This is a genomic window from Streptomyces sp. NPDC091649, from assembly GCF_044756785.1.
Taxonomy (GTDB): Bacteria; Actinomycetota; Actinomycetes; order Streptomycetales; family Streptomycetaceae; genus Streptomyces.
Genome location: NZ_JBIVTR010000001.1, coordinates 570,053 through 614,080, shown reverse-complemented (window position 1 = coordinate 614,080; position 44,028 = coordinate 570,053). Strand labels below are relative to the sequence as shown.

The 44,028-nt window shown below is 72.6% G+C and carries 34 protein-coding genes and 1 tRNA gene (1 of these 35 running past the window's edge); 26 read left to right on the top strand and 9 right to left on the bottom strand.

Going from position 1 to position 44,028, the window contains the following annotated elements; translation table 11 throughout:
- The first annotated feature begins 183 nt into the window (after positions 1–183).
- The 5 genes from ACIQMU_RS02670 to moeZ all read left to right on the top strand — a co-directional run bounded on the left by ACIQMU_RS02670 (position 184) and on the right by moeZ (position 5,480).
- Positions 184–960, top strand: coding sequence for a hypothetical protein (locus ACIQMU_RS02670; protein WP_402688082.1), 777 nt, complete (start codon positions 184–186; stop codon positions 958–960).
- 34 nt (positions 961–994) lie between these two features.
- Positions 995–2,158, top strand: a complete 1,164-nt coding sequence (locus ACIQMU_RS02665) for a hypothetical protein (RefSeq protein WP_352238084.1) — start codon at positions 995–997, stop codon at positions 2,156–2,158.
- A gap of 266 nt (positions 2,159–2,424) precedes the next feature.
- Positions 2,425–3,390 (top strand): NAD-dependent epimerase/dehydratase family protein, encoded by a 966-nt coding sequence (locus ACIQMU_RS02660; protein ID WP_352238085.1) that lies wholly within the window; start codon positions 2,425–2,427, stop codon positions 3,388–3,390.
- Positions 3,378–4,202: a spherulation-specific family 4 protein gene (locus ACIQMU_RS02655; RefSeq protein WP_352238086.1), complete on the top strand. Its 825-nt coding sequence runs from the start codon at positions 3,378–3,380 to the stop codon at positions 4,200–4,202. The genes ACIQMU_RS02660 and ACIQMU_RS02655 overlap by 13 nt, the downstream gene beginning before the upstream one ends.
- 99 nt (positions 4,203–4,301) lie before the next feature.
- Positions 4,302–5,480 carry an adenylyltransferase/sulfurtransferase MoeZ gene (gene moeZ / locus ACIQMU_RS02650; protein ID WP_352238087.1) on the top strand — a complete coding sequence of 393 codons (1,179 nt, stop codon included), beginning with the start codon at positions 4,302–4,304 and terminating at the stop codon, positions 5,478–5,480.
- A gap of 123 nt (positions 5,481–5,603) precedes the next feature.
- On the opposite strand, the gene ACIQMU_RS02645 is transcribed toward moeZ, so the two are convergent.
- The 3 genes from ACIQMU_RS02645 to ACIQMU_RS02635 form a co-directional block, all read right to left on the bottom strand.
- On the bottom strand, positions 5,604–7,199 hold the full coding sequence (locus ACIQMU_RS02645) for an alpha/beta hydrolase (RefSeq protein ID WP_402688081.1): 1,596 nt from the start codon (positions 7,197–7,199) through the stop codon (positions 5,604–5,606).
- Between the two features lie 128 nt (positions 7,200–7,327).
- On the bottom strand, positions 7,328–8,917 hold the full coding sequence (locus ACIQMU_RS02640) for an alpha/beta hydrolase (RefSeq protein ID WP_352238089.1): 1,590 nt from the start codon (positions 8,915–8,917) through the stop codon (positions 7,328–7,330).
- A 186-nt stretch (positions 8,918–9,103) separates the two neighbouring features.
- On the bottom strand, positions 9,104–11,893 hold the full coding sequence (locus tag ACIQMU_RS02635) for a lysylphosphatidylglycerol synthase domain-containing protein (protein WP_352238090.1): 2,790 nt from the start codon (positions 11,891–11,893) through the stop codon (positions 9,104–9,106).
- Positions 11,894–12,114: 221 nt separating this feature from the next.
- Between ACIQMU_RS02635 and ACIQMU_RS02630 the strand changes: the two genes are divergently transcribed.
- The 5 genes from ACIQMU_RS02630 to nudC all read left to right on the top strand — a co-directional run bounded on the left by ACIQMU_RS02630 (position 12,115) and on the right by nudC (position 22,646).
- Positions 12,115–12,615 (top strand): MGMT family protein, encoded by a 501-nt coding sequence (locus ACIQMU_RS02630; protein WP_352238091.1) that lies wholly within the window; start codon positions 12,115–12,117, stop codon positions 12,613–12,615.
- Between the two features lie 275 nt (positions 12,616–12,890).
- Positions 12,891–16,445, top strand: coding sequence for an ATP-dependent DNA helicase (locus tag ACIQMU_RS02625; protein ID WP_352238092.1), 3,555 nt, complete (start codon positions 12,891–12,893; stop codon positions 16,443–16,445).
- A gap of 55 nt (positions 16,446–16,500) precedes the next feature.
- Complete coding sequence (locus tag ACIQMU_RS02620) at positions 16,501–20,220, top strand: UvrD-helicase domain-containing protein (protein ID WP_402688080.1); 3,720 nt, start codon at positions 16,501–16,503, stop codon at positions 20,218–20,220.
- Positions 20,221–20,230: 10 nt separating this feature from the next.
- Positions 20,231–21,625 carry a dipeptidase gene (locus ACIQMU_RS02615; protein WP_402688079.1) on the top strand — a complete coding sequence of 465 codons (1,395 nt, stop codon included), beginning with the start codon at positions 20,231–20,233 and terminating at the stop codon, positions 21,623–21,625.
- A 64-nt stretch (positions 21,626–21,689) separates the two neighbouring features.
- Positions 21,690–22,646, top strand: coding sequence for an NAD(+) diphosphatase (gene nudC / locus ACIQMU_RS02610; RefSeq protein WP_352238095.1), 957 nt, complete (start codon positions 21,690–21,692; stop codon positions 22,644–22,646).
- Between the two features lie 134 nt (positions 22,647–22,780).
- Here nudC and ACIQMU_RS02605 read toward each other — a convergent pair whose 3' ends face one another.
- Entirely contained in the window at positions 22,781–23,035 is a 255-nt protein-coding gene (locus ACIQMU_RS02605) for a glutaredoxin domain-containing protein (protein WP_006127421.1), read from the bottom strand.
- Between the two features lie 273 nt (positions 23,036–23,308).
- Here ACIQMU_RS02605 and ACIQMU_RS02600 point away from each other — a divergent pair, with 273 nt between their 5' ends.
- The 5 genes from ACIQMU_RS02600 (at position 23,309) to ACIQMU_RS02580 (ending at position 27,223) form a co-directional block, all read left to right on the top strand.
- Positions 23,309–25,528: an ATP-dependent DNA helicase UvrD2 gene (locus ACIQMU_RS02600; RefSeq protein WP_402688078.1), complete on the top strand. Its 2,220-nt coding sequence runs from the start codon at positions 23,309–23,311 to the stop codon at positions 25,526–25,528.
- Between the two features lie 167 nt (positions 25,529–25,695).
- Complete coding sequence (locus ACIQMU_RS02595) at positions 25,696–26,022, top strand: hypothetical protein (protein ID WP_402688077.1); 327 nt, start codon at positions 25,696–25,698, stop codon at positions 26,020–26,022.
- 176 nt (positions 26,023–26,198) lie between these two features.
- On the top strand, positions 26,199–26,567 hold the full coding sequence (locus ACIQMU_RS02590; protein WP_006127424.1) for a WhiB family transcriptional regulator: 369 nt from the start codon (positions 26,199–26,201) through the stop codon (positions 26,565–26,567).
- Complete coding sequence (locus ACIQMU_RS02585) at positions 26,564–26,923, top strand: hypothetical protein (RefSeq protein WP_352238098.1); 360 nt, start codon at positions 26,564–26,566, stop codon at positions 26,921–26,923. Before ACIQMU_RS02590 ends, ACIQMU_RS02585 begins: the two co-directional genes overlap by 4 nt.
- Before the next feature lie 96 nt (positions 26,924–27,019).
- Positions 27,020–27,223: a hypothetical protein gene (locus tag ACIQMU_RS02580; RefSeq protein WP_352238099.1), complete on the top strand. Its 204-nt coding sequence runs from the start codon at positions 27,020–27,022 to the stop codon at positions 27,221–27,223.
- Between the two features lie 46 nt (positions 27,224–27,269).
- Here the strand turns inward: ACIQMU_RS02580 and ACIQMU_RS02575 are convergent, their stop codons facing one another.
- Together ACIQMU_RS02575 and ACIQMU_RS02570 are read right to left on the bottom strand one after the other, a co-directional pair.
- Positions 27,270–28,715: an AarF/ABC1/UbiB kinase family protein gene (locus ACIQMU_RS02575; protein WP_352238100.1), complete on the bottom strand. Its 1,446-nt coding sequence runs from the start codon at positions 28,713–28,715 to the stop codon at positions 27,270–27,272.
- Positions 28,716–28,779: 64 nt separating this feature from the next.
- A complete protein-coding gene (locus ACIQMU_RS02570) occupies positions 28,780–30,027 on the bottom strand; it encodes a ThiF family adenylyltransferase (protein WP_352238101.1) in 1,248 nt (415 codons plus the stop codon).
- Positions 30,028–30,270: 243 nt separating this feature from the next.
- Here ACIQMU_RS02570 and ACIQMU_RS02565 point away from each other — a divergent pair, with 243 nt between their 5' ends.
- From ACIQMU_RS02565 to ACIQMU_RS02550, 4 genes are all read left to right on the top strand, one after another.
- The gene (locus ACIQMU_RS02565; RefSeq protein WP_352238102.1) at positions 30,271–30,903 is read left to right on the top strand and encodes a M48 family metallopeptidase; all 633 of its coding nucleotides are present in this window, start codon (positions 30,271–30,273) and stop codon (positions 30,901–30,903) included.
- A gap of 120 nt (positions 30,904–31,023) precedes the next feature.
- The gene (locus ACIQMU_RS02560; RefSeq protein WP_402688076.1) at positions 31,024–32,679 is read left to right on the top strand and encodes a TerD family protein; all 1,656 of its coding nucleotides are present in this window, start codon (positions 31,024–31,026) and stop codon (positions 32,677–32,679) included.
- Positions 32,680–32,690: 11 nt separating this feature from the next.
- The gene (locus ACIQMU_RS02555) at positions 32,691–33,371 is read left to right on the top strand and encodes an AIM24 family protein (protein ID WP_352238104.1); all 681 of its coding nucleotides are present in this window, start codon (positions 32,691–32,693) and stop codon (positions 33,369–33,371) included.
- 19 nt (positions 33,372–33,390) lie between these two features.
- A complete protein-coding gene (locus tag ACIQMU_RS02550; RefSeq protein ID WP_352238105.1) occupies positions 33,391–34,146 on the top strand; it encodes an AIM24 family protein in 756 nt (251 codons plus the stop codon).
- 75 nt (positions 34,147–34,221) lie between these two features.
- On the opposite strand, the gene ACIQMU_RS02545 is transcribed toward ACIQMU_RS02550, so the two are convergent.
- Positions 34,222–34,761 carry an NUDIX domain-containing protein gene (locus ACIQMU_RS02545; RefSeq protein ID WP_352238106.1) on the bottom strand — a complete coding sequence of 180 codons (540 nt, stop codon included), beginning with the start codon at positions 34,759–34,761 and terminating at the stop codon, positions 34,222–34,224.
- Positions 34,758–36,257: a zinc-dependent metalloprotease gene (locus ACIQMU_RS02540; protein WP_352238107.1), complete on the bottom strand. Its 1,500-nt coding sequence runs from the start codon at positions 36,255–36,257 to the stop codon at positions 34,758–34,760. The genes ACIQMU_RS02545 and ACIQMU_RS02540 overlap by 4 nt, the downstream gene beginning before the upstream one ends.
- A gap of 190 nt (positions 36,258–36,447) precedes the next feature.
- Here ACIQMU_RS02540 and ACIQMU_RS02535 point away from each other — a divergent pair, with 190 nt between their 5' ends.
- The 4 genes from ACIQMU_RS02535 to ACIQMU_RS02520 all read left to right on the top strand — a co-directional run bounded on the left by ACIQMU_RS02535 (position 36,448) and on the right by ACIQMU_RS02520 (position 39,673).
- Positions 36,448–37,599: an SDR family oxidoreductase gene (locus ACIQMU_RS02535; RefSeq protein WP_402688075.1), complete on the top strand. Its 1,152-nt coding sequence runs from the start codon at positions 36,448–36,450 to the stop codon at positions 37,597–37,599.
- 105 nt (positions 37,600–37,704) lie between these two features.
- Positions 37,705–38,166, top strand: coding sequence for a molybdenum cofactor biosynthesis protein MoaE (locus ACIQMU_RS02530; RefSeq protein ID WP_352238109.1), 462 nt, complete (start codon positions 37,705–37,707; stop codon positions 38,164–38,166).
- Between the two features lie 126 nt (positions 38,167–38,292).
- The gene (locus ACIQMU_RS02525) at positions 38,293–38,463 is read left to right on the top strand and encodes a hypothetical protein (protein WP_015611229.1); all 171 of its coding nucleotides are present in this window, start codon (positions 38,293–38,295) and stop codon (positions 38,461–38,463) included.
- A 103-nt stretch (positions 38,464–38,566) separates the two neighbouring features.
- A complete protein-coding gene (locus ACIQMU_RS02520) occupies positions 38,567–39,673 on the top strand; it encodes a PDZ domain-containing protein (protein ID WP_352238110.1) in 1,107 nt (368 codons plus the stop codon).
- 49 nt (positions 39,674–39,722) lie between these two features.
- Here ACIQMU_RS02520 and ACIQMU_RS02515 read toward each other — a convergent pair whose 3' ends face one another.
- Complete coding sequence (locus tag ACIQMU_RS02515; RefSeq protein ID WP_352238111.1) at positions 39,723–40,292, bottom strand: PPA1309 family protein; 570 nt, start codon at positions 40,290–40,292, stop codon at positions 39,723–39,725.
- A 127-nt stretch (positions 40,293–40,419) separates the two neighbouring features.
- Between ACIQMU_RS02515 and ACIQMU_RS02510 the strand changes: the two genes are divergently transcribed.
- From ACIQMU_RS02510 to ACIQMU_RS02500, 3 genes are all read left to right on the top strand, one after another.
- Positions 40,420–43,452, top strand: coding sequence for a UPF0182 family protein (locus tag ACIQMU_RS02510; protein WP_402688240.1), 3,033 nt, complete (start codon positions 40,420–40,422; stop codon positions 43,450–43,452).
- Positions 43,453–43,494: 42 nt separating this feature from the next.
- Positions 43,495–43,568: transfer RNA gene (locus ACIQMU_RS02505), tRNA-Met, on the top strand.
- A 226-nt stretch (positions 43,569–43,794) separates the two neighbouring features.
- Positions 43,795–44,028 carry the 5' portion of a tetratricopeptide repeat protein gene (locus tag ACIQMU_RS02500; protein WP_352238112.1) on the top strand. The gene runs 1,836 nt beyond the window's last position, so only the first 234 of its 2,070 coding nucleotides appear in the window; it begins with the start codon at positions 43,795–43,797; the stop codon falls past the right edge of the window.

Below are 44,028 nucleotides of genomic sequence, written 5' to 3'. Positions count from 1 at the left end.
GGGGGGCCCCCCCCCCCCCCCACGCCCCGGGGGGGGGGGCGTGGAAATTCCCGCCCCCCCCCCCCCCCCCGCGGCGCCCCCCCCCCCCCCCCCCCCCACCACCGGCCCATCCGCTTACGGTCGTCCCGCTGCGAGTCGCCGTTTCAACGGCGGCCGTCCACACGGGAGATCGGGGGTGCACACGTGCGGATCGGACTGCTCACCGATGGTGTCCATCCGTATGCGACGGGTGAGTCCGGGTTCCGGTGCGGCCGACCGGTGCGCGGGCTGCCGCAGCGTGAGTTCGGCCCCGTACTCCTGGCCAAACGCTTCTTCGGGGTGGCGCTGCCGGTCACCGGGTACGGCATCCCGACGCGCGCCCACTTTCCGGCCGCCTCCGACGCCCCGTACGCGGCCCCCGCGCGTGCCCCCCTCGCCGGATTCGACGGTCGCCTCGCCATCGAGGCCGGCCGGCAGGCCCTGATCGCCGCCCCCGGCAACCTCCGCGTCCGCCGCCGGCGGCACTGCGGAGCCGCCCCCGCCGAGCGGCGCTTCCATCCGGGCCCGGCGGCCGAGCGCTTCGGGCCTTTCGGCGACCCCGGGCGCCCGGGTGCGGCGGCGCGGGCCCGCGCGCTCGAACTCCTCACCGTCGAACAGAACCTCACGGCATTTCACGGCATTTGCCTGGAGTTGAGCCCGGACGCTCCGACCCGCCGGGAAGCCGGCACGGCGGACGCCCACAGCGACCCGCCGCCCTTCGCCGCGCCGCCCGAAGCCCGCCTCCTCGGCCGCTGGCCCCGGCCCGGGCCCCACCTCCGGCCATCGCCGCGCTCCGGGCCGCCCGCCACCGGGCCGGCTCGGGCCGTCGAGCCCGGGAACCGGCCGCCGGAGCGGCCCGGCGCTGCGGAGCCGCGGTACACAACGAGGTCCGAGGGCGTCAGCGCGGTCGTGACCGGACCGGCGGGGGACAGCGATGCGTGACCACCCGACCCGCCATGACCACGGAGACCACCCGATGACCCGTCCGGACACACCGGCGCCCCCGGCCGCCGCCCCGGAGCGTCCGGCGGAGATCCCGCCCCGCGCCGCGGACCGCCGGACGGCGGCCGCCTCCGCGCACCGGGGCCCGGCCGGCCCGACGGGGTCCCTGCCGCACCACCACCGTGACCTGTGCGCCCGGGCCGCGCGCCCCCCGGAGGCCGCCGTCGGCCCGGAGGCGCACGGTCTCACCGGTCGCGCCGCCCCCCACCCTCACCACCGGGGCGTCCTCGCCCTCGCCGAGGAGCTGTACGCCCGCGTGCCGCCCCGGACGCGGGAGCCCGTCGCCGCCGGGCCGACCGGCCCCGATGCCGGAGCGCGGGCCGGCTGGACGCTCCTCGCCCTGCTCCCCGGCGCGGCCTGCCTGGCGACCGCAGGGGTGCTCCGGGTCACCGAGGGCGTCCTGGGCGACGGGGCGCGGGCCCTCGTCACGGTCGTCGGCGCCCTCCTGGCCGGCCTGGCGCTCCGGGCCTGCCTGCGCCGAGGCCCCCTGCGCGTCCCCGAAGGAGCGGGCCGGGCCGGAGTGTACGGCTGCTGGCTGCTGAGCTACGCGGTGTACGGGGAGGGACTGCTCGCCCAGGTCATGACCGGCGGTCCGGACGGCCCGTGGGGCGGCGCCCCCGCCCCGCTGCTCGGCCTCGCCGTCGCCGTCGCCCCGGCCGCCTGGTGCGCCCACCTCTTCACCGTCCACGCCCATCGCGAACCGGGCGGCAGCCGCGCCCCGGAGGTGTTCGGCGCGGGTGTACGCCCCCTGCTCCTGGCGGCCGTCACCCTCTTCCTCGGTGCGCTGCTGCCCCTGCTGCACCTGGCGGACCTCGGCCTCGGCGGGGGCGGCCCGCCCGTCTCGGCCGCCGCCCTCGGGGTCCTGCTCTTCGTGGCCCGGCTGCTCGCCGCGCACGGACTGCCCGGGCCGGGCGCCGTCGCGCTCGTCGCCGCCTGCGCCGTCGAGGCCGCCGCTCCGGCCCTCGTGCTCTCCGCCCGGCTCCCGGGACTCGAAGCCCTTGCCCGCCCTGTGGACGCTCTGGTCTCAGCAGGCGGGACCGGGGCCGTGTCCGCCCTCGCCTGCGGCGGGGCGGCCCTCGGGCTGCTGCTGCACGCCGCCCGCGCGCTCTCCCGCGCCTCCGCCCACACCCGGCCGTGAGCCGCCCCCACCGACCCGCCCCCGCCCGCCCCACCGACGTACCACCGCACGACCCCACCGACGTACCCCGCACAACCACGCTGACGCACCGCCACCCGACCTCACCGACGCATCGCCATCCGACCCCACCGACGTACCACCGCCCGACCCGCTGACGCACCACCCCAGTACCGCCCAGTGCCGCACCGATCCATCGAGGAGAAACCCGCCATGACCCCGCAATCCCCCGCACCGGCAGCCCGCCGTCGGCACCGAGGCGGTGCGCGATGAGGGTGCTGCTGCTCGGAGCCAACGGATTCCTCGGCCGCTTCGTCGCCGACCGTCTGCTCGCCGACCCCGCCGTCCACCTCACGGCCCTCGGGCGCGGCGACGACGCCGACGTCCGGTTCGACCTCGCGGGCGGCAGCCCCGGGGCGCTCACCCGTTTCCTGGACGCCGTCCACCCCGGTGTCGTGGTCAACTGCGCGGGCGCCACGCGCGGCGGGGCCCGGGACCTCACCCGCCACAACACCGTCGCCGTCGCCACCGTCTGCGAGGCCCTGCGCCGCAGCGGCTGCGGGGCGCGGCTCGTCCAGGTCGGCTGCGCCTCGGAGTACGGGCCCTCGCAACCCGGGTCCTCCACCGCCGAGGACGCGGTCCCGCGCCCCGGCGGCCCGTACGGCGTCAGCAAGCTCGCCGCCACCGAACTGGTCCTCGGCTCCGGCCTCGACGCCGTCGTCCTGCGGGTCTTCTCGCCCGTCGGCCCCGGCACCCCCGCCGGCTCCCCGCTCGGCCGGCTCGCCGAGGCGATGCGCCGGGCCATGCAGGCCGGCGACGCCGAGCTGAAGCTCAGCGGCCTCGGCGTGCAGCGGGACTTCGTCGACGTACGGGATGTGGCGCGGGCCGTCCACGCCGCCTCGCTCTCCGCCGCCCAGGGCGTCGTCAACATCGGCACCGGGCGGGCCGTCCGCCTCCGCGACGCCGCCGCCGTCCTGGCGAGAGTCGCCGGATACGCGGGTGCGCTCCACGAGCTGGACACGCCCCCCGCGCGCCTGCCCATCGGCGCCCCGCGCACCTCCGCCGAGTCCGTCATGGAGCACCTCTCGGCCACGCCGTCCCCCTACCCGGACGGCTGCGGGGCCTGGCAGCAGGCCGACGTCCGCACCGCGCGGGACCGGCTCGGCTGGCGGCCCCGGATCAACCTGGAGGAGTCGCTCGCGGACATCTGGATGGAGGCGGCGTGCCGTATCTGACCGCTCCCGCCGACGCCCGCCGGACGGCGGGCGGCGAACAGCTCGGCTTCGGCGTCCCCGGCTACGCCCACCCGCTGCTCGCGCCCGCCGAATGGGCGGAGCTGGCCCGCCCCGGCACGCCGCTGCACTGGGCCGTCCTCAACATCGCGGAAGGGCCCGGCTCCCGGCCCGACCCGCACTGCCTGGAGGCGGCGGGCAGGCTGCGCAACGCCCGCGAACGCGCCCTGCACGGCGAGGCGCCGGACGACACCGTCCGGGCCGCGGGCGGCCGGCTGCTCGGCCACCTCGACCTGGCCTACGGCGAGCGGCCCTTCGAGGAACTGATCGCGGACGCCCGGTCCTTCATCGACTGGTACCGCACCGGTGGCTTCTACCTCGCCCGCTGCCCCGGTGAGCGCGCCGGTCTGCCGGCCGTCCGGCGGCTCACCGGCACCCTCCACGCCCTCCTGGCGGAGAGCGACAGCGCGGACGGCGGGGGCCGCCTGGTGCTGGGGCACGGCACCCACCCGTACCCCGGGTACGCCGAGGCCGCCGACCAGCTGGTCACCTTCCGGGGCCCCTGGACCGACTACCGCTGGTCCCAGGTGGCCGAGTGGACCGCCGACTACCCGCCGGAGCGTTTCGCCCACTTCGTCCACGGGGTCCCGCGCACGCACCTGGAGGAGGCCATGCGCATCGCCCGCTGGCAGGGCGCCGGGACCATCTTTTTCACGGACCGGGACGACCGGAGCGGACAAAGCGACCCATTCGCGGCGCTGCCCAGTTACTGGGACGAAATCGTCTCGCGGATCGGACCTGGTATCTCGGAATGAGGCGGGCCGTGGCAGTGTTACGAGGAGAACAACCGTACGTAGTCGACCGTAAGAAGTCGGTCTACGTAGAATCCGACCACCTGCATTGTTGAGGTTCCTGTGTCGCTGCCACCCCTGGTCGAGCCAGCTGCTGAGCTCACCGTCGACGAGGTCCGCAGGTACTCCCGCCACCTGATCATCCCGGATGTCGGGATGGACGGACAGAAGCGCCTGAAGAACGCCAAAGTGCTGTGTGTCGGCGCCGGCGGCCTCGGCTCGCCGGCTCTGATGTACCTGGCCGCGGCCGGTGTCGGCACGCTGGGCATCGTGGAGTTCGACGAGGTCGACGAGTCGAACCTGCAGCGCCAGATCATCCACAGCCAGGCCGACATCGGTCGCTCCAAGGCGGAGTCCGCCAAGGACTCCGTGCTGGGCATCAACCCGTACGTCAACGTGGTCCTTCACGAAGAGCGGCTCGAAGCCGAGAACGTGATGGAGATCTTCGCGCAGTACGACCTGATCGTGGACGGCACGGACAACTTCGCCACCCGCTATCTCGTCAACGACGCCGCGGTGCTGCTGAACAAGCCGTACGTCTGGGGCTCGATCTACCGCTTCGACGGCCAGGCGTCCGTGTTCTGGTCCGAGCACGGCCCCTGCTACCGCTGCCTCTACCCGGAGCCCCCGCCGCCGGGCATGGTCCCCTCCTGCGCCGAGGGCGGCGTGCTGGGCGTGCTCTGCGCGTCCGTGGGCTCCATCCAGGTCACCGAGGCCATCAAGCTGCTCGCCGGCGTCGGCGACCCGCTGGTAGGCCGTCTGATGATCTACGACGCCCTGGAGATGCAGTACCGCCAGGTCAAGGTCCGCAAGGACCCCGACTGCGCGGTCTGCGGCGAGAACCCCACCGTCACCGAACTCATCGACTACGAGGCGTTCTGCGGCGTCGTCTCCGAGGAGGCGCAGGAGGCTGCGCTCGGCGCGACGATCACTCCCAAGCAGCTCAAGGAGTGGATCGACGGCGACGAGAAGATCGAGATCATCGACGTCCGCGAACCGAACGAGTACGAGATCGTCTCGATCCCCGGCGCGAAGCTGATCCCGAAGAACGAGTTCCTCATGGGCGCCGCCCTCCAGGACCTTCCGCAGGACAAGCGCATCGTCCTGCACTGCAAGACGGGCGTCCGCAGCGCCGAGGTCCTCGCGGTCCTCAAGTCGGCGGGCTTCGCCGACGCGGTGCACGTCGGCGGCGGCGTGATCGGCTGGGTCAACCAGATCGAGCCGCAGAAGCCGGTCTACTAGAAACACCCCACGCGGGCGCACCCCGCGTGGAAGCACCCCCGGTGCGAAAGCAGGGGCCGGTCCGCGTCTCATCTCGCGGACCGGCCCCTGCCGCCTGCCGTCCCGCCCCTCACCGGGGCCCGGCTACGAGCAGGTCTTGCCGTCCGCCGGAACCTTCCCGTCCAGTAAGTAGCCGTCGATCGCCGAGGTCACGCAGTCGTTGCTCCCGTAGGCCCCGTGGCCCTCGCCCTTGTTCGTGAGCATGATGCCGACGCCCGCGCCCAGTTCGTCCGCCATCCGCCGCGCCCCCTCGTACGGGGTCGCCGGGTCGCCGGTCGTCCCGACGACCAGGATCGGACCCGCGCCCGGAGCGCTGGTCTCCGGCGTCTCGTGCGCCCCCTCCACCGGCCACTGGGCACACCAGCCCGCGGTGTCCCAGGCCAGGAACGGGCCGAAGACCGGCGACAGCTTCCGGAACTCCGGCAGCAGCGCACGGGCCTCGTCCAGAGTGGGCCGGGACGCGGAGTCGGCGCAGGAGATCGCCCGCTGGGAGTGGCTCTGGGTGTCGTAACGGCCCCGCTCGTCACGGCCGTTGTACGAGTCGGCGAGCCGGAGCAGGCCGTTGCCCGTGCCGTTGTTCTCCGCCTCGTCGAGCGCGGCCGTCAGGGTGGGCCAGCCCGCCTCGGAGTACAGCGGGCTGACGATGCCGGTGATGGCGAGCGACTCGCTCAGCTCACGGCCCGAGTCGGTCGGCAGCGGGCTCCGGTCGATGCGGGCCAGCAGCCGGGCGATGCGCTCGGAACCCGTCTTCGGGTTCTGGCCGCGGTCCTTGAGGTAGTTCTCCAGGGCGCGCTGGAAGCCCCTGGTCTGGTTCCGGGCGCGCCCCGTCCCGTCGGCCGTCGGATCGACGACCGCGTCCAGGACGGTGCGCCCCACCTTGTGCGGGAAGATGTGCGCGTACGTTCCGCCCAGTTCCGTGCCGTAGGAGAACCCGAAGTAGGACAGCTTGTCGTCGCCCAGCACCTCGCGGATCAGGTCCAGGTCGCGGGCGGCGTCGGTCGTCCCGACGTGCGGCAGGATCGCGCCCGAGCGGCGCTCGCAGCCGGCGCCGAAGTCCGCGGCGTCCTCGATGAACGCGGCCTCCTCCGCCGCCGTGTCCGGGGTCAGGTCGACGCTCCGGTGGGCCTGTTCCTGCTCCTTGTCGGTGCGGCAGCGCACCCCGGAGCTGGCCGCGACCCCGCGCGGGTCGAAACTCACCAGGTCGTACCGGGTGTTCAGCTTCGCGTACGCGCCGCCCGCGCGCGGCAGTATCCCGACGCCGGACCCGCCGGGGCCGCCGAAGTTGAACAGCAGCGAGCCCAGCCGCCGCTCCTCGTCGCGGGCCGCCTTGCGGACCAGCGCGATGGAGAGCGTCTCCCCGGAGGGCTCCGCGTAGTCCACGGGCACGTCCACGCTCGCGCAACGCCAGGCGGAACCGGGGGCGTCGCCGTCCTGCGGGGCCGGGCAGCGCTTCCAGTCGAGGAGCTGCGAAGTGAGGGCGGCGGGCAGCTCCGGCGTCTTGGGGGAGTCCTTGAGACCCTCCGGTGTGGGCGCGGCGGAGGCGTCGCCGGGGCGGCCGTGGGCCGGCTCGCTCACGTCCGGCTCCGAGCTCAACAGGCCGCAGCCGGCGAGCAGTCCCACCGCGAGCAGGACCGACCCCGTCCGTACGGCGGCCCGATGGGCCCGACGGTGCGCGCGCATGATCCGGCTTCCCTCCCCGAGGCCCGAAGCCGGTGAGGACGCGTCGGGCGGCTGTGATGTGCCGCCATGCTAACCGCCGTGCGCGGAAGGGGAGTCGGGCGCGCGGGGCGGGGCAGCCGGGTTCAAGGTCACCCGCAGACGGTGCCGGACTTCGGCACCTTCCCGTTCAACAGGTAGCCGTCGACCAGTCGTTGCACGCACGCGTCCTTGCTGTTGTACGCCCCGTGGCCCTCGCCCTTGTAGGTCAGTTCGACGCCGACCCCCGGGCCCAGCTCCTGCACCATCGCCCTGGCGCCGGCGTACGGGGTCGCCGGGTCGCCGGTGTTGCCGATGACCAGGATCGGCGCGGCGCCGGGGGCCCGGACGTCCGGGGTCTTCCAGACGCCTTCCACCGGCCAGCCGGTGCAGCTCATCAGGCCCCAGCCCAGATAGTCACCGAACAGCGGCGACGCCTTGCGGAAGGCGGGCAGCGCCGCCTTCGTCTGCTCCAGCGAGAACCGCTGCCTGCTGTCGGCGCAGTTGATGGAGATGTTGGCGGCGTTGGAGTTGTCGTACTGCCCGTCCTCGGAGCGGCCGTTGAGTGAGTCGGCCAGTGCGAGGAGCAGCCCGCCGTTGCCGCCGCCCGCCTCGTCCAGCCCCTGTTCCAGCAACGGCCAGGTCTCCTTGGAGTACAGCGCGGACGCGATACCGGTGGTCGCCAGCGTCTGCGTCAGCGCCCGGTCGCCGAGCCCCTCGATGGGCTCCTCCTCCAGCTCCGCCAGCAGAGCGGCGATGGCCCGCTCGACCTCCAGCGGGGTGGCCCCGGGCAGCGCGCAGTCGTCGCGTTCCGCGCAGTCCTCCGTGAAGTTGTCCAGGGCCAGCTGGAACCCCTCCGCCTGGCCGAGGGAGGACTGCACGGCGTCCTTCGTGGGGTCGACCACCGCGTCGAAGACGGCCCGGCCGACCTTGTCCGGGTAGAGGTGGGCGTACACGCCGCCGAGTTCGGTGCCGTACGAGATGCCGAAGTAGTGCAGCTTGTCGTCGCCCAGCACCGTGCGCATCAGGTCCATGTCGCGGGCGGCGTTCGTCGTCCCCACGAAGGGGAGCTCGGGGCCGGAGTTCTCCTCGCAGTCCGCGATGTAGTCCTTCTGCCCCTGGACGAACTGCTTCTCCTCGGCCGCGTCGTCCGGCGTGGAGTCCTCCTGGTAGAAGGCGTCGAGTTCGGCGTCGTCCGCGCACTCGACGCCCTCGCTGCGGCCGACCCCGCGCGGGTCGAAGCTCACCAGGTCGTACCGGGTGCGGAGCTTGTCGTACTCGGTGCCGAACGCGGGCAGCGTCGCGACGCCGGACGCGCCGGGCCCGCCGAAGTTGAACACCAGCGAGCCGATCCGCCGCTTCTGGTCCTCGGCCTTCGCCCGCACCAGCGCCAGCTCGATCGTGCGGCCGTCCGGCTCCGCGTAGTCGAGCGGTACGTCCATGAAGGAGCACTCCCACACCACGCCGCCCGGCAGCGGGGACGGTGACTCGCCGCCGCCCTGCGCCGTGTTCGGGGGCGGGCACGGGGACCATTCGAGCTTCTGCGACGTCAGCTCCTCGGCGGTGGAGGACGGCGAGGCGGTCGAGGCCGCGGTGGGCGTCGAGGACCCCTCCCCGTCGCCGTCCGAACAGGCGGCCAGCGGCAGCAGCACGGTGGCGGTGGCGGCGAGGGCGGCGGCACGCAGAGCGGGGGAAGTCCTCATGCCCCCATCGTGCGGCGGGGGGCCGGGCGGCGCGGCCGGGCGCGGTCCATGCGGGTGGCGGAGGCCCGCAGCCGCCGAGCCCCGCAGCCGCCGGAGCCTCGTGCGGCCGGGCCCCGCAGCCGCCGAGCCCCGCAGCCGCCGGAGCCTCGTGCGGCCGGGCCCCGCAGCCGCCGGGCCCCCGCTCCGCTACAGCTCGCCCTTGCGGGTGAGCTGGTTGAAGCAGATCCAGCCGGGCAGCACCGGCAGCCACAGCGTCATCACGCGATACAGGACCACGGCGGGCGCCGCGACCTCCTTCGGCAGCCCCACCGCGATCAGGCCCAGCGTCAGCGCGCCCTCGACCGCGCCCACCCCGCCCGGCGTCGGGGCCGCCGAGCCGAGCGCGTTCCCGGCGAGGAAGACCACCGCGATGCTCGCGTAACTCAGCTGGGGCACGTCCGGACCGCTGAACGCCCGGATCGAGGCGTCGAGGCAGAGCACGAACAGGCCCGTCAGCAGCAGCATGCCGCCGATGCCGGTGAGCAGCTTCTGCGGCCGCTGCACCACGTCCAGCATGCGCGGGACGACCCCGGCGAACAGCGAGCGCACCCGCGTCACCACGAACTTGCGCAGGAAGGGGACCGCCGTCACCACCAGCACCAGCACCGCGACCGTGAGCAGACCGGCGATCACCGTCCGGGACGGGGTGATCGAGTCCGGGGTCTTCTCCGTACCGGTGAGATAGCCGAACAGCGCCAGCAGCAGGATGTGGGCGCCGAGCCCGAACAGCTGCGAGGCCCCGACGCTCGCCACCGCGAGACCCGGGCGCACCCCGGCACGCTGGAGGAAGCGGGTGTTCAGCGCCACGCCCCCGACCGCGGCGGGCGCGACGATCTTCACGAACGAGCCGGCCACCTGCGCCTTCACGGTCTTGCGGAACGGCACCCGCTCCGGCACGAAGCCCAGCAGGCTCATCGCCGCCGCCACGTAGCTCAGCGCCGAGAAGCCGAGGGCCGCCGCCACCCAGCCCCACTCCGCCTGCTCCACGACCGTCCCGAAATCGGCCTGGGTGACCTGGGAGATCAGGTAGTACGCGGCGATGGCCCCGGCGATGAAACTGAACAGGGTGCGCGGCTTGATGCGCTCCAGACGGACCGGCTCGACGGGGGCCAGCGGACGGATCAGCAGCACCTGGCGGCGGATCTGGGCGAGCAGGTCCTCCTCGCGGGCCTCCTCCAGCGCATCGTCGATGGCGCGCTTCTCGGCCTGCTTCTCGGTGCGCTGGGACTTCCGCTCGGCCTTGAGGTCCGCCTTCGGCCCGGACCCGCGGTCCGCACCGTGGTCGGCGGGTGCCCCATCGACGGCTTCCGCCGCGTCCCGCGCCTTCGCCTGCTTGGCCGCGTGCGAGGCCGCCACGACCGCCTCCCGCTCGCGGTGCGAACGCTCGCGGGCGATCCGGCGCAGCGCCGCCCGGGTGGAACGGCTCAGCGCGATCGGCTGGAGCAGCGGCAGACTGTCCGCCACCGCGTCCGGGCCGAGCACGGCCAGCGCCCCCGCGACCGACCGCTCGGCCCCCACCCGCAGCCCGAGCGTGGTCAGCAGCTGCGCCACGTCCATCCGCAGCACCACATCCCCCGCGGCGATCTCTCCGCCGCGCAGGTCCGTCACGAACGCCTGGCCGGAGCCGTCCACCAGGAGGGCGTCACCCGTCAGCCTGCGGTGCGCGATCCGCCGGGACTGGAGCGCCTTCACCTGCCGCCAGGCACTGCGCACCAGATCGTCGGTGATCTCCTCGTCCACCATCGAGTCCAGCGACCGGCCGCCGATGTGCTCGTAGACGAGCATCACCGCGTCGGGCCCCAGCTCGGAGGTGGCGATCAGCTTCGGCGCGTTCGCCCCGGCGGCGATCGCCGCGTACGCGAGCAGCGCCTCCTGCTCCAGCGCCTGGCGCAACGACTGGATCGACCGCCGCTGGGTGATCCCGCGCAGGGTGAGGCGCCGCCAGGCCCGGTAGAAGAACCCCTGCGCCTGCTGCTCCCGGTCGACGACGGTGACGTCCAGCGGCGGGCCGTCCTCCAGGGTGACGCGGTAGCGCCGTCCGCGGTCGCTCTGGTCGGCGCTGTCCGGGGCGTCCTCGGTGCGCATCGCCGCGACCGGGCGGAAGCCCACGTGCCGCAGCCCCGCCATCAGGTGCTGCCCGGTGGGGCGGACGTTCGGCGATCCGACCGCGTACAGCGTTCCGTACGCCACCGTCCAGCCGATCAGGACCGTGAGGATGATCGAGAACGGCGTGGTGTACCCGCCGACGAGCATCGCGAACGCGTCCAGCAGCAGCACCACCCACAGCACCACGCGCCAGCGGGGCCGCCGCGCCATCCCGACCGCTGTCATGTAGGCGATGACCGGGGCGAGGTAACCGTGCACGGGGTCGGTCAGCCCGCCCGCCGTCTGCGGCTGGGTCAGTGCCTCCTGGATGGTGCCGGGCGCGGAACGCGAGACCCAGAGGTCGGTGGCGAGCGTCACGCCGTGGGCGAGCACGGCGGCGAGCACGCCGTCCGCGATGCGCAGCCCGTCGCGTTTGATGAGGCGCTCGATGGCGAAGGCGACCGGCACCAGCAGCACGGCGATGCTGGACACCAGACCGGCGATCTTGATCAACAGGTCGGGCGCCTGCTCGGTGCCCTTGGAGATGTCGTCCTCAAGACCGGTGGTGGTGCCCTGGGCGAACGCGGCGATCGAGAACAGGACCGCGATCGCGAGCACCCCGATGAGCAGCCGCATCAGGTCGGAGGGGCGGTGCACCCGGGCGGGGAGCAGCGGCTCGTCGCCGGACACGCGGTCGGTCAGAGCGGCGTCGGCGGAGGCCGACGTCGAGCCGGCCAGCGGTCCGGTGGCGGAGGCCGTGGGGCCGTCGGCGCGGTGTGCTCCGGAGGGCCGGGAAGCGCCCTCGGGGCGCTCTCCGGCATCGGAGGCGCCCGCCGCCTTCGGTGGCTGCACGCCCTGCTCCTTCGTCGCCTCTGGTTCGTCTTCGCGTTCTGGTATCACCGGTCACCGCCCGCATGATGGTGGCACGGCCCGTAGACGGAGGAGGGCATCAGGGTGGGTCGCACGGGCGCGGGAAGCGCAACATACGCCCCTTTGCGCGCGTGCGCACGCTGTGTGCCCGGGCGGACACCGCCGCGCCCGGGCTGTCGGTGGCATACGGCAGGATGGGACGGATGAGCCAGGACCAGACCGACGGGGGCGGATCCGGCGCCGCCCCGGACGGTGCCGAGCTGCCGGAGTACGCGGAGCGCGTCCTCGACGTGACCGATCTGATCCCACCCGGCCGGGTGATGACGTACGGCGACATCGCGGAGTGGCTGGAGGAGGGGGGACCCCGGCAGGTCGGCCGGGTCATGGCGTTGTACGGATCGGCCGTGCCGTGGTGGCGCGTGGTCCGCGCCGACGGGACGCTGCTGCCCACCCACGAGCTGCGGGCGCTGGCGCACTACCGCGCCGAGGGCACCCCCCTGCGCGAGGTCTTCCGGCACGCGGAGGGGAGCCTGCCGCGCCTCGACATGCGGCGCGCCCGCTGGGACGGCAGCGGCGGGGGCCAGGCGGGTACGGACAGCGAGGCCGACGGCGGCCTCGGTGGCGACGCGGGCGGTCCGGGAGCTCCGGGCGGTCCGTCCGGACCGGGAGCTCCGGGCAGTCCGGGCGAGGAATCTCACACCTGACAGCCCGCGCCCTCGGCCTCCGGCCGGAGCGGCCGGAGACGTCGGCGGACGTGACGAGGGACGCAGTACAGCCGCCGCCTCCCGCGCCGTCGCTGGCGTAGCGTCGTCATCGCGCGGCATGCTCCGCCCCCCCCGTTCCGGCTGCCTCGACCCTGTTCCTCATCACCCGTACATCCACGCACATCCCCGTACGCTGACGTGCGCACCTGCACACATCTACACATACGCACACATACACGCACACCCGCGCACCTCCACCAGGACCGGCGATCCACGTGAGCTCCTCCTCCACCCGGCACAGTCCGCACCGTGAGTCACGGCCGCGGACCGCGGGCGCGTACCGCCTGGTGCGCACCCCGCCGGGTTCCGTGGATCCCCCCCTCCTGGACGCAGGCCAACGCGCGGTGGTTGACCATCCCGGCGGCCCGCTGCTGGTCCTCGCCGGGCCCGGCACCGGAAAGACCACCACGCTCGTCGAATCCGTCGCCGCGCGGGTGAACCGGGGCGTCGACCCGGCCCGCATCCTCGTCCTCACCTTCAGCCGCAAGGCCGCCGTCGAGCTGCGGGACCGGATGGCCGCCCGTCTCGGGGCGGCCCGGGGACCGCAGGCCACCACGTTCCACTCGTACTGCTACGCCTTGGTCCGGGCCCACCAGGACGCCGACCTGTTCGCCGACCCGCTGCGCCTGCTGTCCGGACCCGAACAGGACGTCACCGTCCGCGAGCTGCTCGCGGGCCAGCTCGACCTGGAGAAGGAGGGACTGGCCCACGTCCGCTGGCCGGACGAGCTGCGTGCCTGCCTGACCACCCGCGGCTTCGCCGACGAGGTGCGCGCCGTGCTGGCCCGCAGCCGCGAACTGGGTCTCGGCCCGGACGCGCTGGCCGCCTTCGCCCGCCGCACCGGCCGCCCGGACTGGACGGCGGCGGCCCAGTTCCTCGCGGAGTACCTCGACATCCTCGACGCCCAGGGCGTCCTGGACTACGCGGAACTGGTGCACCGGGCGGTCCTGCTGGCGGAGCGCCCCGAGGTCGCGGAGCGGCTGGCCGGGAGCTACGACGCGGTGTACGTCGACGAGTACCAGGACACCGACCCGGCCCAGGTGCGCCTGCTGCACGCGCTGGCGGGCAACCGGGGACGCGCGCCGGGGTACGCCGGGGAGCACGGGGAGGACGCGCGCGGCGGACGGACGCTCATCGCCTTCGGCGACCCCGACCAGTCGATCTACACCTTCCGCGGCGCCGATGTGAACGGCATCCTCGACTTCCCGGAGACCTTCCGCCGGGCGGACGGGGGCCCCGCGCCCGTGGGCGTCCTCACCACCTCCCGCCGCTCCGGGGCCGCCCTGCTGGCGGCCACCCGGCTCCTCACCCGTCGGATGCCGCTGCCCCGGCTGCCCGCCGGCACGGTCCGCGCGCACCGCGAGCTGCACGCCGTCCGGGACGGCGGCCGCGTCGAGACGTACACCTACCCGACGGCGTCCACGGAGCTGGAGAACATCGCGGACCTGCTGCGCCGCGCCCACCTGGAGGACGGCGTGCCGTGGCAGGAGATGGCCGTGCTGGTACGGGCCGGAGGCCGCTCGCTGCCCGCGGTGCGCCGCGCCCTCACCTCCGCAGGCGTCCCCCTGGAAGTCGACGGCGACGACCTGCCGCTGCGCCACGAACCGGCCGTCGCCCCGCTGCTGACCGCGCTGCGGACGGTGGCCGCGGCAGCACTGCACACCGCCCGGACCACCCAGCCGGACGCCGGAACCGCTGCGCGCACGGGGGCGGAGGCAGCCGTTGCCGGCCCGGAGGCGGAGGCAGCCGTTGCAGGCATGGGGGCGGACGGGGCCGTTTCCGGCTCGGAGGCGGACGGAATCCCCGCGGGGATGCCCGCGCGCTCGGAGGCGGACGGAGAGCCCGTGCGCCCGGACGAGGGAGCTGACGAGGGAGCTGCGGAGGGCGGGGCCGTTCCCTGGCTCGACACCGAGACCGCCCTCACCCTCCTCACCTCCCCGCTCGGCTCCATGGACGCCGCCGACCTGCGCCGCCTCGGCCGGGCCCTGCGCGACGAGGAACGCGCGGCCGGGGTCCGGGTCCCCGCCCCCTCCGACGCACTGCTGGCCCGCGCCCTCGCCGAGCCCGAACGGCTCGTCACGCACGACCCGGCGTACGCCCACGGAGCGCAGCGCCTGGGCGCGCTCCTGCGCAAGACCCGCGAAATCCTCGAAGGCGGCGGCACCGCCGAGGAAGCCCTGTGGGCCCTGTGGAACGGCACCCCCTGGCCCGGCAGACTGGAGCGGGCCGCGCTGCGCGGCGGGGCGGGCGGGCGCAACGCCGACCGCGATCTCGACGCGGTGTGCGCCCTGTTCGACACGGCCGCCCGCGCCGAGGAGCGCACCGGCGGGCGCGGGGCCCTCAACTTCCTCGAAGAGGTCGACGCCCAGGACATCGCCGCCGACACCCTCTCCCGCCGGACCGCCCGACCCGACGCCGTACGCCTGATGACCGCCCACCGCTCCAAGGGCCTCCAGTGGCGGCTCGTCGTCGTCGCCGGGGTCCAGGAAGGGGTCTGGCCCGACCTGCGCCGCCGGGGCTCCCTCCTGGAGGCGGACCGGATCGGCCGCGACGGGCTCGCCGAACCCCTCACGCCCGGGGCGCTCCTCGCCGAGGAGCGCCGGCTCTTCTACGTCGCCGCCACCCGCGCCCGCGACCGACTCGTCGTCACCGCCGTCAAGGCCCCCGCCGACGACGGCGACCAGCCCTCCCGCTTCCTGAGCGAGCTGGGCGTCGAACCCCGTGACGTCACCGGCCGCCCGCGCCGCCCCCTCGCCGTCGCCGCGCTCGTCGCCGAGCTGCGTGCCACCACCGTCGACCCGGCAGCGTCCGACGCCCTGCGCGAGGCCGCCGCCCACCGCCTCGCCAGGCTCGCCGCGCTCACCGACGACGAGGGTCAGCCGCTGGTGCCCGCCGCCCACCCGTACCGCTGGTGGGGGCTGGAGGAGCCGACCCGCTCCGCCGTCCCGCTGCGCGACCGCGACCAGCCCGTCGCGCTCTCCGGCAGCGCGCTGGACCAGCTCGCCAACACCTGCGCCCTCCAGTGGTTCCTGGGCCGCGAGGTGAAGGCCGACGCCCCCGCCACCGCCGCCCAGGGATTCGGCAACGTGGTCCACGTGCTCGCCGACGAGGTCGCCTCCAGCCGTACGCCCGCCGACCTGGACGTCCTCATGGAACGCCTGGACTCCGTGTGGAACGGCCTCGCCTTCGACGCCCCCTGGAAGTCCGAGCAGGAGAAGGACCAGGCCCGCGCCGCCCTGGAGCGCTTCCTGCACTGGCACGTCCTGGACCGGGGCGGCCGGACGCCCACCGCGAGCGAGCACGACTTCGACGTGACGCTGGAGGCGGGCGAGTACGCCGTCCGCATCCGGGGCTCCATGGACCGGGTCGAACAGGACGCCGAGGGCCGGGCGTACGTCGTCGACTTCAAGACCGGCAAGAGCGCCCCCACCAAGGACGAGGTCGCCGCCCACCCCCAGCTCGCGGTCTACCAGCTCGCCGTCCGCGAGGGCGCGGTGGACGGCCTCTTCGACGGCCGGCGGCCCGAGCCCGGCGGCGCCGAACTGGTGCAGCTCCGGCAGCCCGCACCCAAGAAGGAGGGCGGCGACGCCTTCCCCCGGGTCCAGGCCCAGGAGCCGCCGGCCGGGGAGTGGGTCTCCGACCTGCTCGCCACCGCCGCCGGAAAGGTCCTGGACGAACGCTTCACCCCCACCACCGGCGCGCACTGCGCGCACTGCGCCTTCCGCGCCGCGTGCAGCGCGCAGCCGGAGGGGCGCCAGGTGGTGGAGTAGCGCCTTTCGTGGGCATCGGTGTGGGTTGTCAGTGGCTCCGGTTACCGTTTCTCACGTGTCCTCACGCATCACCGATCCCGAGCAGCTCAAGGAGCTCCTCGGGATTCCGTTCACCCCGGAGCAGACGGCCTGCATCATCGCGCCGCCCGCCCCGCAGGTGATCGTGGCCGGAGCCGGGTCGGGGAAGACCACGGTGATGGCTGCCCGCGTGGTCTGGCTGGTGGGCACCGGGCAGGTCGCGCCCGAGCAGGTCCTCGGCCTCACCTTCACCAACAAGGCGGCGGGCGAGCTGGCCGAGCGCGTCCGCAAGGCGCTGATCGCCGCCGGGGTCACCGACCCCGACGCCATCGACCCGGACAACCCCCCGGGCGAACCCACCATCTCCACCTACCACGCCTTCGCCGGCCGCCTCCTCACCGAGCACGGCCTGCGCATCGGCCTGGAGCCGACCACCCGCCTCCTCGCCGACGCCACCCGCTACCAGCTCGCGGCGAAGGTGCTGCGCGAGGCCCCGGGCCCGTATCCGGCGCTCACCCGGTCCTTCCCCACCCTGGTCAGCGACCTCCTGGCGCTCGACGGAGAGCTGTCCGAACACCTTGTACGCCCCGGCGCGCTGCACGCGTACGACACGGAGCTGCTGAGCGCCCTGGAGAGCGCGAAGCTCAGCAACACCGACCTGCGCAAGATCCCCGAGACCGCCGAGGCCCGCCGCTCCCTCCTCGGTCTCACCGAGCGCTACCGGGCCGCCAAGCGCAGCCGGGACCTGCTGGACTTCGGCGACCAGATCGCCCTCTCCGCCGAGCTGGCCCTGACCCGGCCCGAGGTCGGGAAGATCCTGCGCGAGCAGTTCCGGGTCGTCCTCCTGGACGAGTACCAGGACACCTCGGTGGCCCAGCGGCTGCTGCTCTCCGCGCTGTTCGGCGGTGGCAGCGGCGGTGGCGCGGGCATGGTCGCGGGCGCCGGCGCGGGAGCGGGCGGGCAGGCGGGCTCGGACAGGGGTGCGGGCGCGGGAGCGGGCGGCGAGGCGGGTCCGGACAGGGGTGCGGGGCCGAGGCCCACCGGCCACGCGGTGACCGCCGTGGGGGACCCCTGCCAGGCTATCTACGGCTGGCGCGGCGCGTCCGTCGCCAACCTCGACGACTTCCCCGAGCACTTCCCGCACGCCGACGGCACCCCCGCCACCCGCTACAGCCTCAGCGAGAACCGCCGCAGCGGCGGCCGCCTCCTCCAGCTCGCCAACGGCCTCGCCGAACCCCTGCGCGCGATGCACGAGGGCGTCGAGGCGCTGCGTCCCGCCCCGGGAGCCGAGCGCGACGGCATCGTCCGCTGCGCCCTGCTGAACACCCACACCGAGGAGATCGACTGGCTCGCCGACTCCCTCGCCCACCTGGTGCGCACCGGCACCCCGCCCGGCGAGATCGCCGTCCTGTGCCGCACGGCCGGGGACTTCCCCCTGATCCAGGCGGCGCTGGTCGCCCGGGACATCCCGGTCGAGGTCGTCGGCCTCGCCGGGCTGCTGCACCTGCCCGAGGTGGCGGACCTGGTCGCCGTCTGCGAGGTCCTCCAGGACCCGGGCGCCAACGCCTCCCTGGTCCGCCTCCTCACCGGGCCGCGCTGGCGCATCGGCCCCCGCGACCTCGCGCTGCTGGGCCGCCGCGCCCGCCTCCTCGTGCACCGGGCCGGTCCCGCGGAGGACGCCGACGCGGATCAGCGGCTCGCCGACGCGGTGGAGGGCACGGACCCGGCCGAGGTGATATCGCTCGCGGACGCGCTGGACACCTTCCTCGTCGCGGGCGACGCGGCCGACGACGGGCTGCCGTTCTCCGCCGAGGCCCGCGTCCGCTTCGCCCGCCTCGCCCGGGAGCTGCGCGACCTGCGCCGCTCGCTCGCGGACCCCCTGATGGACGTGCTGCACCGTGTCCTGGCCACCACCGGGCTGGAGGTCGAGCTGTCCGCGTCCCCGCAGGCGCTGGCCGCCCGCCGCCGCGAGACCCTGGCCAACTTCCTGGACACGGCGGCCCGGTTCGCCTCCCTCGACGGCGAGGCGACCCTGCTCGCCTTCCTCGGCTTCCTGCGGACGGCCGCGCAGTACGAGAAGGGCCTGGACAACGCGCTGCCCGGCGGCGAGAACACCGTCAAGGTCCTCACCGCCCACAAGTCCAAGGGCCTGGAATGGGACGTCGTCGCCGTCCCCGGGCTGGTCACGGGCCAGTTCCCCAGCGGCCAGTCCCGGGACGCGTGGACCGCCCAGGCCAAGGTGCTGCCGCACGCCCTGCGCGGCGACGCGGCGACGCTCCCCGTCCTGGACACCGTCGACGGCCTCGACGCCAAGGGCCTGAAGGCGTTCAAGGAGGAGCTGAAGGAGCACCAGCACACGGAGGAACTGCGCCTCGGCTACGTCACCTTCACCCGCCCCCGCTCCCTGCTCCTGGGCTCCGGCCACTGGTGGGGCCCGTCACAGAAGAGGACGCGCGGCCCGTCCGCCTTCCTCGACGCGCTGTACGAGCACTGCGCGGCGGGTCACGGCGAGATCGAGGCGTGGGCGGACGAGCCCGCCGAGGACGAGGAGAACCCGGCCCTCGCGGAGCGGGACGCCGACCTGGCCTGGCCGCTCCCACTGGACGCCGACGCCCTGGCCCGCCGCCGAGCCGCCCGGGACACGGTGCTGGCCCATCTGGAGAGCCTGGCCGGCCACGGGGACGAGGAGGAGCACGGCGAACCGGCGTACGCACCCGAGCACGGCGAACCGGCATACGCACCCGAGCACGGCGAACCGGCGTACGAGCCCGAGCACGGCGAGCCGACATACGAGCCCGAGCACGGCGAACCGGCATACGCACCCGAGCACGGCGAACCGGCGTACGAGCCGGAGCCGGAGCCCGTCCCCGATCCGGCGCACCGGCCCGAAGGGACGCCGATCGACGGAGAACCGGAGGGCTGGGACTGGGACTGGGACGAGCTCTCCACCGCACGCCCCTCGGGCACACCGGACAGGGAACCGCACGCGCCCCCGTCCCCGCTCCCGCGCATTCCCGCCGCCCGGCACCCCCGGGAGACCGCCCCCGCGGAAAGACTCACCCCCGAGGAGGCCCGCACGCTAGCGTCCTGGGACCGGGACCTGGACGCCCTGGCCGGGGAACTGCGCCGCGCCCGCGCCACCGTGCGCGATGTCCTCGTGCCCGCCTCGCTCTCCGCGACCCAGTTGCTGCGCCTGGCCGAGGACCCCGACGCCTTCGCCCGGGAGCTGGCCCGGCCCATGCCCCGCCCGCCGCAGCCCGCCGCCCGCCGGGGCACCCGGTTCCACGCCTGGGTGGAGTCGCGGTACGAGGAGCTGCCGCTGCCCCTGCTCGGCCCCGACGAACTGCCCGGGGGCGAGGGGAGCGACGCGGAGATCGCCGACGAGCGGGACCTCGCCGAGCTGAAGGAGGCGTTCGAGCGCACCGCGTACGCCCGGCGCACGCCGTACCGCGTGGAGACCCCGTTCCAGATCACCCTCGCGGGCCGGGTGATCCGGGGCCGGATCGACGCCGTCTACCGCACGGGCGACACCTACGAGATCGTCGACTGGAAGACCACCCGCCACCGCACCGCCGACCCGCTCCAGCTCGCCGTCTACCGGCTGGCCTGGGCCGAGCTGCACGACCTGCCGCTCGACGCCGTCACCGCCGCCTTCCTCTACGTACGCACCGGGGAGACCGTCCATCCGCAGGGGCTGCCCGGCCGGGCGGAACTGGAGCGGATCCTGCTGGACGAGCCCGCCCCGCCGGGCGGATAGGCTCAAGAGCATGAGCGAGACCCCGGACAGCGCCGTCCGTACGTACACCGAACAACACCGCGCAGCGTTCCTCGACGACCTCGCGGAGTGGCTGCGCATCCCGTCCGTATCCGCGCAGCCGGAGCACGCGGACGACGTACGGCGCAGCGCCGGGTGGCTGAGCGCCAAGCTCGCGGAGACCGGCTTCCCGGTCACCGAGATCTGGGAGACCCCCGGGGCACCGGCGGTCTTCGCCGAGTGGCCCAGCGAGGACCCGGACGCCCCGACGGTCCTCGTCTACGGCCACCACGACGTGCAGCCCGCCGCCCGCGAGGACGGCTGGGCGACCGACCCGTTCGAGCCGGTGATCCGGGACGGCCGGATGTACGGACGCGGCGCGGCCGACGACAAGGGCCAGGTGTTCTTCCACACCCTCGGGGTCCGCGCCCACCTCGCCGCGACCGGCCGCACCACCCCCGCCGTCCACCTCAAGCTGCTGATCGAGGGCGAGGAGGAGTCCGGCTCGCCGAACTTCCGCGCCCTGGCCGAGCGCCACGCGGACCGGCTCGCCGCCGACGCGGTGATCGTCTCGGACACCGGCATGTGGGACGAGGACACCCCGACCGTCTGCACCGGCATGCGCGGCCTCGCGGAGTGCGAGATCGAGCTGTACGGCCCCGCCCAGGACATCCACTCCGGGTCGTTCGGCGGAGCCGTCCCCAACCCGGCCACCGAGATCGCCCGCCTCGTCGCCGCGCTCCACGACGAGCACGGCAAGGTCGCCATCCCCGGCTTCTACGACGGCGTCACCGACCTCACCGACACCGAGCGGGCCCTCTTCGCCGAGCTGCCCTTCGACGAGGCCACCTGGCTGCGCACCGCGAAGTCCAAGGCCGCGTCCGGCGAGGCCGGATACTCCACACTGGAACGCGTCTGGGCCCGCCCCACCGCCGAGGTCAACGGCATCGGCGGCGGCTACCAGGGCGCCGGCAGCAAGACGATCATCCCCGCCTCCGCCCTGGCGAAGATCAGCTTCCGGCTGGTCGACGGCCAGGACCCCGACCACGTGCGGCAGGCGGTCAGCGCCTGGGCCGAATCCCGTGTCCCGGCGGGCGTCCGGCACCGGATCGCCTTCCAGCCGGCCACCCGCCCCTGCCTGACCCCGCTGGACCACCCCGCCCTCCAGGCCGTGGCCCGTGCGATGGGCCGGGCGTTCGGGAAGAAGGTCCTCTTCACCCGCGAAGGAGGCTCGGGCCCAGCCGCCGACCTCAGGGACGTGCTCGGCGCCCCCGTCCTCTTCCTCGGCATCTCCGTGCCCTCCGACGGCTGGCACGCCCCCGACGAGAAGGTCGAGCTGGACCTCCTGTTCAAGGGCGTGGAGACGACCGCGCACCTGTGGGGCGAGCTGGCCGCGGCACTCCGCTGAATCCTCTGCACACCTCCACGTACCTGTGCACACCCGAACCACCCAGGGGGAGTAGGAAGCACCTGTGAGCACCTTCGACAACGCCACCGCAGACCGCCCGATCGGCCTCACCGCGCCGAGCGGCATCGACCGCGCGGCACACCACCGCCTCGACGAGGCGTGGCTGGCCGTGGCGTGGAGCCACCCGACGACCCGCGTCTTCGTCGTCTCCGGCGGGCAGGTGCTGATCGACGACACCCCCGACGGGGGCACCGAGATCGTCATGACCCAGGCATTCGAGGCCCCGGTCACCGAGACCCACCGGTATTTCCTCGGCACCGACGAGAACGGCGTCAGCTACTTCGCGCTCCAGAAGGACTCGCTGCCGGGCCGCATGGACCAGTCGGCCCGCCCGGCCGGACTGCGCGAGGCGGGCCTGCTCCTGGGCCCCCGTGACGCGGGCCTGATGGTGCACGCCGTCGCCCTGGAGAACTGGCAGCGCCTGCACCGCTTCTGCTCCCGCTGTGGTGAGCGCACCGTCATCGCGGCGGCCGGCCACATCCGCCGCTGCCAGGCATGCGGCGCCGAGCACTACCCCCGTACCGACCCCGCGGTCATCATGCTGGTCACCGACGACCAGGACCGGGCCCTGCTGGGCCGCCAGGTGCACTGGCCGGAGGGACGCTTCTCCACGCTCGCCGGATTCGTCGAGCCGGGGGAGTCGATCGAGCAGTCCGTGGCCCGCGAGGTGTACGAGGAGGCCGGGATCACGGTCGGCGAGGTCGAGTACATCGCCAGCCAGCCGTGGCCGTTCCCCTCCAGCCTGATGCTCGGTTTCATGGCGCGGGCGACGTCCTTCGACATCGCCGTCGACGGCGAGGAGATCCAGGAGGCCCGCTGGTTCTCCCGCGAGGACCTCACCGCGGCCTTCGAGTCCGGCGAGGTCATGCCGCCGTTCGGCATCTCGATCGCGGCCCGCCTGATCGAGCTCTGGTACGGCAAGCCGCTCCCGAGGCCCGGCGGCGCGACGCGGACCGGCTGAGCACCGGTCCCGGACGCACCACTGTCCCCGAACACGGCACTGCCCCGGACGCACCACTGTCCCCGGACGCAGCACTGCCCCCGGCGGCGCCGGGGGCGGCGGCCGGGGGCAGGGGTGTGCTGAAGCGCGGCGGGTCAGGCGGCGAGCGCCTGCTTCACCTGGGCGAGAGACGGGTTCGTCATGACCGACTCGGTGCCCGAGGGGGCCACGATCAGCAGGGTCGGCACTGTCTGGTTTCCGCCGTTCGCCTTCTCGACGAACGCGGCCGACTCCGGGTCGTGCTCGATGTTGACCTCGTTGTACGCGATTCCCTCGCGGTCCATCTGGCTCTTCAGCCGACGGCAGTAGCCGCACCAGGTGGTGCTGTACATCGTCACAGTGCCCGCCATGTCGCTGGCGCTCCTTCGTCTCGTCCGTACCGCTGCGCGGCCGGCAGCGTCACATGCGGTCCGGCCACTGTCCGCAACCGTCCCGCACCGTTAGGGAACGTACGGGACGCGGCCACCATTCCCGCCACGGCCCCGCCCCCCGGCCCCCGGCCCCGCACGGGCGTCCCGGGCCGGGCGGCCGGCGGCACGGCGGACACCGCATCAGTACGACGAATACCTCACCCCTGTGGACAACCGCCGCATCCGCCCCGTGCGACCTGGCAGCATGGCGGAGTGACAGCAGCAACGCACTCCACCCTCTTCCCCCAGGTTCCCGAGACCCCGGACGCCGTGCTCGACGGGCTCGACCCCGAGCAGCGCGAGGTGGCTCTGGCCCTGCACGGGCCGGTGTGCGTGCTGGCCGGAGCCGGTACGGGCAAGACCCGCGCGATCACCCACCGCGTCGCGTACGGAGTGCGCGCGGGCATCCTCCAGCCGGCCACCGTGCTCGCCGTCACCTTCACCAACCGGGCCGCCGGGGAGATGCGAGGCCGCCTCCGGCAGCTCGGCGCGACCGGTGTCCAGGCGCGGACCTTCCACTCCGCCGCCCTCCGGCAGCTCCAGTACTTCTGGCCGAAAGCAGTCGGTGGCGAGCTGCCCCGGCTGCTGGAGCGGAAGGTGCAGCTGGTCGCCGAGGCCGCCGCGCGCTGCGGGCTCCGGCTCGACCGCAACGAGCTGCGGGACGCCACCAGCGAGATCGAGTGGGCCAAGGTCACCCAGACGGTCCCCGCCGACTATCCGGCCGCGGTCGTCAAGACCGGGCGGGACGCCCCCCGCGACCCGGCGGAGCTGGCCCAGGTCTACTCCATGTACGAGCAGCTCAAGCGCGACCGCTCCGTGATGGACTTCGAGGACGTGCTGCTGCTCACCGTCGGCATCCTCCAGGACCGGCGCGACATCGCGGAGCACGTGCGGGGCCAGTACCAGCACTTCGTCGTCGACGAGTACCAGGACGTGAGCCCGCTCCAGCAACGGCTGCTGGACCTCTGGGTCGGCGACCGGGACGATCTCTGCGTCGTCGGCGACGCCAGCCAGACGATCTACTCCTTCACCGGCGCCACCCCCGACCACCTGTTGAACTTCCGCACCCGCCACCCCGGGGCGACCGTGGTGAAGCTGGTGCGGGACTACCGCTCCACCCCGCAGGTCGTCCATCTCGCCAACGGCCTGCTGAGCCAGGCCCACGGCAAGGCCGCCGACCACCGGCTGGAGCTGGTCTCGCAGCGCGACAAGGGCCCCGAACCCGTGTACGCGGAGTATCCCGACGAGCCCACCGAGGCCGAGGGCACGGCCCGTCGCATCCGCGACCTCATCGCCGCGGGCGTGCCGGCCGGCGAGATCGCCGTGCTCTACCGCGTCAACTCCCAGTCCGAGGTCTACGAACAGGCCCTCGCGGACGCCGGGGTCCCCTACCAGCTGCGCGGCGCCGAGCGGTTCTTCGAGCGGGCCGAGGTCCGCGAAGCGGGCACCGCCCTGCGCGGCGCGGCCCGCGCCGGGCGCAACGACTCCTTGCTCGACGACGCGGAGGGGCTGCCGTCCCAGGTGCGGGCGGTGCTCTCCACCAAGGGCTGGACCAGCCGCCCGCCCGCCGGATCGGGAGCCGTGCGCGATCGCTGGGAGTCGCTGGCGGCGCTGGTGCGCCTCGCGGAGGACTTCGAGACCGCGAAACCCGGGGCGACCCTGACCGACCTGGTCCGTGAGCTGGACGAGCGGGCGGCCGCCCAGCACGCCCCGACCGTCCAAGGGGTGACCCTCGCCTCGCTGCACTCGGCGAAGGGCCTGGAGTGGGACGCCGTCTTCCTCGTCGGACTGACCGAGGGCATGATGCCGATCGCCTACGCCAAGACCGACGAGCAGGTCGAGGAGGAACGGCGCCTGATGTACGTCGGGATCACCCGCGCCCGCGTCCACCTCTCTCTCTCCTGGGCGCTGTCCCGGTCGCCGGGAGGCCGGGCGAGCCGGCGGCCGACCCGCTTCCTGAACGGGCTGCGGCCGGGCTCGTCGGCCTCGGGCGCGCGTGGCGGGGCCGGCGGCGGCGGAGGGATCGACCGGGGCGCCGGACGGGCCGCGGCAGCGAGCCGGACCCCGGCGGTCGAGCGGAAACACCGGGGGCCGGTGCGGTGCCGGGTCTGCGGACGGACGCTGACCGACGCGGGCGAGATGAAGCTGATGCGCTGCGAGGAGTGCCCCTCGGACATGGACGAGGCGCTGTACGGGCGGCTGCTCGACTGGCGGGCCGGCCAAGCCGCCCTGCTGGGCCAGCCGGACTTCTGCGTGTTCACCGAGAAGACCCTCATGGCGATCGCCGAGGCCGTGCCGTCCACCGAGAGGGAGCTGGTCGTCATCGCCGGGGTCGGCAACCGGAAGATGAGCCGCTTCGGCACGGACGTTCTGGCCATCTGTGCAGGTGAGGCGGTTGATGACGAGCGGGAGACCGACGTCGAGGAGACCTGAGGAAAACTCGTCCAAAAAATAGTTTGCGCCCGCACCAGTCGTCACCATAGGTTCTTAACCACGGGAACAGCGACTTCTCTGAAGCCCTGATTCCGTGCTGTACTTATCCGAATACGCAGGACCGGTCCCGGCCGGTCCCCCCGAGACGCCGAGAGGAGGCGATTGAAGTGATCAGCATCATCGAAACCCAGAAAATGACCGATCTCTCGATCGTCTCCGCCTGCTCGCTCGGCCTCACCCGCTCCTCGGTTGCCTCGCTCCACGCCACCGGTCTGTCCGGCATTTCCGCCGCCCGTCCGCTGTCCCTGGCGAGCCTCCCCGTGACGCGGGAGCGCAATGAGCGACCGATCGAGGCACCGGCGGCAGCAGTAGCGAAGGCAGCACAGGCCCAGGTCTATGCCTTTGCGGCAGCCGGTGCCGGAGCCAAGAAGCAGACGCAGCACCACACGATGTGGGCCTTCCGTGGGCCTGAACCCTGGAGCGATCCAGCCTGATTCAGCATCAGGCCGGCGCCTTCAGGGCCGCGGAACCCCACTCGGGATCCGCGGCCCTTTTGTTTTGTCCGAACGGACGAGACGGAACGAAGGAGCCTCGGGACAAGCAGGACCTGGTACCAGCAGCCGCCAACCGGCCAACAGGCCGGCACGACCAGACGAGGACACCACCCACCGTGCACATCGAAACGCACGCCCCGTCAGTACCGCTTTCCACCCCGATCTCGCCGCCCGGCTCCACGGAGGACTCCACCTTGACCCCGCTCACCACGCTCACCGCGCTCGACGACGCCATCGAGAACCTCGGCGTGCCCGTCCCCTGCCGCTCCTACGACCCCGAGGTCTTCTTCGCCGAGTCGCCCGCCGACGTCGAGTACGCCAAGTCCCTCTGCCGCACCTGCCCGCTGGTCGAGGCATGCCTCGCCGGGGCGAAGGACCGCCGTGAGCCGTGGGGTGTCTGGGGCGGCGAGCTGTTCGTCCAGGGCGTCGTCGTGGCCCGCAAGCGTCCGCGTGGCCGTCCGCGCAAGAACCCGGTCGCAGCGTGACCGCCACCGGTGGGGTCCCCGCACCCACACGCAGCCTGCGCCTCGGAACGATCGACCGCCCCCAGACCCATGACCCCCGGAATCAGGCACCAATGATCACCCCCACGAAGGAGCCCGTCGGCTCCGCCACCCCCGACGTCACCATCAGCGGCGCGAACGACTCGCGTCAGAACAGGACCCGCGAAATGCAACTCATCCCAGAAGCCCTGGCTCGTGCGCATATGCACGACCGCCTGCGGGAGGCCCAGGAGGACCGCCAGTCGATCCGCCTGATCGCCGCCCGCCGGATGCAGCGCCAGGCGGAGCGCGCCTCGCTGCGCGCCCGCCGCGCGCTGGCCATGGCGGTCATGCACTGACCGTGCTTCCACCACCCCGCCGCGGGGCCGTCCGGACACGGACGGCCCCGCGGTGCGTTGTGTGCCGCCGGCCGGTCACGGAGATATCGTCGGGAGGTGGACGAGGAGACCCGACCCCCCGAACAACCGGACGTGGGAAGTGTGGTGTGCGCCCGCTGCGGTACCGCCGCCGATGGCGACGCGGCCCCTTTGACCTGGCTCCGCTCCGTGGAGGACGGACAGCGTCTTCTCTTCTGCGAGAACTGTGCCCGCCTCCACATCCGCGCCATCGAGAGCCGGCTCGACTCGCTCTGGTGGTGACCGCCCGCCCTGCGCCCCCCGCCGCCCCGCGCCCCGCCCGCCCGGCCTACGCCTCGACGGCCCGGCCCTCCGCCCCCGGCTCGGCCTTCTCCTCGGCGGCCCCGGCGTCCTCCGCGTACTCGCCGTCCGCCGCCGCCGCGTCTTCCCCGACGAATCCCGGCAGCCACGCCTCCAACTCGTCGCGCAGCCGGACCGTCGCGCCGAGCTGGCACAGCACTCCGATCGTGCTGAGCGTCACCCGGTGTATCAGGACGTAGGAAGGAGGGAGGTTCAGCTGCCTGCCGAGCTGATGGGCAGGGGAGCGCGGGTCTGCTATCCGCGCCGCCTGTTCACGGATCCAGCCCCGGCTGAAGGTGAACTCCTCCACCCGCGTGGGCTCGATGATCGGAAGCAGGTAGTCGAGCACCTCGTCCGGGTCCAGGTCGATGGACTCCTTCACGAAACCCTCTTCGCGCAGCAGCGCGTACACCCCGGCCGCGTCGCCCTCCAACGCCAGCCGCAGCGAGTCGCCGATGCTCTGCGGCAGACCACCCGGAAGCCGGTCGACCGTGCCGAAGTCCAGCACCCCCAGCCGCCACGAACCGGCCGGGCCGCCCTCCTCCTCCGCGTCCTCCGCCGGGGGCAGCAGCCGGAAGTTGCCCGGATGCGGGTCGGCGTGCAGCAGGCCGGTGCGCGCCGGACCGGAGAAGAGGAAGCGGGCCAGCAGCTGGCCCGCGCGGTCCCGCTGCTCCGCGGTGCCCTCCGCGACGACCTCGGACAGCGGGACCCCCTCGATCCACTCCGTCACCAACACCTGGTCGGACTGGTGCACCACCTGAGGGATCACCACATCGTGGTCACCCGCGAACTCCTCCGCGTGCGCTCGCTGCGCCCGAGCCTCCAACTCGTAGTCCAACTCCTCCGAAACCCGGTCGCGCAGCTCCTTGATCAGCGGCTTGACGTCCACCCCAGGGACCAGCGGACCGAGTAGCCGGGCGAAGCGGCTGAGCTGTGCGAGGTCGGAGAGCAGCGCCTCGCCCGCGCCGGGATACTGCACCTTCACGGCGACCTCGCGGCCGTCGTGCCACACCGCCCGGTGCACCTGACCGATCGACGCGGCTGCCGCCGGAGTGTCCTCGAACTCCAGGAAACGCTCCCGCCAGTCCTCCCCGACCCGTTCGGCGAGAACCTTGTGGACCGTGTGCGCGGGCAGTGGCGGTGCGGCCTCCTGAAGCTTGGTCAGCGCTGCCCGGTAGGGCCCGGCGACCTCCTCGGGCAGGGCCGACTCGAAGACGGAGAGGGCCTGGCCCAGCTTCATCGCCCCGCCCTTCAGTTCGCCCAGGGTCTTGAACAACTGGTCCGCCGTGCGCTGCTGCACCTCACGGGCGACCAGCTCGGCCGACTTTCCGCCGATGCGCTTGCCCAGGCCCCATGTGGCACGGCCGGCGAAGCCGAGCGGAAGCGCCGCCAGCTTGGCCGTACGCGTAACCGCCTTCCGGGGAAGATCAGACATGTGCCCCTCCAGTTCCCAGACTGCCGTGCCGCTCGGTCCTCCGGTGTCACTCCGGCGGCCGCGGTCACCCCGCCATTGTGTCCTGCGCCGGAACACCACCGGAGGCCCGTTCCCCCTTAGCGCCTCCGGCCGCCCCGCAGGAACAGTCCGCGTGCGGGTCGATCGGATCCGACCGCCAGTCGAGCAGCGGCAGCGCGGCCTCCCAGCGAACTCCGGTACTGGCGGGCAGATCCCCGTCCAGAAACGCCAGAGCGTGCGCGGCGGCGAGACCGGCGACCGCCGTCGCGAGCCCCAGATCGCAAGCCTGCACCGCTGCCCGCCGCCCGGAACGCCACTGCGCCAGCATCCGGGGCCACTGCGGGTCCCGGTCCGCGCGGTGCAGTTGCAGACAGCCCGCGCAGCCGGTGCCTCCGGGCAGGACGAGAGGTCCGACCACCCCGGTGGCCTCCATCACTCCCGCATAGAGATGAGGAGTGCCCGACGCGATCCAGGAACCCGCGGCGTCCGCGACCGGCGCGTACACCGCGAGGCCGTCCCGGGGAGCGACGACGACCAGCGACAGGCCGGGCCGGCCGGCGCTTCCCACCGGGCCGGCCCCCGCCCCGGCGCCTGCCGGAGCCGCTCCCGGGCGGCCCGCCCCTCTCTCGCCCGCTCCCGCGGTGCCGGTCCCCGCGCGGCCCGCCACCGTCCCGTCCGTTCTCACCCGCCGGGGAGCGGGCCCGGGCGCGGACCGGCGGACGAGCCGGCGGGCCGCCACGTCACGCCGCTCTCCCACGGAGGCCGGGGGGAGCCCCGCGGGCGCCACATCCCAGGGCTCGGCCCGGCCCCCGTCGAGCACTTCCACATGTCCCACGCCCGCACCGGACAGCACCGAGGCGATGGACGCACCGACCCGGCCCGCTCCCCGCACCTGGACGGCCATCGCCCGCCGGGCCGCCATCCGGCGCAGGCCGGCGCCGGGCTCCGGTCGGACGACCGACAGCGAGGCGACGTCGGGCCGCTGTCGGTCCATCACCTCGACCTGCCTGCGCAGCGCTTCGGCTTCCGCGCCGGCGGACCGCGGGTCGTCGAGGAGTCCGGCCTCCGCCAACCGGGCCAGAAGGAGATCCACGTGACGTTCCGGCAGGTCCAGCGCACGTGCCTCCTCGTGCAGGAGTGGCAGGCCCCGCGTGCCGTCGAGGAGTTCCAGAAAGCTCCCGGTGGCGATGTCCAGCGGCCCGAGCGTCACGGCATGTGCGGGCGTCACACCGAACTGCACGGTGTTCCGGCCGCGCCAGGCGCGACGCAGTGCGGGCTTCAGCATCGGATACATGACTTCTCCCCCCGAGCGGTGTCGCGGGCACGGGCGCCCGCAGACCGGATGATCCGCGGGGCTTTCCGCAGGACCTCCACCAGAATGCGGTCCCGCGCCGAACCGTGCGTCGAGTTGTCCACAGGCAGGGATTATCAGTCGTTCAAGCCTTTAATCGTTCAAAAGGTGGAGCTGTCGGGCGGGGCATCGCTGAACCTTTCCCGGGGCGGGACTTCCCCCACCGGCAGCGGGTAACGTCGTGGCGTGCCCGCCGACCCGTCATCCGGCCTCACCGGGGAGATCCCCGCGCGCAGCGCCAAAAGTCCCCAGCGTGGCGCGGCAGCCCCTTCGCTCCGCGCTTCGGCGACGAGTGCGGTCGAGGTCCGCAGGAGCACCCGGCGCAGGAGGACGGTCTCCGCGTACCGGGAAGGTGACCGCACGATCGTGCTCATCCCCGCCCGGATGTCCCAGGCCGAGGAACAGCGCTGGGTGGGATTGATGCTGGACAAGCTCGCCGCCCAGGAGAAAAAGCGCGTCCCGGGCGACACCGAGCTCGCGGAGCGAGCCGCACGGCTGTCCGACCAGTATTTCGAGGGTCGCGCCAGGCCCGTCTCGGTGCGCTGGGTGACCAATCAGAACACCCGCTGGGGCTCATGCACCCCCGCCGAGGGCAGCATCAGGCTCTCGCACCGGTTGCAGGGCATGCCGGAGTACGTCGTCGACTACGTGCTCCTCCACGAGCTCGCGCATCTGCTCGTTCCCGGGCACGGTCCGGGGTTCTGGCGGCTGCTGGAGGCGTATCCGCGCACCGAGCGCGCCCGTGGCTATCTGGAGGGCGTGGTGGCGGCCGACCAGCTGCCTCACCGGCCCCGTCTGCCCGCCGCCCGCGAGGAGTGACGGGGCCCGGCCGCATTCGCCGATTCTGTACCGGGTGTGTACCGGCTTGGCCCGATGTCGTCGTTTGCGGTTAGCCTGACGCGACGCATTTACCTTCGGGATGGGGGACGGTCGTTACGCATGGCCAGGGAATTCCAACGCGGCCACAAGGCCAAGATCAGTGATCTCACGGCAGGGACGGATCTGTACGTAGGTGTGCAGATCGCCGCCCCGGGGCTGACTTTCGACATCAGCTGCTTCGGTCTCGACGCCAACGAGCAGCTCTCCGACGACCGGTACTTCATCTTCTTCAATCAGCCGAAATCGCCCGAGGAGTCCATCCAGCTCCTCGGTGCGCAGTCCGGTGACACCGAGTCCTTCCGCGTCACGCTCGACCGCATTCCGGCAGCCATCCAGAAGCTCTCCTTCACCGCGACGCTCGACGGTTCCGGGCAGATGTCCCAGATCGGTCCGGGGTACATCCGGATCGTCGCGGGCGGCGAGGAAGTGGTGAGGTACGCCTTCACCGGGTCCGAGTTCACCACCGAGCGCGCGGTCATGCTCGGCGACTTCTACCTGAAGGACGTCTGGCGTTTCGCCGCCGTCGGCCAGGGCTTCGACGGCGGCCTCGACGCGCTCCTGAAGAACTTCGGCGGCGAGGTCGCCGAGGAAGAGGCGCCGCCCGCCGCCGCACCGGCCGCCGCCCCTGGTTTCGCCCCGCCGGCCCAGGCCGCCGCGCCCCCGGCCTTCGGCGCGCCGCCCGCGCCCGCGGCTCCGCAGCCCGCACCGTCCTTCGGCGCCCCGTCCGCGCCGCAGCAGCCGGTGCACGCGGCACTGACGATCGCGGCCCCGCTGGCTCCGCAGGCCCCTGCGGCTCCGCAAGCGCCCCAGGCACCCCAGGCACCCCAAGCGCCCCAGGCCCCGTCCCCGTACGGCCAGCCCCCGCAGCCCCAGCAGCCGCAATTCGGCCAGGTCCCCGGCCAGGGCGTTCCGCCCGCCCCGCCCGCCGCTCCCTTCGGTCAGCAGGCTCCCGCCCCGTACGGTCAGCCCGCGCCGGCCCCGTACGGCCAGCAGCCACCCGGCGGCATGCCACCGGGTGTTCCGCAGGGGGTGCCCCAAGGCGTTCCGGCCGCGGGCGCCGGTCTCCGGGCGGCCCTCCAGCCGTACAAGGAGACCGCGACCGGGCAGCGCTGGACCCCGCAGAACCAGCAGCTCATGCGGGTCGACCTGACCATGGGCGGCTCCGGGGTCCTGGCCCGCCAGGGCAGCATGGTGATGTACCAGGGCAAGGTGGACTTCGGCTACAAGAGCGCCGGGTTCGTCGGCCGTGCCGTGGGCAACGCCACCGGCCAGGAGATGCAGCTGATGCGCTGTACCGGCCGCGGCCAGGTCTTCCTCGCCGAGGAGGGCTCGCACCTGCACCCGATCGAACTGCAGGGCGACGCCCTCTGCGTATCCGCCGAGAGCGTCCTCGCCTTCGACGAGTCCCTCCAGTACGAGGTGCGCAGGGTCGAAGGACACGGCATCCCCGGCGGCGCACTGTTCACCATGCAGTTCCAGGGCACCGGCACCGTGATCGTGAAGACCCACGGCACCCCGGTCGTCCTGCCGGTCACGCCCACCACGTTCGCCGACTGCAACGCCGTCGTCGCCTGGTCGGCCGCCTCCCAGGTGATCGTTTCCAGCCAGGTCCGGCTGCGCCGCAACGCGTACCCCGGACACAGCGGGGAGACCGTGAACCTCCAGTTCCGGGGCGCCCCCGGCAACTTCATCGTCGTCCAGCCCTACGAGGTCTGAGGGAGCCCGTCATGAACCAGCAACTCGCGGGCTACGCCCCGACCCCCGTCACGGCCCGCATGGAGAACCACGGCAAGACCATGCTCAAGGTCGCCATGGCCTCCGGACAGGACCTCTTCGCCCGCACCGGCTCGATGGTGGCGTACGAGGGCTTCATCCAGTACGAGCCCAACCCGCCCGCCGCCCGGCAGATCGCCTCCCAGTGGATCACCGGCGAGGGCGCACCCGTCATGAAGTGCTCCGGCGACGGGCTGCTCTACCTCGCCGACTACGGCGCGGACGTGGTCGTCATCAACCTCGACAACGACTCCATCTCCGTCAACGGCACCAACCTCCTCGCCTTCGACGCCCACCTCACCTGGGGCGTCGAGAAGGTCAAGGGGATGGCCAAGTTCGCCGGACAAGGTCTGTGGAACGTCGTCGTCCAGGGCACCGGATGGGTCGCCATCACCTCCCGGGGCACCCCGATCGTCGTCGACTGCGGACGCGGAGAGGACGAGACGTACGTCGACCCGGACGCGCTCGTCGCCTGGTCCCCGAACCTCAAGGTGAAGGGCAAGCGCAGCTTCAAGGCCGGTTCGCTGATCGGCCGCGGCAGCGGCGAGGCGTACCAGATGGGCTTCTCCGGCCAGGGCATCGTCGTCGTCCAGCCGAGCGAGGACAGCACGGACCGCCTGCGGGTCCGGAACTGAGGGGGAGGGAGAACACATCATGCAGAGTCCGCTTTTCAGCCACACCGAGCAGCAGACCCAGGACCGGTACGCGATCCAGAACCCGCAGCTCCTGCGGGTCTCGCTGACCGGCCAGGACGACGTCCTCGCCCGCAAGGGCGCGATGGTCGCCTACCAGGGCCTGATGGACTTCGACGGGGAGTACCAGTCCCAGGGGCAGCGGCGTGCCCGGGCGCGCACCGGCGAGGGCCTCGACCTGATGCGCGTGTCCGGCCAGGGCACCGTCTACCTCGCCAACCTCGCGCAGTACATCCACGTCGTGGACGTCGACCGTGAGGGGATGACGGTGGACAGCTCCTACGTCCTCGCGCTCGACTCCTCGCTGCACACCGAGGTCATCGCGGTGGACAGCCAGTACGGGATCTCCGGCAGCGGCAAGTACCAGCTCAACATCTCCGGCTCCGGCAAGGTCGCCCTGATGACCTCGGGCCAGCCCCTGATGATGCAGGTCACGCCCGAGAAGTACGTCAACGCCGACGCCGACGCGGTGGTCGCCTGGTCCAGCTCTTTGCGCGTGCAGATGCAGGCCCAGACGCACTCCGCGGGCGTCTTCCGGCGTCGTGGCAACACCGGGGAGGGCTGGGAGCTGAGCTTCCTCGGCCAGGGCTTCGCCCTGGTCCAGCCGAGTGAAGTCATGCCGCCGCAGCACGCCCAGATCGGCCAGGGCGCCCGTGCCCAGTTCGGCATGGGCCAGCAGGGCGCGCACGGCCAGAACCAGAACAACGCCTGGAACTGACCGGCACGGCAGAGCGCAGCGGCGAGGGGCGGCCTCAGGGAGGCCGCCCCTCGCGCACATCCATCGGGTCCGCCGCTACAGGCGGGAACGCGTCGCCGCCAGCAGCCGTACGACGGACACGTCCGCCACTCCGGCCACGTCCTCGTAGCCGAACCAGCGCAGCTCCAGGGATTCCTCGCTGATCCGCTCCGCCACTCCGGCCGGGGCCAGCGCCGCGTACTGCACGTCGAGGTGCCAGTTGCAGGGAGACGGGATCGGGTGCCGGTCCAGCCGGACCGGCCCGCCGGGCAGCGGAGTGAGCCCCGCGATGCCGGACTCCTCCGTCGCCTCCCGGAGCGCCGCCGCCTCCAGCGCGGTGTCCTGCGGTTCGCAGTGGCCGCCCATCTGGAGCCACATCCGGAGCTTCCGGTGCAGCGTCAGCAGCACTCTCTCCCGCTCCGGGTCGATGACCAGGGCGCTGGCCGTCACATGTCCGGCCCCGCACGCCTTCCACATGCCGTCCTCGTGCCGTGCCAGGTGATCCAGGTAGAGCTGACGCAGCTCCGCCTGGTCACCGTGCTCGTCCTCGGGGGCGTACCCCTTGAGCACGAGAACGGCGTCTTCGTGCAGCGTCACCGGTCGCGGCCGTCCTTGCCCTCTGCCTTGCCCTCGTCATCGCCGTCGTCCTTGCCGTCGACGGGCTTCGCGTCGGGCTGGTCATCCGCCGCGGGCTCCGACTCCGACCGGTCATCCGCCGCGGGCTTCCGCGGGCCCTTCGCCGCCTCACCGAGCATCTTGTCCAGCTCGGAGAAATCGGCCTGCTCGTGGTGCACGAAGCCGTCGGGGTCGTCCAGGTCGTGGGCTGTCGGCAGCATGTCCGGGTGGGCCCAGAGCGCGTCCCGGCCCTCCAGCCCGCGGGCGTCCGTGAGCGAGGCCCACAGGCGCGAGGCGTCCCGCAGCCGGCGCGGGCGCAACTGGAGACCGATGAGCGTGGCGAACGTCTGCTCGGCCGGTCCGCCGGAAGCACGGCGCCGGCGCATCGTCTCGCGCAGCGCGTCGGACGACGTTAGCCGGGACTTCGCCGCCTCGTGGACCACCGCGTCCACCCAGCCCTCCACCAGCGCGAGAGCCGTCTCCAGCCGGGCCAGGGACGCCTTCTGCCCGGGCGTGTCCTCGGGCTGGAACATGCCCTGCTGAAGGGCTTCCTGCAACTGCTCCGGCTGCGAGGGGTCGAACTGGCCGACGACGTCCTCCAGCTTGCCGGTGTCGACCTTGATGCCGCGGGCGTACGCCTCGACGGCACCGAACAGGTGCGAGCGCAGCCACGGCACATGGGCGAAGAGCCGCTGGTGAGCGGCCTCGCGCAGGGCCAGATACAGGCGGACCTCGTCCTGCGGGACGCTGAGGTCCTTGCCGAACCTCTCCACGTTCAGCGGGAGGAGGGCGGCCTTGCCCGCAGGACCCAGCGGCAGCCCGATGTCGGTGGAACCCACCACCTCACCGGCCAGCACGCCCACGGCCTGCCCGATCTGCTGGCCGAACATGGCGCCGCCCATCGACCGCATCATCCCGATCAGCGGGCCGGCCATGGCCTGCATCTCCTCGGGCAGCACATCGCCCATCGCCAGGCCCACCCGCTCGGCCACCGGGTCGACCAGCTGCTGCCAGGCCGGGAGGGACGCCTCGACCCACTCCGCGCGGCTCCACGCCACGGTGGAGACCGAACCGGACGGCATCGACGTCACGCCGTCCAGCCAGAGGTCCGCCAGCCGCAGCGCCTCGTCGACCGCCGTGCGCTCGGACGGGCCGACGCTGGCGTCCTTGGAGCCGTCCGGGGCTCCCTGGGAGACCGTCTGGCGGGCGATCTGCTTGGCCATGTCCCAGTTCACGGGACCGCCCTCGTAGCTCAGCATCTGGCCGAGCTGCTGGAAGGCCGCGCCGAGGTCGTTCGGATTCATCGAGCCGAACATCGCGGCGAACGGGTTGTCCCCGCCCGCCCCCGGCCCGAATCCGAACGGGCCTCCGGGCCCGCCCGCGCTCTGCCCACCTTCGGTGGGGTCCTTCTTCTTGCCCTCGTCGCCGTTCTCCGGCTCCTCCGGCGGAAGGCCGAATCCGAATGGGGTGTCACTCACGGGTTTCCTCGGCTCGTAGGGCCGCCGGCTCGAACCGACGGCGACTGCCCGACATCACCATCCAGCGTAGACACCACGCCCGCTTCGGGCCTCAGTGCTCCGCCGACTCCCGGCCTGCGGCAGGATGGACGCCACCTGGTACGTACGCGTCATTCGGGTACGTACTGAAGACAACCGCTGGAGACGCCCGGTGAGTTCCCCAGATCCGCAGGTTCGCGCAGCGCGAAACCTGACCGACCCCTCGCCCGAGAGCACGCCCGAGAAAAAGAGCCCCAGGGCCCCCAGAAATCGGGGCCCCGTCGTCGCGGTCACCGGCGCCGCCACCGGCATCGGCGAACTGCTGACCGCCCAGCTCGCCGCATCCGACGCCGTCAAGCAGGTCATCGCCATCGACGAGCGCCGCGGAGAGGTCTCCGAGGCGACCTGGCACATCCTCGACGTACGGGATCCGGCCATCGCCGAGAAGCTGCGGGGCGCGGACGTCGTCGTTCACCTGGCCCTCGATCTCGATCTGGAGACCGACCCCGCCGCCCGGACCGCGTACAACGTACGTGGCACCCAGACGGTGCTCACCGCCGCGGCCGCCGCCGGGGTCCACCGGGTCGTGCTGTGCACCTCGGCGATGGTCTACGGCGCGCTTCCCGACAACGACGTGCCGCTTTCCGAGGACGCCGAGCTGCGCGCCACCGCGGAGGCCACCGGGGTGGGCGACCTCCTGGAGATCGAGCGGCTCGGCCGCCGGGCCCCGCGCGCCCACCCCGGGCTCAACGTCACCGTCGTGCGCCCCACCGTCCTGGTCGGCGGCACCGACACCGCCCTGACCCGCTACTTCGAGTCCCCGCGCCTCCTGGTCGTCGCCGGATCGCGCCCGGCCTGGCAGTTCTGCCACGTCGAGGACCTGGTGACGGCGCTGGAGTACGCCGCGCTGGAGAAGATCGACGGCGAGTTCGCGGTCGGCTGCGACGGCTGGCTGGAGCAGGAGGAGGTCGAGGAGCTCAGCGGTGTGCGCCGGATGGAGCTGCCCTCCGCCGTCGCGCTCGGGGCCGCCGCCCGGCTGCACCGGATCGGCCTCACCCCGTCCCCGGCGGGCGACCTGGCGTACACGATGCACCCCTGGGTCGTCAGCGTCAGCCGGCTGCACGATGTGGGGTGGCGGCCGAAGTGGACGAACGAGGAGGTGCTCGGCGCCCTCCTCGAAGAGGTCGAGGGCCGACACACGCTCGCCGGACGCCGCCTCGGCCGCAAGGACGCCACCGCCGCCGGAGCCGCCGGAGCCACGGTCGCCCTGCTCGGCGCCGCCGCCGTCGTCCGCCGTGCCCGCAAGGCGCGCCGCCGCATCTGACCGCCCACCGCTCCGGGGGGCCTGTAGGAGACTCCAAACCGTTCGGCCGGCCGCCGGTCGAACAGGCAATACCGGGATGTCGGCGCCGTACGGCACGATGGGTGCATGGCATCCACTCACGACCACCCCGGCGAGCGCGCGGCGGCCGACCCCGTCCGGCTGCTGGCGATCCGGGACGCCCCGCTCTCCGTCGACGAGGTCTTCCGCGCCGTCGGCGACGACGCGGCGGGCGGCATCGCGCTCTTCGTCGGCACCGTGCGCAACCACGACGCCGGTCAGGACGTCGGCGCGCTCGGCTATTCCTGTCACCCCTCGGCCGAGGACGAGCTGCGCCGGGTGGCGGAGAAGGTCGTCGCCGACTTCCCGGTCCGCGCACTGGCGGCCGTCCACCGAGTGGGTGAACTGGAGGTGGGCGATCTGGCCGTGGTCGTCGCCGTCGCCTGCCCGCACCGCGCGGAGGCGTTCGACGCCTGCCGCAAGCTCATCGACGACCTCAAGCACGAGGTTCCGATCTGGAAGCACCAGCGTTTCTCGGACGGTACGGAGGAGTGGGTCGGCGCCTGCTGATCGCAAACCGGACCGGGACGCATCGGCCCCGATTTGCGTAACCGCCCCCCCGCCATGAGCGTTGGTCTTCCGGATCGTTAATCTGCTGATCGGGTACCCGGTCGCTCATGGGGTAGGGAGGTCGTGATGGCGGCACTCGCTTGGCTGTTGATTCCACTTTTCGCTGCTGTCGGCGGTGCGATATGGGCGAGTTGGGCTGCCCGCAATCGCACGACCGGCGATGTCACCGAACTCGCCGGCTACGCCAGGTTCCGCGACGCGATGGAGAAATCGCACTCCGGTTCCGAGGCTCTCTGAGACCGCCGCACGCCGCGTGACCGCCTTCCGCCGCGTGTTTCCGCCGCCTCGCACGGACCGGCCCCGGCGGTGCACTGACAGGCCCTTCCCGTACTGTCGTTCCATGCCACGCCGCACCGCGACGATGCTCGCTTCCACCCTCGTCCTCATCGCGCTGCTCTGCGCAGGCGTGCTGATCAAAGTGCCGTACGCGGAGATGTCCCCGGGGCCGACGGTCAACACATTGGGCGACGCGCGTGGCGAGCCCGTCCTGCAGGTCTCGGGTCGTAAGACGTACCCGGCATCCGGGCATCTCAACATGACGACGGTCCGCGTCACCGGAGCGGATTACCGGATGAACGTCGTCGAGGCCGTCTACGGCTGGCTTGCCCACGACAGCGTCGTGGTGCCGCACGACACGCTCTACCCGGACGGCAAGACCGAGGAGCAGTCCACCCAGGAGAACGCCGAGGAGTTCAGCCAGTCCCAGGAGAGCGCCAAGGTGGCCGCCCTGAAGGAGCTGGACATCCCGGTCTCCACGCAGGTCGTGGTCTCCACGGTGGTCAAGGGCAGCCCCTCCGAGGACAAGCTGCACGCGGGCGACGTGATCAGGGCCGTCGACGGCACGGCCGTCGAGAAGCCCGGCGACGTGGCGGAACTCGTCACCCAGCACCGGCCCGGCGAGGACGTCACCTTCACCGTCATCCCGGAGAAGGACGCCGCGGCGGCCGAGAAGGCGGGCCGTGCCCCCGAGGGCGACGAGAAGGAGATCACCATTACGACCGCCAAGGCCCCCGCCGCCGAGGACGGCGGCGAGGACCGGGCGATCGTCGGGATCAGGGCCGGCACGGACCACACGTTCCCGTTCGAGATCGACATCAAGCTCGCGGACGTCGGCGGACCGAGCGCCGGACTGATGTTCTCCCTGGGCATCATCGACAAGCTCACCCCGGGAGACCTGACCGGCGGCAAGTTCGTCGCGGGCACCGGGACCATCGACGACGCCGGCAAGGTCGGCCCGATCGGCGGCATCACCATGAAGCTGGTCGGCGCCCGCGACGCCGGCGCCCGCTACTTCCTCACGCCGGACGACAACTGCGCCTCGGCCGCGGCCGACATCCCCGACGGGCTCACCCTGGTACGGGTCAAGACCCTTGAGGACGCCACGAAGTCCCTGGAGCGGATCGGCTCGGGGAAGGCCGCGGACCTGCCGAGCTGCTCGACCGGCTGACGGCCGTGCCGCCCGGGAACCGTACGACGGGCCCCGGGCAGCGGCCGGATCAGGACTCGAACGTCGCCGCGAGCGCTTCCGCGAGCCCGGGCACCAGACCGGCTCCGGTCAGCACCTCGGTGGGGGAATCCTTCTCGCGCAGCCGCACGGCGGACTCGCGCGCCCCGTCCCGCAGAACGGCCACGGTCATCCGCACCTCCTGCCGGTCGGGGTGCCTGGCCACCCATTCGGTCAGCTGCTTGTCACTGAGACCTTCCGGCACGGACGCCTCCGCGGAGGGCGGCAGCATCAGCCGCTCCACCGTCATGGCACAGCCGACCACGGCGTCGGGCCAGGCGATCGTGCCGAGGAAGTCGTCGAGCGCGGTGCCCGCGGGCAGCTCGTCCTGCTCGATCGGGGTGAGCGCGGCGACGGAGGAGCTGGGGTCCTCAAGCCCCAGCTGAGCGGCGAGGCCGGGCTCCTGGACCCGCAACCGGGCGGTGTCGACCAGGGCGAACAGCCGGGCGGGCTGGTCCCAGCCGAGGTTGGAGGCATAGGCGTCGATTTCGAGGACGGCGACGGTGAGGGGACTCGCGGCCATCGGGGGTCCTGCGGGGGAAACGTTGGGCATGGGCAACATCCTGCCTCCTTCCGCCCCGGGAACGGGAACTAGGTAAAGCCTCAGTAAGTTGCATAGGTGGGCTCTAGGATCGCTGGGCCTGTTCCACACGACCGCGAACTTCGAGGTGCGCACGTTGGCTTTCCAGATGCCGGACCGCGGCGGAGGCCCGACCGGGCCACGGATCAGAGTCGGCCGCCCGTCCCGGCGCGCCCGTACCCTGCTCATGACTTTGGGTGTCCTGGCGGTCCTCGCCATGGCCTTCGTCATGTTCGCCGGGTTCTGGACGGACTGGCTCTGGTACAGGTCGGTCGCGTATTCATCCGTCTTCACCACCACCCTGTGGACCAAGATCGGGCTGTTCCTCGTCTTCGGACTGCTGATGGCTCTCGCCATCGGCGTGAACATCTGGCTCGCGCACCGGCTCCGGCCGCCGCTGAGCGCGATGTCGCTGGAGCAGCAGAGCCTGGACCGCTACCGCATGAGCATCGCCCCCTACAAGAAGTGGGTGCTGCTCGCCGTCACGGCGCTCATCGGACTGATCGCCGGAGCTTCCGCCTCCGGCCAGTGGCGCACGTGGCTGATGTACGTCAACGGCGTGTCGTTCGGCCAGAAGGACCCCCAGTTCAAGCTGGACGTCGCCTTCTACGCCTTCGACCTGCCGTGGTACCGCTTCCTGCTCGGCTTCGGCTTCGCGGCGACCGTTCTCGCGCTGATCGCCGCCGCCCTGACGCACTACCTGTACGGCGGGCTGCGCATCACGAGTCCCGGCGCCCGGGCCACCGGGGCGGCCACCGGCCACCTCTCGGTACTCCTCGGCATCTTCGTCTCCCTGAAGGCCGTGGCCTACTGGCTCGACCGGTACGGGCTCGCCGTGAAGTCCAGTGACTTCAAGGCCACCGACAACTGGACGGGCCTGCGGTACGTCGACGCCAACGCCTACCTCCCGGCGAAGACGATCCTGTTCTGCATCGCCGCGATCTGCGCGGTGCTGTTCTTCGCGACGCTGTGGCGCCGCACCTGGCAGCTCCCGGTCATCGGCTTCGGCCTGATGGTGCTCTCGGCGATCCTGATCGGCGGGCTCTACCCGGCGATCGTGCAGAAGTTCCAGGTCCAGCCGAACGAGCAGGCCAAGGAAGCGCCGTTCATCCAGAAGAACATCGACGCCACACGCGACGCGTACGACATCGATGACGCCAAGGTGGACGACTACGACGGTCAGGCGACCACGAAGGACGACGCGAAGCTGCGGGCCACGGCCAACACCGCCGCCAGCTACCGCGTGATGGACCCCAACGTCGTCTCCCCGGCCTTCCAGCAGCTCCAGCAGAAGAGGAACTACTACCAGTTCCCCAAGACGCTGGACGTCGACCGCTACAAGGACGACGAGGGCAACGAGCAGGACACCGTCATCGGCCTGCGTGAGCTGAACATCCAGGGCCTGCCCAAGCGGAACTGGATCAACGACCACTTCACGTACACCCACGGCTACGGCGCCATCGCGGCCCGGGGCACCACCACCGGCACCAACCCGACGGGGTCCCCGGACTTCACCGAGTCGGGTCTGCCCTCCAGCGGTGACTTCGGCAAGTACGAGCAGCGCGTCTACTACGGCGAGAAGACCCAGCAGTACTCCATCGTCGGCGGGCCCCAGAAGGAGCTCGACTACGAGGAGGACGGCGAGAAGACCACCAGCTACAAGGGTGACAGCGGGGTCAGTCTCTCCAACGCCTTCAACCGCGCCGCGTACGCGGTCTCCTTCAGCGAGCCGCAGATCATGTACTCGGGAGCCATCGGTGAGGGCTCGCGGATCCTGTACAACCGCACGCCCAAGGAGCGCGTGGAGGCGGTCGCCCCGTGGCTGACCATCGACGGCGACGCCTACCCGGCGGTCGTCGACGGCCGGATCCAGTGGATCGTCGACGCGTACACCACGAGCAACGGCTACCCGTACGCGTCCCGGACGACGCTCGGCGACACCACGGCCGACTCGCTGACCACCAATCAGCGCGCGGTCGTCGCCCAGGAGAACCAGGTCAACTACATCCGCAACTCGGTGAAGGCCACCGTCGACGCGTACGACGGCAAGGTCAAGCTCTACGAGTGGGACACCAAGGACCCCGTCCTCAAGACCTGGCGCAAGGCGTTCCCGGGGACGGTCGAGTCCCGCGGTGACATCCCGCAGGCCCTCATGGACCACCTGCGGTATCCGCAGGACCTCTTCAAGGTCCAGCGCGAGCTGCTCACCCGCTACCACGTCGAGGACCCCGCCCAGTTCTACAGCGGCAGTGACGCCTGGCAGGTGCCGGACGACCCGACGAACAAGGAGCCGGGCTCCGTTCCGCCGTACTACCTGAGCATGAAGATGCCGGGCCAGGACGCACAGCAGTTCTCCCTGACCACCACGTTCACTCCCAGGGGGCGCCCCAACCTCGGGGCCTTCATGGCGGTGAACGCGGACGCGGACAGCAAGGACTACGGGCAGATGCGGCTGCTGCGGGTCACCTCCACGGTGAAGGGCCCCGGCCAGGTACAGAGTGAGCTCAACGGCATCGACGACGTCGCCGAGTTCGTGAGGAACCTCAAGGGCACCGACTCGGACATCGAGTACGGCAACCTGCTGACCGTTCCGCTGGAGGGCGGGTTCCTCTACATCGAGCCCGTCTACACGCGCGGTGGCAACCAGAACTACCCGCTGCTGCGCAAGGTGGCCGCCTCGTACGGCTCGAAGATCGTCTTCGAGAACAGCCTCGGAGAGGCGCTCAACGCCGTCTTCGGAGTGGAGGACGACGGGGCCACGACCCCGCCCGATCCCAGTGAGCCGCCGGGCGAGACCGAGGAGCCCCCGGCCACCGGCAGCGCCGCGCTCAAGAAGGCCATCGCGGACGCCCAGGAGGCGTACTCCGACGGCGAGAAGGCGCTGAAGGAGCAGGACTGGCCGGCCTACGGCAAGGCCCAGGAGGCTCTACAGGAGGCCCTGGAACGAGCCGCCGCCGCGCAGCCGAAGGCGGGCAGCGAGGGGGAGAAGGCCGACGACGCCGAGAAGCCGGCGGACGACGCCAAGCCGGACAGCTCGGCCGAGCCCGCGAGCGCCGGGAAACCGGCGGACGCGGACAAGGCGGATCCGGCGAGGAAGCCGGACGCCGACGGAGCCGAGAAGGGCTCCGACCAGGGCAGCTGAGAAGAGTCCACCCCGCGCCGTGGTACGGTTTGAACACAACGGCGCGGGGTGGAGCAGCTCGGTAGCTCGCTGGGCTCATAACCCAGAGGTCGCAGGTTCAAATCCTGTCCCCGCTACTGAAAAGACGAAGGCCCGGATCCCAAGGGATCCGGGCCTTCGTCGTGTCCGTTGTGTGCGCAAGTCGTGTCGGTCCGAGGCAGTCGGCGTGAAGCGCGTTTCGCTGGGCACCAGTTGCGTCCGGGCGTGTTTGACTTGTCTCCCTATGGGCATGTCGACAAAACGCTGAAGTGACCTCACTGGCTGCGATATACCAGGTGTACGCGGGTTACAGGTGGTGCGACGATGGTATTTATGGGGGACAGGGCAACTCTGTTGGAGACAGGGCGGTTTGTGCAGCAGCGCGGCCAAGATGCGAAAAGCGCGGTAGACGCGGCTTTCGCCGCTGCCATCGCCGGGGCGGGCGCACCGGTCCAGCGGACCGGCGCCACCGACACCAGCACCGCCGCCAGCACGTCCGACGAGGACACCACGGACGCGGTCGACGCCGCGGACAGCGCCGAGAGCGAGGCCCGCCAC

Excerpts from the sequence above, each read along its gene's own strand:
- ACIQMU_RS02665 (WP_352238084.1), top strand. The coding sequence starts at position 995 with ATGACCCGTCCGGACACACCGGCGCCCCCGGCCGCCGCCCCGGAGCGT.
- ACIQMU_RS02660 (WP_352238085.1), top strand. The coding sequence starts at position 2,425 with ATGAGGGTGCTGCTGCTCGGAGCCAACGGATTCCTCGGCCGCTTCGTC.
- ACIQMU_RS02515 (WP_352238111.1), bottom strand. The coding sequence starts at position 40,292 with ATGTTGCCCATGCCCAACGTTTCCCCCGCAGGACCCCCGATGGCCGCG.
- ACIQMU_RS02640 (WP_352238089.1), bottom strand. The coding sequence starts at position 8,917 with ATGAGGACTTCCCCCGCTCTGCGTGCCGCCGCCCTCGCCGCCACCGCC.
- ACIQMU_RS02605 (WP_006127421.1), bottom strand. The coding sequence starts at position 23,035 with ATGGCGGGCACTGTGACGATGTACAGCACCACCTGGTGCGGCTACTGC.
- ACIQMU_RS02530 (WP_352238109.1), top strand. The coding sequence starts at position 37,705 with ATGGCATCCACTCACGACCACCCCGGCGAGCGCGCGGCGGCCGACCCC.
- ACIQMU_RS02510 (WP_402688240.1), top strand. The coding sequence starts at position 40,420 with ATGCCGGACCGCGGCGGAGGCCCGACCGGGCCACGGATCAGAGTCGGC.
- ACIQMU_RS02525 (WP_015611229.1), top strand. The coding sequence starts at position 38,293 with ATGGCGGCACTCGCTTGGCTGTTGATTCCACTTTTCGCTGCTGTCGGC.
- ACIQMU_RS02555 (WP_352238104.1), top strand. The coding sequence starts at position 32,691 with ATGAACCAGCAACTCGCGGGCTACGCCCCGACCCCCGTCACGGCCCGC.
- ACIQMU_RS02570 (WP_352238101.1), bottom strand. The coding sequence starts at position 30,027 with ATGTATCCGATGCTGAAGCCCGCACTGCGTCGCGCCTGGCGCGGCCGG.
- ACIQMU_RS02645 (WP_402688081.1), bottom strand. The coding sequence starts at position 7,199 with ATGCGCGCGCACCGTCGGGCCCATCGGGCCGCCGTACGGACGGGGTCG.
- ACIQMU_RS02520 (WP_352238110.1), top strand. The coding sequence starts at position 38,567 with ATGCCACGCCGCACCGCGACGATGCTCGCTTCCACCCTCGTCCTCATC.
- ACIQMU_RS02560 (WP_402688076.1), top strand. The coding sequence starts at position 31,024 with ATGGCCAGGGAATTCCAACGCGGCCACAAGGCCAAGATCAGTGATCTC.
- ACIQMU_RS02575 (WP_352238100.1), bottom strand. The coding sequence starts at position 28,715 with ATGTCTGATCTTCCCCGGAAGGCGGTTACGCGTACGGCCAAGCTGGCG.
- ACIQMU_RS02615 (WP_402688079.1), top strand. The coding sequence starts at position 20,231 with ATGAGCGAGACCCCGGACAGCGCCGTCCGTACGTACACCGAACAACAC.
- ACIQMU_RS02550 (WP_352238105.1), top strand. The coding sequence starts at position 33,391 with ATGCAGAGTCCGCTTTTCAGCCACACCGAGCAGCAGACCCAGGACCGG.
- ACIQMU_RS02630 (WP_352238091.1), top strand. The coding sequence starts at position 12,115 with ATGAGCCAGGACCAGACCGACGGGGGCGGATCCGGCGCCGCCCCGGAC.